We start from the raw sequence: 56,326 nt of genomic DNA, 5'->3' as shown, positions 1-56,326 counted from the left end.
GCACCCTGGACCTGGTGCAGCGCGGTCTCACCGGGCTCGAGGGCCGCACCGACGGGTTGTGGCTGAACCCCGCGCCGCTGCCGGAGATGTCGGAGTTCTCCTTCTCCATCCGCTACCGCGGGCACTGGGGGGTCGGGGTGCGGCTGTGCGGCAACCGGGTGCGGGTCAGCGTGCCGGCGTCCGAACAGCTCCCGATCCGGGTGGTGCTGGACGGCCAAGCCGAAGTGATCGCTCCCGGCGACGCGAAGTGGCTCGAGGTGGTGCGGCAGTGAGCGGAACCGGCCGGCGCGGTGGCCGTCAGCGGTAGCGCCGACCCACCCGGGTGGAGATCCGCGTGGTCAGACCGTGTGGCAGCGCCCGGCCCAGGGCGATGAACGCCTTGTACGGCAGTCCTGGGACGCTCACCGGGACGCCGCGGCGGAAGTCACGCACCGCGGCGTCCACCAGCTCGTCGGCGTCCAACCACAGGAACCCCGGCACACCGGACATGTCCATGCTGGCCCGGTCGTGGAACTCGGTGTGCGTCCAACCCGGGCAGAGCGCCATCACATGGGCCCCGCTGCCCGCGATGTCCCGCAGCACGCTCTCGCTGAAGTTGACCACCCACGCCTTGGAGGCGCTGTAGGTGCCCCGGGTGAAGAACGCGGCAACCGAGGCGACGTTGATCACGCCGCCCCTGCCGCGTTCCATCATGCCGGGCAGCGCCGCGTGGCTGAGCCGCAGCACGGCCTCGCAGTGCACCCTGAGCATGGCCACTTCCTCGCCCACGTCGGTCCTGAGGAAGGTCCCCCGCTGGGCGAAACCGGCGTTGTTGACCAGCAGGTCCACCCCGTGGCGGGCCCGGTCCTCGGCCGCGGCCAGGCCCTCGTCCGTGGCCAGGTCCGCGATCAGGGTCTCCACCCGCACCCGGTGGGTGGTGCGGTACCTCTCGGCGGCCTCCTCCAGGCGGGAGCGGTCACGGGCCAGGAGGACCAGGTCGAAGCCGTCCGCAGCGAGCCGGCGGGTGAACGCCGCCCCGATCCCCGCGGTGGCACCGGTGATGAACGCCGTGGGCATGACCAAAGCCTACTCCTGTCGCGCAAGGCCCTCCCACCACGGCCGTCGCCCCCGCCCCTCCCGCCGCCCGGGCCACAGGTCCGGTAGCCGACCGGCCGTCAACGACACGGCGTGGAGTGGGCCGCGGGGGAGCCCGCGGCCCCGGCGACTACCGGCCGTCCCGGGCGGCACCGGAGCGCGCCCGGGTGTCCGCCTCCCCTCCGGCGCCGACCGGTCCCGTGGGCTGCACCGACTCCAGGACGTCCCGGAACCTGGCGAGCCGGCGCGGAGCCGCCGCCGAGAGCACCGCGGGCACCACGCCCCGCACCGGCTGGAGCAGGCGGAGCCAGCCCTGCCCGTAGACGTGCGCGCTCCGGCGGACCACCCCGTCGGCGATGCGCTCCACGGCGGGGGCAAGGGGATGCACCCGGTTCATCGGGAACGGCAGGGTGCCGCGGAGCCTGGCCATCCCCTCCTGGGCGAACGCCCCCCGAACCATGTCGGTGTCGGTCCAACTCAGGTACGCCACCCCGACGGTGACGCCGCTCAGCGCCAACTCCGCCCGCAGACAGTGGGCGAACGCCTCCACGCCGGACTTGCTGGCACAGTAGGCCGCCATCAGCGGGGCCGGGGTGAGCGCGGCCAACGACGCCACCTGGAGCAGGTGCCCCCGGGAGCGCACCAGGTGCGGGAGGAACGCCCTGGCGGTGGCTATGCTCCCCAGGAGGTTCACCTCGACCACCCGGTCGAAGGAGGTCGCGTCGGCGCGCTCGAACAGACCGCCCACGGCGATGCCGGCGTTGGCCACCACCACGTCCACCCGTCCGAACCGCTCGGCGACCTCGGCGGCCACCCGGGCCAGCGCCGCGTTGTCCGTGACGTCGACCTCCCACCACCCGGCGTCCTCACCGCAGCCCGCGGCGACCTTCGCCAACTCCTCCGGCTCCAGGCCGAGGAGGGCGACGCGCGCTCCCCGGGCGTGCAGGGTCCTGGCGAGTTCCGCGCCGACGCCCCGTGCCGCGCCGGTGACCACGGCCACCCGTCCGGTCAACCGCCGACCCGTGCTCACACCGTCTCCCTTCCTCCGGCGGGGAGCGTGGCTCCCCCCGTGGGGAGGTGGTCGCGCACCAGGCGCCACACCGCCCCGACCACCTCGTCCGTCCGCTCCACCGGGGTCATGTGCCCGGCCCCGGGAAGCTCCACGAACTCCACCAGTTCCGGCAGCCGTTCGACCAGGAGCCGCGAGTGAGCGGGCGGGGTGAGCCGGTCCGAGGTGCCCACCAGCACCGTGGTCGGCACGGAGAGCTCGGGGACATTGGCCCGCAGGTCCAGCCGGCCCAGCACCCGCCCCCAACGGGAACGAGGCAGGCCCCGGCAGGCGTTGACGACGCGACAGCAGAGCTCGACCTGCTCCGGGGTGGCCGCGGACCCCATGGTGGCGTACTTCAGCAGCCGTCGGCTGACCGCGGTGGGCGGGCCGAGCGGCAGCGGGGCGCTCAGGAACACCCGGTGCAGACCGGCCCGCAGCCGCGGACCGCGCACCGGCAGCACCCGCAGGCCGTCGAGGAGGTCGCAGCAGCCGGTGCTGGCCAGCAGCACCGCCGCGGCGCGGTCCCGCACAGCGGGACGGCCGCTGGCGGCCAGGATGCTCATCGCGCCCATGCTGTGCCCGACCAGGACCGCCGAGTCCCCTTCCGCGACGCAGGAGAGGGCCACCGTCTGCAGGTCGTCGGCCAGGGCATTGGTGCTGTACCCGGCGCGCCGCGGCACGTCGCTGCGCCCGTGGCCGCGCTGGTCGTAGGCGACCACCCGCAGTCCGCGGGACAGCAGCCTGCGGGTCACCGGCGCCCAGAACTCGACCGAGCAGGTCCAGCCGTGCGCCAGCAGGACGGTGGGTGCGCGGGGCGGCCCGTACTCCCTGACGTGGAGTCGGGTCCCGTCGGGGGAGGCCACCCACCGCGACGTCCCGGGTACCTCCGGTCCGCCGCGTTCGGTGCCGTGGCCGTGCCGGCGTACGGAACCCCCGTCGTGGGCGCGGCCGTCGCGTGCCGGGTCCTCCCCGACGCGTTCCTCCTGGGTGGTGGGCCCGTTCTGACCTGGCTCGTTCACGCGGTCTCTGCCTCCTGCTCCTACTGGGCGTCGGGTCGTGCCTCCGGCCGGTGTCCGCCCCGGCCCCGGCCGGGCGCCACGGTGATCGTGGTCGCCCGGCCGGGGTGGTTCAGTGCCGGCGCGGGGTCAGGGGCCGACCGTGACGGGCGCGGTCGGATCGCTGACGTTGTTGATCTCATAGGTGGCGGTGAACTGGGCGGCCTTCGAACTGGTCGGGCAACCGAACCCGCCGTCCACCCGCACCGGGACCGCCGCGTCGAACGCGAGGGTGGGCGGGTTGCCACCCGTCCAGGCACCGGTGATCTGGGCCGGTGCGTCCGGGGCGGTGGTCACGGTACACACGGCGATGCCGCTGGTCTTGACCACGACTCCGCCGACGGGAACGGTCAACGTGCCCTTGCTGCCGTCCGGGCTGTACTGCATGTCGATGGACCACGCTCCGCTGGTGGTGACGGTGGCGCTCACCCCGGGTGCGTTGGTGGTGCACGAGGAGTACGTGGGCGCGTTGAGTCCCGAGGTGACCGGACCGTCCGCGTTGTGGTTGGCCGCCGGCACCTGGTTCTTGGTGTCGGTGCCGAGGGGGGAGGTGGGCACGGTCTCGGAGACCGAGCAGGTCACCACGACGCCTCCGGCGCTGAAGGTGGCCTTGGTGCCTGGCACGAGGGAGGCGGAGAAGTACGCCCCGGCCGGGGTGACGGTGGTTGACGGGGCCAGGTCCGGTGCGCCGGCGGCTCCGGCGAGCCCGGTCCCGGCCATGGTCAGCCCCAACGCGGCGGCGACCGCGGTGGTGGCCCTGAGGATGGTGCGTGACCCGCCATCGCTCGACGAGAAGGAATGGCTCATCACCGAGTGCACTCCTTTACTGAGGGTGGGTGGAACGTGCGGGTGGTGCGGACCGGGGGGTGGCGCCGTCCTCGGCCCGTGGTGCACCGCCTTCCCCGGGCGGTTCGCCGGGTGCGGCGGCGTCGTCCTGGCGGTGCGGGTGTGGCTGCCAACCGAATCCCATGCTGCCGCCGATGATGGCCACGACGGTGCCCAGGAAGAAACCACCGAGGTTGGACAGCACCAGGCACGCCGCGGCCAGGATGACGGCGACTATTCCGGCCAGGGACCGGAAGTGGGGCGCGAACCAGAAGGTCAGTCCCATCAGGATCAGAAGCAGTCCCAGGAGGATCGAGTAGAAACCGGCAATTCCCTCGTGCAGCATGACCTCCATGGGGGCGAGCGGAATTGCGCAGATTTCAGCGCCGGCTGCGACCGTGAACACCCCGCCCCAGAACGGCCGGCTCCTGCGCCAACGTCTCCAACGTGCCAGGACCGCCCTCACCGTGACCTCCCCCTGCGTCCGCTCAGAAGCATTCCTTCTTGCCCTTGCTGATCTTCATGTTGAGATCGGTGAGCTTGAACGTTCCGGCGTTGGTGGCCCAGGCGACCTGTTCCAGGTCGGTGATGCTGACCGTGTCCGACTGCTGGGCGAACGCGTCCTGCCAACCCCGTGCCCCCTTGGGGCCCTTGTCCAGGGTGGATGCGTCACGGCCGATCTCGATGTTGGTGAACGAGGCGTTTCCCGACAGTTGGGTGGCGTCCACGAACAGGTCCTTGGCCTCGACGGGGGTGCCCTCCCCGCCCGCGGAGATCTTCAGTGAGATGTCGCCGATGATGGGCAGGGACGTGACCACGGACTGGCACAGGTTGTGGATGTCCGAGTCCTTGATGGCGGTGACCATCACCGGTAACAACTCGTCCCTGGCGTTGGTGTCCACACTCCCGTACTGGGCGAAGCCCGTGCCTTCGAGCTTGTCGGCGGAGACCTTGAACTGCTGGCCGGAAACGGCGAAGGACGCCGCGATGGCGCCGTTGGCCAGGGCGACGGCAAGCGCCGCCGTTGCTGCGAATCCGGGAACGGACAGCGCGGCGAAACGCCGCCAGCGCACCCGTCCCGTGACCTGTCTACCCTCAGAGTCCCTCATGGTTCACGTCCTTTGTGATGAGGAGATCGCGGCAGAAGGCCACGGCACGCGGACCACGCCGCGAAAGAAAGCTACCGACTGGTAGCGATGATGCGGGACACGGCACCGCCCCGGCAAGGGGTGTTGTGATGATTTATTGACCGCGATGTGGTTGCGAATTGCCGGAAATGCAGAAAAGGCAGAGTCGACGCCGCCCACCGCGCTTGTCCGTCGAATGCCGGTGAAGAAGTGAACGGGAAAAGGGTGTGGGTCGTCGCGGCGCGCGCGCCGGTGCGCGGCCGACTCCGGCACGGGGCACCGTAAACCTGCCAGCGGTCACTGACAAGGTTCGCTACCGGACGTCTCGACCGGCGGCCCCGTCGGGTGGCAGGAGTGGGCGTGCGCCGTCTGATGGCTTCTCCTTCGTAGGGCATCTCGAAGAGCGGAGCACCCCGGTCCGGGCGCCGGGGGCCCAGGGAGGGGCGCCGGGTCGCCCTGGCGCGCTGTGTAAGTTAGGCTTGCCTAACTGGCTGTGTTCGGTCGCCTGGCCGAGCCGGGCCCGGCCCCGTCACCGCAGTGGGAGAGTGCTCGTTGTCCGACCGACCGCAACGTCGAAAGCCACGGCTGCGTACCGCGGGGGTGCTGCGCACAGAATGGCTGACCCCCCGCCTGATCAGGGTCGTCCTCGGCGGACCCGAACTGGCGGACCTCGAGGTGGGCGAGTACACCGACCACTACGTGAAGCTGGTGTTCCCCCGGCCGGGAGTGGAGTACCCCCGCCCGCTGGACCTGGAGGCGGTCCGCGCCGAGCTGCCGCCCGACCAGTGGCCGCGGACCCGCGCCTACACCGTGCGGGCCTTCGACCCGGCGGCCCTCGAACTCACCATCGACTTCGTGTACCACGGCGACACCGGCCTTGGCGGGCCCTGGGCAGCCGCGGCGCGGCGCGGGGACGAGATCTCCTTCCTCGGCCCCGGGGGCGCCTACGCCCCTGACCCCGCGGCGGACTGGCACCTGCTGGTCGGCGACACCAGTGCGCTGCCGGCGATCGCCGCGGCGGTCGAGCGGCTGCCCCACGCCGTCCCCGCCCGGGTCCTGGTGGAGGTCGCCGACGCCGAGGAGGAACTGAAGCTCGACGCCTCCGGCGACGTCGAGGTGGTCTGGGTGCACCGGGCCGGCAGGCCGTTCGGCGAGGCCCTGGTGGAAGAGGTGCGGGCCCGGCCCCTGCCCGGGGGACGCGGCCAGGCGTTCGTCCACGGCGAGGCGCACTTCGTGCGGAACCTGCGGCGCTGGCTGCGGGTGGAGAACCAGATGGCGCCCGAACAGCTCTCGATCTCCGGTTACTGGCGCTGCGACGTGGACGACGAGGGCTGGCGGGCGTCCAAGAAGGAGTGGAACGCCCGGATCGACCGCGAGGAGGAGCAGGCGCTGCGGTAGCCCAGGCGCCGGCCCGCGGCGCGGGCCGGGTCAGTGCGGCGGCGTCCCGGCGTCGGTGCCCGGGTCGGTGCGGGGATCGTCGCGGACCGGCTCCGGACGCAGCGGACGGACGGCGGGCCCCTGCAGGACGTGTCCCTCCACGTCGAACCGGGAACCGTGGCACGGGCACTCCCAGGTGCGTTCCGCGTCGTTGAACCGGACCAGGCAGCCCAGGTGGGTGCAGCGCGCCTGCACCGCGTGCAGCCCTCCGAGGTCGTCCCGGTGCACCGCGAGGTGGCGGCCCCCGCACCGGACCACGGCGCCGCCCCCGGGCGCGATCCGGGCCACCGAGTCCGTCGTGGCCCCCGGCAGGCGGTCCCCCACGAAGTGCCGGGCGACCGACGCCTGCAACCCCAGCAGGGCCGGCGCCTCGCGCACCGGGTGCAGCCGCCGGGGGTCGTACAGGGACGCCCACGGTGGCAGCTCCCGCCCGGTGAGGTGGGCGGCGAGCAGCCCGCCGGCCATCACACCGTTGCTCATCCCCCAGCCCCCGAACCCGGTGGCGACGTGGACGTGGCGCGCCCGGGGGTGGAACGGCCCGACGTGGGGCAGGCCGTCGGTGGTGGCGTTGTCCTGGGCCGCCCACTGGTAGGTGGGCACCAGGTCGGGGAAGTGCTCCCGGGCCCAGGCGGTCAGCCGCTCCTGCCTCTCGCGCACCCTGCCGGTGCCCGGCCCGAAGTGCTCACCGGTGACGATCAGCAGGCGCTGCCCCGCGCCGTACGGGGCGGTCCGCACCGAGCGGGTGTTCTGGTCCGGGGTGAGGTACATCCCCGCCGGGGCCCGGTCCGACGGGACCGGGCCGGCGATCACCAGCTCCCGGCGCGGCTCCAGCCGGGCGAAGGACAGCGCGCGGTTGAACACCGGGTAGTGGGTGGCGACCACCACGTCCGCGGCGGTCACCGCGGGGCCGGGCTCGGTGGTCACTCGGCACGGCTCGCCCTCGCGCAGCCCGGTCACCCGGCTTCCCTCGAAGATCCGGCCCCCACGGGCCACCAGGTCGGCGGCGAGCGCGAGCAGGAACCTGCGGGGGTGGAACGTGGCCTGGTCAGCGACCCGCACCGCGCCGGCGACCGGGAAGGGCAGCTCCGTCCTGGTGACGAACGACGCCGGCAGCCCGGCCTGCCGAGCCGCCTCGGCCTCCTCCCGCACCCGGGCCGCGGTGTCGGGGGTGACGGCGTAGGTGTACGAGTCCGCGGTCTCCAGTTCGCAGTCCACCCCGAGGTCCTCCACGAGCCGGAACACGCGGTCGATGGCCTCCCGCTGGGAGGTGGCGTACCAGCGGGCCGCGTCGGCTCCCGACGCGGCCCGCAGCCGCGCGTAGATCAGGGAGTGCAGGCAGGACAGCTTCGCCGTGGTGTGCCCGGTCACCCCGGAGGCGATCCGCCCGGCCTCCAGCAGCACCACGCCCCGACCGGCGCGGACCAGTTCCCAGGCGGTGCAGAGCCCGGCGATGCCACCGCCGACCACGACGACGTCAGCCTCCCGGTCCTCGTCCAGACAGGGGAAGTCGGTGCTCTGGGTGGAGTCCATCCAGTAGGACGCGTGCAGCGGAGGCAGCGGCATGGCGGTCACCTTCCGTTGGGCACGCCACCGACTGCCCAGCAGCGCCGCGGCTAAACGACCTCCCGCCACCCCCGGGGCGCCCGGGGCGCTCAGGTGAAGGCGTTCACGCCCGTCAGCGACCGGCCGATGAGCAGCTTGTGGATCTGGCTGGTGCCCTCGTAGAGCGTGGTCACCCGGGCGTCCCTGAGGAACTTCCCGACCGGGTACTCGTCGATGTACCCGTAGCCGCCGAAGACCTGGAGCGCGTTGTTGGCCGCGCGCACCGCCGCCTCGCTGGCGAACAGTTTGGCCGTGGACGACTCCGTGGCGAACGGCTGGCCGCGGTCGATCAGGTCGGCGACCCGCCACACCAGCAGGCGGGCCGCGTCGGTGTCCACGGCGATGTCGGCCAACAGCTCCTGCACCAACTGGTGCCCGGCTATGGGTCGGCCGAACTGGGTGCGCTCGTTGGCGTACCGCACCGCCGCGTCCAGGCAGCCCTGGGCGATCCCGACACATCCGGCCGCCACCGACATCCGGCCCTTGGCCAGCGCGGACATCGCCACGGTGAAGCCCTGCCCGACGGCTCCGAGCCTCGCCGAGTCCGGGACCCGCACCCCGTCAAGGAACAGCGAGGAGGTGGCCTGTCCGCGCAGCCCCAGCTTGCCGCGCAGGTCGGCCCGGGTGAAGCCGGGGGCGTCCGTCTGCACCAGGAACGCGGTGATGCCCCGGTGCCCCGCCCCGCCGGTGCGGGCGAAGACCAGCGCCACGTCCGCCCAGGTGCCGTTGCTGATGAACGTCTTGGTGCCGTGCAGGAGCCAGTCACCGCCGTCCCGCACCGCACGGGTACTCAGGTTGGCCGCGTCGGACCCCGTGTCGGGCTCGGTGAGCGCGAAGCAGCCGAGCGCTTCCCCGGCGCACAGGGCCGGCAGCCACCGCTGCTGCTGGTCCGGTGTTCCGTAGGTGTGGATCGACTTGGCGACCAGCCCCAGGGAGACGGAGACGATGCCCCGCACGGAGGAGTCGCCCCGGCCCAACTCCTCGAGCACCAGGCAGTAGGAGAGGTGGTCGCCGCCGGAACCGCCGTGCTCCACCGGCACGGTGAGGCCGAGGAAGCCCAGTGCGGCGAGGTGTCCGATGACGGCCCGGTCCACGGACTCGGCGCGGTCCCAGGAGGCGGCGTGCGGGATGATCTCACGGTCGGTGAACCTCGCGGCCAGCATGCGCACGGCCGCTTGTTCGTCGGAGAGCTCCAGATTCATCGCGGGTCCCTCGGTCCTTGTCGCGAAGTGGCCGTCGCTGTCGGCGGCCACGGTGGCGTCTCGCGGTCATCGGCTGACGGAGCGTACGGTGCGGGGGGAGGAAACTACCACTGCTAGTTACTGTGGTCCACCACCCCTCGGAAGATGGAACAATGGGCCTCGCCCCACCTGTGACGACCGTGAAGGACCCCGCAGCCATGGCGAGGCCCCGCCACCCACTGCTGAGCCGGGAACGCATTGTCGAGGCGGCGCTCGCCCTGATGGACAGTGAGGGTCTCCAGGCCCTGTCCACCCGTCGGCTCGCCGCCGAACTGGGAGTGAGCGGACCCTCCCTGTACAACCACTTCGCCACCAAGGAAGAGATCCTGGACGCGGCCGCCGACAGCGTCGTCGCCCAGGTCGACCTGTCGATGTTCGGCTCCTGCGACTGGCGGGTGGCACTGCGCCGTTGGGGCCGCTCCTACCGCGCGGCCCTCGCGGCCCACCCGAACATCGTTCCCTTCCTCGCCCAGGGCCCCGGCCGTCGGCCCGCCTCGCTGCGCCTCGCCAACGCGGTGTTCGGCGGGCTGCGCGACGCGGGGTGGCCGGTGCCGCACGCCACCCGGATCGGTGCCATGATGCGCTACTTCATCGCCGGTTCCGCCCTGGGCTCGTTCGCCCGTGGCTTCGTCGACGACGCCGACCTGTACCGCGAGCGCTACCCGGCGCTCGCCCAGGCGCACCTGCTGCCGCGGTACCAGCAGGAGGTGGACGAGCTGGCCTTCGAGGTGGGCCTCGAGGCCCTGATCAGCGGCCTGTCCCTGCGCTACGAGGCGGTGGTGGGGCCCCTGCCGCCGCTTCCCGACGAGCCCACGGTGCAGATCCCCACCCAGGAGTGCCACCCCGGCTCCGGGTGAGCCGCCCGGGGACGGCGGCGGCACTGGCGGGAGCCTCGGGCCGCCGGACCCTCAGTCGAAGACGACCAGGGTCCGCCCGCCCCTACCGGCGAGCATGCGGTCGAACGCGGCGGGGACGCCGTCCAGCCCGACGCGGTCGGTGACCAGGGCGTCGAGGTCGAGGAGGCCGGTGCGGACCTGCTCGGCGAGGGCCGGGAGGTCCCTGTCCGGTGCGCTGTTGCCGTACATGCTCGCGGTCAGGGTGCGGGCCTGGTGGAACAGCTCGAGGGCGGAGAAGGTCACCTGGTCGTCCCGGCGGCCGATGCCCAGCACGGTCGTGTGGCCGCCGCGACGGGTGGAGGACCACGCGGCGCGGATCGTGGAGGAGCGCCCCACGCACTCGAAGGCGTGGTCGGCGCCGTGGCCGGTGATGGCGTGGATCTCCTTGGGGGTGCCCTCGTCGGCGAGCAGGAAGTGGGTGGCCCCCTGGGCCCGGGCCAACTCCTCCTTCTGCGGTGAGACGTCCACCGCGATGATGGGGTCGGCCCCGGCGATCCTGGCTGCCTGCACCACGGCCAGGCCGACGCCGCCCAGACCGTACACCGCAGCGGACTCGCCACGGCGCAGCCGGGCCGCGTTGTTCACCGCGCCGTTGGCGGTGAGCACCGCGCAGCCCAGCAGGGCGGCCGTGGTCAGCGGCACCCCGGGGGGCAGCGGGAGGACGGCCCGGGCGCCGACCACCGTCTCCTCGGCGAAGGCCGCCGTGCCCAGGCCCGCGTACAGCGGGGTGCCGTCGCGCAGCGTCGCGTACGGGGTGGCGGCACCCTCGCTCGACCGGGCGCACAGGTAGGGCTCGCCGAGCGTGCACGGGTGGCACGCGCCGCAGGACGGGTTCCAGTTGAGCAGCACCTGGTCGCCCGGGTGGACGTGGGTGACGTCGGGACCCACCGCGGTCACCGTGCCGGCCCCCTCGTGGCCCAGGACCGCGGGGACGGGTTGGCGCAGCGTCCCGTTGCCCAGCGAAAGGTCGGAGTGGCAGACGCCGGCGGCGGCCAGGCGCACCCTGACCTGGCCGGGGCCCGGCTCGGGGAGGTCGATCTCGGACAGCTCCAGGGGTGCGCCGACGGCGGTCAGGACGATGGCGTGGACCATGACTCTCCGGTTCTGTGAGGGCGACGGGTGGCGGGGGAGCAGCCCGGTCGGACCCGGGGCGACGGCGGGCTCAGAACTGGAGCGACTTGGTCTGGAGGAACTCCACCAGACCGTGCCGGCCCAGCTCCCGGCCGACGCCGGAGTCCTTGTAACCGCCGAACGGCGCCAGGGGGTTGAACGCGCCGCCGTTGATGTCCACCTGACCGGTCTGCATCCGGCGGGCGAAGGCCACCGCGCGGTCCTCGTCCGCGGACCAGACAGCGCCGGACAGACCGTAGGGGGTGCCGTTGGCAATGGCCAACGCCTCGTCCTCGTCCCGGTACGGGATGACCGAGAGGACCGGGCCGAAGATCTCCTCCTGGGCGATGGGGGAGTCCGGCGGCACGTCCGCGAAGATCGTGGGCCGCACGTAGTAGCCCAGGTCGTGGCCGTCGGGCGGTTCTGCGCCGCCGACGGCCAGGCGGGCGCCGCACCGGGGGCCCTCGGCGAGGTAGCCCCGCACCCGCTCCCTTTGGCGCGCGGAGACCAGCGGGCCGAGTCGGGTTGCCGGGTCGGTGGGGTCGCCGGGCCGGTACCTGGCGGAGGCCAGGACCGCGAGCTCGACGGCCTCGTCGTGGACGTCGGCGGGCACCAGCATCCGGGTGCAGGCGCTGCACGTCTGACCGGCGTTGGCGAACGCGCTGCCCACCCCGGCCCGCACGGCGCGTTCCAGGTCGGCGTCGGACAGGACGACGGTTGCGGACTTGCCGCCCAGCTCCAGGGCGACCCGTTTCAGTCTCTCGCCGGCGACCCGGCCGATGGCCCGACCCACGGCGGTGGAGCCGGTGAACGAGACCAGGTCCACCCCGGGGTGCGCCGCCAGCGCGGCGCCGGCCACCGAGCCGACCCCGGTCACCAGGTTGAACACCCCCGGGGGCAGCCCCGCCTCGTGCACGATCTCGGCGAACAACTGGGCCACCAGCGGGGTGTTCTCCGCGGGCTTGAGCACCACCGGGCACCCGGCGGCGAGGGCGGGCACCACCTTGGCCACGATCTGGTGGAGCGGGTAGTTCCAGGGCGTGATCGCCGCGACCACGCCGGCGGGCTCGTGGAGCACCCGGGAGTTGCCGATCTTCTCCTCGAACTCGAAGCCGGTCAGCAGCTCCACGCAGGACGCCGCCACCGTCACCGGGAGACCGACCTGGACCTTGCGGGAGAACGTGAGGGGGGAGCCCATCTCGGCGACGACGCAGTGGGCCAGGTCCTCCTGTCGGGCCGCCAAACCGTCCCGTATTCGGGCCAGGTGCTCCGCCCGACGGGTGGGCTCGGTGTTGGCCCAGGCGGCGGCCGAGGCCGAGGCGGCCCGCACGGCCCGGTCCACGTCCTGCGCCGACCCGGCCGGGGCGGTACCGACGACCTGCTCGGTTGCCGGGTTCACCACCTCCAGCACGTCACCGCGTGACGGTGGCCGCCAGTCGCCGTCGATGTAGAAACCGTCGTGGGGTGCCACCGCGTGCTCCTTGGTCTCGCTGGCCCATCCATCGGTGGGCGTGCGGTCTCCTGGGCGGGTGCTGCTAGCGCCGGTAGTTTATGCAGGGCCGTTCCCCAGGGAAAGGGATGCCGCTGCCCCGCCGTCGCCGCCGCCGACCGGCCACGTCGGGCGAGTCGAGGCAGGTTCCGCGCAGGCCACCGTCAGGGCCGAGCGGGAGAGGGCGGGGCGTCCACCCGGGCTCCACCGCGCGCCGACCGCCGGGCCACCGCCGGCCCACCAGTGACCCGCCGCGCGTCGACCGGTCGTCGACCGGGCGGACGGGGCGCGACGCGGGGTCAGGGCTTGCGTCCCACTCCCGCCCACATCCAGGTGGTGGTGCCCTCGGTGGACCCCTCCGGCCGCCACAACGGGGGGTGGACGATGCCGGGATCGACCAGGTCGAACCCCTCGAAGAACCGCACCAGCGCGTCCCGTCGCCGCAGGACGATGCCCGTCGTGGTGTTCTTCCAGGTCTTGGCGATCTCGGCGGCCTTCTCCGGGTTGGACTCGTCGGAGCTGAAGGAGATCAGCAGGTAGCTGCCCGGGGCCATCCGCTCGCGGACCGCCGCCACCGCCGCCGCGGCCTGCTCGTCGTCGAGGAAGTGCAGGACGGCCAGCAGCAGCACCGCCACCGGTTGCCGGTAGTCGATGTGCTCGAGCAGCTCGGGGTGGCCGAGCAGCGCCTGGGGTTCGCGCATGTCCGCGGTGATCACCGTGGTGGTGCGGTTGTCCGCGAGCAGGGCCCGGCCGTGGGCCAGCACGATGGGGTCGTTGTCCACGTAGACGACCCGTGTGTCGGGGTCCACCTGCTGGGCGATCTCGTGCACGTTACCCCGGGTGGGGAGTCCCGCGCCGACGTCGACGAACTGGCGGATCCCCGCCTGCGCGCACATGCGGACCGCTCGCCGGAGGAAGTCGCGGTTCTCCCGGGCGGCGATGGGGACGTCGGGTGAGGTCCTGATGGCGTACTCGGCTGCCTCCCGGTCCGGGGCGAAGTTGTCCTTGCCGCCGAGCCAGTAGTCGTAGATCCGGGCCGGGTGCGGCTTGTCGATCTCCAGGTCGATCCCGCGTATGTCGTGGGCCATGGTCAGCGTTGTCGTCCTTCCCCGCAGCCGGCGCCCTGTGCGCGGGCCGTTGTGGCCCCGCAGCATAACGGGATACGTCGCTCGGTACTGATACGACGTCATATCCGTGCTCGAGCGGGAGCCCCCGGTGCGGGTCCGGACCGTCAGCGGCCGGGCAGTCGTTCCTTGACGCCCCGGGCGGTGTTCGCGGCCTGAGCGGAACGGCAGGCCAGTCGGACGTCCCGCCGGGCGTGTGCGGTGGCGGCGCGCGAGCGCCGGGCCAGGCAGGGACGGCCACCGGTGTCGGCGGCGGCGAGGAGCAGACCACCGAGCATGGAGAGGTTCTTCAGGAAGTGGACGAGCTGCTGGTTGCGCTCCTGGGGGTCCTCGATCTTCCAGAAGGCGTGCCCGGCGACCGTGGTCGGCACCAGGGACGCGGCCAGGGCGAGGGCCGCCGCCCGGGGCATCCGCCCCATGGCCAGCATGGCCCCGGCGCCGACCTGCACCGCGCCGTTCAGCCGTACCGCCTGCTCGTGGTCCTTCGGAAAACCGGGCAGGTACTCGGCGAGGGGAGTCACGACCGCTTCGGCCGCCGGGGCGGCGGCGGAGGGGTCACGCAGGTGGTTGAAACCGAACTGGATGAAGATCCAGGCCAGCATGGGACGCGCGACTTGCCGCATAACTGACATGACGCTCCAGTTCCCGACTTCGCCCGGACCATTCCGCACTGCCTCCGCCTGGTGGACCGCCACCCGGCGGACCCTCCGCGCAGGTCCAACCCGGGCTCTTGAGGAGTCGTCCGCCGCCGACCGGAGCGCGCTGGCGGGCGTGGTCCCGCAGGGGTCCCGCGGGAGCCCCGATGGTGGGGATGCGCCCGAGATGTTCCTACGGTGAATCACGTACATGCTCACTGGACCTCTTGTGGCTCACAGATCCGCCTGATTACTTGGTACGTCCGTCGTCCCGCGGGGATCGGCGGAGGAGCTGGTCGCCGCAGTGGAGAGGATCTCCTGCCCATGCCGCCTCGCGGACGTCACCGCCGCCCCCAGCCGCCCAACCGGCTCTCCCAGGTGTCCCTGGCGGTCACCGCGGGCACGGGCATGGCGCTTCCGTTGCTGAGCGCCACCGGTGCCGGTGCCGCGGCGCCCAGCACCTGGGACAAGGTGGCCCAGTGTGAGAGCGGCGGGAACTGGAACACCAACACCGGGAACGGCTTCTACGGGGGCCTGCAGTTCACCCTCTCCACCTGGAAGGCGCACGGTGGCACCAAGTACGCCGTGCGCGCTGACCTGGCCACCAAGGAGCAGCAGATCGCGGTGGCCGAGGCGGTCCTGGACTCGCAGGGCCCGGGGGCCTGGCCCACCTGCGGGCCCAGGGCGGGACTCGGCCGTGACCAGCGGTCCACCACGTGGAAGGCCCCCACCCCCGAGGCGGGTCGGGAGGACACCGGGGAACGTGCGGAACGGCCCACCCGGCGGGCCGGGGTCACGGCGTCGACGACCGGCACCAGGAGCACCCCGGCCCCCGAGGCCACCAGGGCTCCCAAGGCTCCCAAGGCTCCCAAGGCCACCAATCAGGCCAAAGGCGCCAAAGCCAAAGACGCCAAAGCAAGGGACGTCAAGGCCAAGGACACCAGGGACGCCAGGGGCACCAGGTCGGCCCGGGCCACCAAGGACACCAGGGCCGGCGAGGACAGTGCCGCGGCGCGGTCGTACCAGGTCGTCGGTGGGGACACCCTCTCCGGCATCGCCGACGAGCACGACGTCCGGGGCGGTTGGCCCCGGCTGTACTCGGCCAACCGGGAGGTCGTGGGGTCCGACCCGGACCTGATCTTCCCCGGTCAGCGGCTGCGGATGCCCGCGGGCGCGGAGCGCGAGCAGGCGGCGCCCCGTACACCCGCTGCCCGACGGCCGGCGTCAACGAGTGAGGGGCGGCAGCAACCGAAGCGCGAGCCGAGCCCGGAGAGCACCAGGGCCCGCCAGGACACCCCGGCGCCGACCGCCAGGCACAGCACCCCCAAGGCCAGGCCCGCCCCGACGCCGAAGGCCGCCCCGAAGGCGAAGCCGGCCCCCGCGCACCCCAAGACGCACCGGGAGAAGGCGGCGCCCCAGGCGAGGAAGGCGCCGAGGCCGAAGCCGGCACCGGCGGCCCAGAAGCCGGCGAGGTCCCAACGCCGGGCGCCCACCGCCGTCGCCCCGGTCGTCGCCACGGTGGGCACCCCCTACGGGGTGCCCGGTTCGTCGTGGGCGAGTGGCCACCACACCGGAATGGACTTCCCGGTGCCGGTCGGCACCTCGGTGCGGGCGATGTCCCACGGCACCGTGGTCAGCGCCGGCTGGGGCGGCGCCTACGGCTACCAGGTGGTGCTGCGGCACGCTGACGGGATGTACTCCCAGTACGCCCACCTGTCGTCGCTGACGGTCTCGGAGGGCCAGCAGGTCGGGGCCGGCCAGCAGATCGGCCGCTCCGGGACCACCGGGAACTCCACCGGCCCGCACCTGCACTTCGAGGTGCGCACCGGGCCCGGGTACGGCTCCGACGTGGACCCGGTGGCATACCTGCGTCGCCACGGCGTACACCTCTGACCACCCCGGCCGTCCCGGCGGGAGCTGCGCCGACCAGAGCGGCCGGGACCAGGGACGGCCCGGACCAGGGACGGAAGGACCGCCGCACCGGGCAGCGGGACGGGTCCGCGCCGGACGGGCGCCGTTGCCACGGGCCCTGGCCAGCATGGCTCGTCCGGCGGCGACTGCAACGCGGTGACGGCGCGGAGGCGGTGGTCTCCAGGCGCTCCGGGTCAACGGTGATCGACGACGGCCGCCACGGACAGACAGGACAGTGCGCGCATGACCGCAACGGTGAAGGGCCCCGCCAGCTACTTTCCCTCGATCGAGAAGAAGTACGGTCATCCGATCGAGCACTGGAAGGCGCTCATCCGCTCGTCTCCGCTGACCAGGCACATGGAGCTGGTCTCCTGGCTCAAGGCCGAGCACGGACTGGGGCACGGCCACGCCAACGCCCTGGTGGCCCACACCCTGGCCGAGGGCAGCGGCACGTAGGCCCCCAGCCCCCGCCGCCCCGTCCGACCGGCACGACGGCACGGCCGTGGTCCCCCCTGGGACGTCCACGGGGAGACCACGGCCTCGGTACGCCGCCGCCGTGGGGCACAGGTCCGGCACGTGCGGCGGTGCGCTTCTACCGGTGGTAGTAGTGGTGCGCGGTGGTGTGGGCCGTCAACTGGCCGCCGTCCTGGAGGCGGGTGCTTCCCTGGGTGGTGTTGAGCAGGCTGAGGACGTCGTCCGTGAGGTTGCGGCCATCGACGGGGAGGTTGGCCTGCACCGCGTTGCCCGAAAGGAAGCCGGGGCTGTGGCTGACCGTGGCTTCGGAGCCCGAGTCGGCAGCGGCGACACCCGCCGAGCCGCTCAGGGCAAGGCCGGTTGCGGCAGCGAGAACGGCGGCCTTGGCGATACGCGACATGAAGTCGTGTCCTTTCATCGGTTTCCATGCTGACCGCTGGTGAAGCGGCGGTGCCACCAACAACGGCCGACGAGGCGCCACGTCACGGATGCTTAGGCTGAATCAGTGAGAAGCCGGGTATTCCGGTTATCTGGGTTTTGTCCTCCTGGTGGCGTGCCGCCGCGCCGTCGCCCCGGCCCCGCGGACGCACCGGCCCGGTCAGGGGTCACCGAGCACCGACCGGTCCGCTACTGCGCCCGGATGACCGGTGCGGGACACCCGGTGCCGTCCCAGGCGATCCGCGCGGGTGGTGCGTCGGACTCGCATAGGGTCAACCCGACTTACGCGCCCGTGCGCACGTCGGACGAGGAGGCCGGACCGGTGCAAGGTGAGGACCGTCCCACCATCCGGCTGCGCCGGGCGCTGGCGGAGGCGGCGCGCGGGGTCGTCGGTCCGGGCGGGCGGGACGGCCGCGGCCGGATCGTGGTCAGGGCCGACGCCACCCGCCACGTCCTCAGGGACAGCCTGGTCATCGGGGGCAACACCCACCTCGACGCCACTGGGGCGCACTTCGTCGCTGACTTCCCCGTGGTGCCCGCGACCTACGAACGCGACCCCGACCCGACGCACCGGCACAGCCCGGAACCGCCCTATCCGCCGCGCTTCACCGGGGTGCGAACCGCACGCGGTGTCCGCACCGCGAGCATGCTGATCAACGAGGTGGCCCCGGATGCCCGCGGCTACCAGGCGCCGGGCAACATCGTGGTCAGGGGCGGCACCTGGGACCCCACCGAGCACTACCTGCGCGACGAGGCGCCCGGTCCCGACCTGGACCGTGCCACAGGCGCCCCGCCGATGAACGCCCTCACCTTCCAGCACACCCAGGACGTCGTCGTGCAGGACGTCGTCGTCCGCAACGTCAAGTGGTGGCACGCCGTGGAGTTCAACGCGGTGCGGAACGCCACCGTGCGGTGCTGTCTGCTCCAGGGATGGGTGGAGGCGCCGACGGTCGGGCTGTGGCACGGCGAGGCGGTGCAGCTCGACACCGCGACCCGAGCCACCGTCTGGGGTGGAGCGGCGGACCTCACCCCCTGCTCGGAGATCAGGGTGGTGCACAACCGGTGCGGCCCCTCCACCACCAGGCGTTCCTGGGGGACGCTGCTGGGGTCGCACACCTTCGCCGACGGCATCAGGCACCGGTACGTGCGGATCGAGGGGAACACCGTCCGGGAGACGCTGTGGGACGCCATCGGCCCGATCGGTACCGACGGACTGGTCATCTCGGAGAACGACATCCGGGGGTGCTGGGGTGGCATCCACGTCAGGTCGGTCACCCCCAACCCGCTGGACGGGGTCACCGTCACCGGCAACAGCGTGAGTCTTGACCCGAACACGGACCGGCTGGCCATCGGGGTGCGTGCGGTGCCGCGTGCCGGGATCAGCCGGGTCACGGTCCGGGAGAACAGGATCGCCTCCGGGCCGATCTCCTACGTCGGCGACGTCTCCTTCACCGCGCCGCCGCAGCGGACCTGACGGTGACGGGGGTGCCGCGGGGACTCGTCTTTGCAAGGGATGTCATGCCAGTTACTCTTGAGTAGAACCGGTTCGGCAGCGTTCCCCCGTCGTTGCCGGGCCGGTTCTGGTTCCGGCCCGTCCCGGGTTCGGCGCCGTCACTTGCTGCTGGACGCGGTGCTCCGCTTGGCGGTCTTGGTCGTCTTGGTCGCCCTGCCCTTGGGCGCGGTGGACTTGGCCGCACCGGACGACGCGCGCTTGGTCGCCGGCTTGCGCGCGGCGGTCTTGCGGACGGCGGCCTTGCGTGCCTTGGGGGTCCTCGCCGCTGCGGCCTCCTCCCGGGCCCCGGCCCGCCCCTCGACCAGGGCGCCGCTGGCGTTCTCCAGGTGGGCCCGGACGAACCAGTGGTAGAGCTCGAGCTTGCGCAGGTGCTCGATCATCATGTCCTGACTGACCAGGTCCAGTTCGTCGAACTTGACCACGGCCGCCCGGTGGTCGGCGATCACCCCGGAGTAGACCAGGTCCAGGGCGCCGAGGTGTTCGATCGCGTCGGCGCGCCCGATGGTGTAGTCGTCCCAGTTGCGCTCGCGCACCAGCACCCCGGCCGTTCCCCAGGGGGAGGCGCCCAGGGTGGAGATCCGCTCTGCGGTCTGGTCCGCCATGGTGCGGACGGCGTCGACCTGCGGGTCCAGCATGGTGTGCACGGCGATGAAGTGCGGGCCCACCACGTTCCAGTGGATGTGTTTGAGGGTGAGGGCGAGGTCGTTCAACGAGTGCAGTCGCATCCTGAGGGTGTCGATGACCATTCCGGCCTCGGCCGTGGTCATTCCCGGGACGGTGTAGCGGAGGTGCGCCACGGTCTCACTCCTGTCTGTGCTGGGGCGGGCGCAGCCGTCGCGAGGGCCGGTTCGCCACCCTGGGAATCCCAAGAGGTTGAGGAGCACACTCGGGCTCGCATGGGCATGGCCTGGTGAGGGTGCACGTCCATATATCGTACATAGAGGGCATAGCGGGCTGCCTTGCGGCGCGCCGGCGCGTGCCCGGCGGTCGGTCGCCGGGGCCCGGGCTCACCAGGTGACGGGAAGGGCCACCGGCCCCCGGATCAGGGCGCTCGCTCGCCACCGCACCTGCTCCACGGGCACCGCCAGGCGCAGCTCGGGAAAGCGGTCCAGCAGCCCGGCGAGCATCATCTGCGACTCCATCCTCGCCAGTGAGGCGCCGAGGCAGTGGTGCGGACCGTGGCCGAACGCCAGGTGGGGATTGTGCTGCCGGTCGAAGTCCAGGGCGTCCGGGTCCGCGAAGACGGCCGGGTCCCGGTTGGCGGACAGGTAGGACACGTACACCGCGTCCCCCTCGCGGATCAGTACCCCGCCCACCTCGACGTCCGCCACGGCGATGCGGGACAGCCCCACGCCGTTGCGGTGCGGGATGAAGCGCAACAACTCCTCCACGGCCTGCGGGAGCAGTGACCGGTCGGCCCGCAGCCTGTCCAACTGCCGGGGATGGGTGAGCAGCGCGTAGACCATGTTGGCGCTGTTGTTGCGGACGGCGTGGATGCCCGACGAGTGGATGAGGACCGCGGTCGCCGCCATCTCCTCCTCGGTCGCCTGCTCCTCCCGCACGGCTCGGGCCAGCGTGCTGACCAGGTCCTCCCGCGGTTCGGCGAGCCGGTGCCTGAGCAGGTCCGCGTAGTAGGCGCCCATCTCTGCCTTGGCCCGGTCGCTGTCCTGCCGGCCCCGGGCCGCGGACAGCACCCTCTCGGTCCAGTCGTCGATGCGCGGCCAGTCCTCCGGCGGCACGCCCATCAGCGTGCTCAGGGCCGCCAGCGGGAACGGGGCGTGCAGCATGGCGACGAGGTCGGCCGGTGGTCCGTGTCGCTCGACGGCGTCGAGCAGTTCGTCGGCCAACTGCTGGACCCGGGGCTGTAACGCCCTCATCCGTCGCGCGGCGAACGCCTTGGCCACGGTCCTGCGCACCCGGGTGTGCTCCGGCGGGTCGAAGAAGTTGACCGCCTGGTCGAGCGGGATGAAGTGGGGCGCCACCCGGGTCACCGAGCGTCCCCTGACGGCCTTCCTGCTGAACCGCGGGTCGTTGGAGACGAACTGGACGTCCCGGTAGCGGGTCACCAGCCAGGCGTCCCCCTCGCCCTGGGGCAGTCGGATTCGGGTGACCGGGTCGTTCGCCAGCAGTTCGGCCAGCAGCGGGTCGAAGTCGAGCCCGGCGAGGTCACGCATGGGCCAGAAGCGGACCTCCCGTTCGGCTCCTTGGGGGCCGTCCAACGGGGACGTGGTGGCCACGGCGGTCACCTCCCACGGTGAGGCAGCGGGGCGGTACGGCGGCGCGGCCGGTACCGCGACCCTTGTCGGGCTACCTGCCCCGGGTGGTGGGGGTTGATGCCGTTCAGCCCTCGATGCACCCTTTCAGGGGAACGCCGGGGGCGTCACGAGGCGAGCGTCACGGTGCTCTGACCCGTTCCCAGGAGATGGGCGGTGCCCGAGACCGCGAAGAGGCGGCCCGGTTGGGTGCGGACGTGGCGCAGGGTGAAGGAGGCTCCGCTCTCCAGGGCCCGCTCCCTCGCCCACAGCAGCAGGTTGAGTCCCGCACAGTCGCAGAAGCTGAGCCGGCCGAGGTCGAGGACGAGTGCCTCGGGCCGCGAGGACAGGCACAGGCAGACCTGGGAGTGGAACACTGCCACGGCCTCCATGTCCATCTCGCCGTCCAGGGCGAGGTGGGCCGTGTGGTCGTCGTGGGTGGCGCGCACGCCGAACAGTGGGGTGGTGGTCAATGTCTCCTCGCATCCGGTCGGGTTCTCCTGGCCCGGCCGTGGCCGGCTGGGATCGAGCCCGTTCGCGCCAGAACGGCGCGTCCCTCGATCGTGGTCCGTTTCCCGACGGGGAGTCAACACAACACCAGAGATTTAATTCGCCAATGACCATTCGCGAATCGAGGGGGACGTGGAGGGCTGACATCCGACCCCGCGACCGTATGATGGGGACATGGCCGACCTCGAGGGCCGCCGGGCGGCACGTTGGACGTTCCTGACCAGCCATGCCCGTGTCCTGCTTGAGATCGCCCGCAATCCCGACGTGCGGCTGAGGGAGGTCGCCGCAACCGCCGGGATCACCGAGCGGGCGGCGCAGGCGATCGTCGCCGATCTCGAGGCCGCGGGCTGCATCACCCGGACCAGGATCGGCCGGCGGAACCGCTACACCGTCCATGCAGACAGCCGGTTCCGGCACCCGGCGGAGGCCGGGGTGCCCATCAGCGGGCTGCTCTCGCTGTTCCTGGAACGGGACACCCTCGACCGGGAGGTCGAACGGGAGACGCCTGGGGAAGAGCCGCAGGGCTCCGACACCCAAAGTGATCCGACCCCGTCGCAGTCGCTGGCGCCCGTGCTGTCACCGCGGTCGGAACCCGACCTCCGGGCCGTCGGCGACCAGTGCCAGGCCTCCTGAACGCCCGCTTCCCGACGCGGTCCCGCCCCACGGCGCAGCGAGAGGCCCCACCTGACCGGGGATGCCCGTGGTCGAGGGCGACCACGGGTTCTCACCTGGTTGATGGCACGTCACCTGATCCTCACCCGCGTGTCCGAGCTGGCCGCGAGGGCGCGTCACGTGCCGTCACCTGACGTACTCCGTTGGTGGTCACCCCGGCGTTCGGTGAAGGTGCTTCGGGTACGGATCGCTGCGATCCGAGAGCCCGTCAGCGGCTCCGACCCAGGAGGTTCAGATGAGCGCAAGCAGACCCCGCCGGCCGAGAGCCAGACCGCGCGCGCCCTTCGTCGCCCTCGCGGCCGTGGGCCTGATCACGAGTACCACCTCAGGTGTGCACGGCGCCACCGCGGCCCCCGCCGACGAGCTCGAGGTCAGGCGGGTGGCCACCCTCGAGTCGCTGCTCGGGCCCGAGAGCACCGCCGGCTACTACCGTGACTCGGTCGGCCGGATGGTGGTCAACGTCACCAGCAGCACCGCCGCGGAGCAGGTCAGGGCCTCCGGGGCCACACCCCGCGTGGTCAGGCGCAGCGGCGTGGAACTGGCCGCCGCGCTCAGCACGCTGGAGAAGAGCGCCCGCATCCCCGGCACCGCCTGGGCGGCGGACCCCCAGTCCAACCAGGTGGTGGTGCGCGCGGACGAGACGGTGTCCGACACCGAACTCGCCCAGCTCAACGGCGTCATCACCACGCTCGGCGACGCGGCCCGACTGGAGCGCCACCGGGGAAGGTTCAGCCCCTACCTGGCCGGCGGGGAGCCCATCTACGCCGGCAACATCCGGTGCTCCGCCGGTTTCAACGTCCACCGGGGCAACCGCCACTTCACCCTGACCGCCGGGCACTGCACCGCTGGCAGGGGCAAGTGGTTCACCGACCCCCGCGGCCAGGAGGAGTTGGGGGACACCGTCGGCAGCAGTTTCCCGGGGAACGACTACGGCCTGCTCGAACGCACCACCGCCTGGGTCCCGCGTCCCGGTGACGTCAGCCTGCACGACGGGCGGTCCCAGAAGATCGACAAGGTGGGCACGGCGTTCGTCGGCCAGTCGGTGCAGCGCAGCGGCAGCACCACCGGGGTGCGTGGCGGACACGTGATCAGTGTGGGCACCACGGTCAACTACCCCCAGGGGACGGTGACGGGTCTGGTCGGCACCGATGCCTGCGCCGAGCCCGGCGACAGCGGCGGGCCCTTCTTCCACGGCAGTCAGGCCCTGGGGCTGACGTCGGGGGGAAACGGGGACTGCGCCTCGGGCGGAATCACCTACTTCCAGCCCGTGGACGAGGCACTCAACGCGTACGACGTGTCGCTGAACTGACCCCTGGGCCGTGGCCACCGCCAGCGGCGCAGGTCACGCCCCGGCAAGGAGGGCCCCGCCTCGGCGGGGCCCTCCTTGCCGGGGCCTCGGCCCGTGCGTCCACCCGGTGGGTGGGCCCACGGGCCGGGCGTCACCCCACCGCCGTCCGGTGGGCCTCGGCCAGCAGGGACACCGCGCCCACCACGTCACCGGTCAGCAGACGGTGTTCCGCGTCCGCGGTCAGCTTGGCGGTGGCGGACTGGGCGTCATGGGCGACGACCGCCCGCTGGGCCAGGTGGCGTGCGGCACCGACGACCGCGTTCCGCTCGCGCCAGGAGTGCGGGGTGTGCTGGAGGATGGCGGCGGCACGCCACAACGACCGGAACACCTGTCGCGGGTGACGGTCCCAGTCCCGGACGGCCAGCGCCCTGCGGCCCACGCCGGCCTGCGACAGCGCGGCGCGCACCTGGTGCTCGGTGGTCAGCCCCCAGCCGTACGGGAACTCCGGGTCGTACCTCTCGTCGCCGACGTTGATCGGCTGCTGATCGATCGTCCTGGGCCACGACACCGGGTTGCGCCCGGTGAAGGGGCGTCGGCCGAACAGCACGTCGGCGACCCCCGCGCCCTCGGTGCCCGGCAGCCACGAGGCGACCAGGGCGTCGATGGACCGCAACTGGTCGCCGAGGAGCTGTGGGCGGCCGGAGACGACCAGCACCACGCACTTCATCGCGCCGCACACGGTGTCCACGGCCCGCTGGTCGGCCTTGCCCAGCCACATGTCGTGCTCGTTGCCCACGTCCCCGATGCCCTCCGCGTAGGGCGTCTCGCCGACCACCACCACGCCCACGTCATGACCCCTGGTGGGTGCGGAGGCGTCCTTGCTGTAGGTGACCGAGGCGCGCGGGGCGACCTGGTGGATGCCCTCGCGGATGGTGGTTCCCACGGTCGTCCTCCCGGACCCGCCCTGCCAGGTGACGGTCCATCCGCCGGCCTGGTTGCCCAGGTCGTCGGCGTTGCTGCCGGCCAGGTAGACCTTGCTGTCGGCGGGCAGCGGCAGCAGTCCGCCGCGGTTCTTCAGCAACACCTGGGAGCCGGCCACCGCCTGCCGGGCCACCGCGCGGTGCTGGGCGGAGCCGATCGTGTCCGCGTGGGTGGTGTCCGCGTAGGGCTTCTCGAACAGGCCGAGCTGGAACTTGGTCCGCAGGATCCTCGACACGGCGTCGTCGATCCGCGCCTCGTCGACCCGGCCGGCCCTGACCTCGTCCAGCAGGGTGCGGACGAACTCCTGGTAGGCGTCCGGCACCATGATCATGTCGAGGCCGGCGTTGATCGAGGTCCGCACGTCGCTGGGGTAGTCACCGGGCAGTTGGTCGATGCCCTGCCAGTCGCTGACCACCAGGCCGGGGAAGCCCATCCGGCCCTTCAGCTCCCCGTTGATCAACTCGTCGTTGCCGTGCATCTTCACCGGGCCCTTGCCGTCATCGGTCAGGTCCACGCTGGAGAACGACGGCATCACCGTTCCCACGCCGCGCCGCACGGCCTCGGCGTACGGGGCGAGGTGCACCCTCCGCAGGACGTCCCGGGTGACGGTGGTCACCCCCTGGTCGATGGTGTAGCTGCCGGTGGTGGAGGAGCCGTAGACGGTACCCCCGTCGCCGACGTAGTGCTTGGCGGTGGCCAGCACCCGGTCGCCGTCGGCGAGGTCGCGGCCGTCGACCCGGCCCTGGAGACCCTGGATGACCGTCTCCATGGACTCCACCAGTGCCGGGTCCTCACCGAACGACTCGTAGGAACGGCCCCACCGGTCGTCGCGGACCACGCACAGGCAGGGGGCGAAGGTCCAGGCGACCCCCGTGGCCCGGGTCTCCCGGGCGGTGACCTCACCCGTGCGCTGGACCAGGGCCGGGTCACGGGTGGCGCCGAGCCCGATGTTGTGCGGCATGATCGTGGCGCCGTGCAGGTTGTTGTGTCCGTGCACCGCGTCCGCGCCGTACAGCAACGGGACCTGCAGCCGGGTCTGTTGGGCGCGGAGCTGGTACGAGTTGACCATCCGGGCCCAGCCCTGCGGGTTGTTCGGGGTGGGGGCGGAGCCGCCGCCGGAGAGCAGCGACCCCAGCGCGTAGGTGGAGATGTCGTCCTGGGAACGCAGGGCGCTCCGCTCCGCCTGGGTCATCTGCCCGACCTTCTCCTCCAGGGTCATCCTGGAGAGCAGGTCCTTGACCCGCTCCCCCACGGGACGCCCGGGGTCCAGGTAGGGCAGGTCGTGGGCGTTGATCGCGATCTTCGGCTGGTCCGCGGGCGGCCTGGCGCCGTGGACCCGCATCGTGAACGGCACGGTCTCGGCGGTCTCCGCACGCCCGTTGCCCGCCGTGCGCACGGTCACGGTCCTGGACGAGCCGGAGGAGGCACCGACCGGGAAGGTGAAGCTGCCTGAGACGGGCGTGTAGTCGCTGCCGTCCTGGGCGCTTCCCCCACCGGTCTCGTAGCGGACCGTCACCGGCTTGGCCAGCGGCCTGTGGCCCGCGGTGACCAGGGAGATCCGGACCTTGGCCGTGTCGCCCTCGTTCACCGGGTAGACCGCGGCGTCGGTGCGCACACTGGCCCGCAGTTCGGGATCGGGGGTTCCGTAGAGGGCCACCCCGTCCATGGCGAACTGGGCCTTGCCCCCACTGGGCAGGGTGACGGCGTAGCCCCACACGCGGGTGAGGTCGAGGATCTGGTCGATGCCGCCCACGGGTTGGTAGTCGGTGCGGTACCGCAGCGTGGAGAACGGGATCTCCACCAGGTGCCAGCCCTGCCAGTCGTCAGTGAACGACGTGGTCCACAGCTCGGACGCCTCGGCGTCGGCACCACCGTCCTTGATGTCGATCCGGATGCGTTTCCCGGTGCCCGCGGGGAGGGGGACGTCGTTCTGCCCGTACCACCAGAAGCGCAGCCCGCGGTGCGTGCTCCAGTCCTGGGGGGCGTCGTCGTTGCTGACGTTGCGGGTGAAGCCGCCGCGGGTGCTGATCTCGTACCTTCCGTGGAGCACCGCGTGGCCCTCCGGGGCGTCGGCGCGCCTCTGCAGGCTCAGGGTGGGGCGGTCCCGGGTGTGGGCACCCCAGGGGTAGATCCCGGCGGCCGGGGGTGTGGCGAACGGCGTCTCTCCCTCGAAGCCGTCCAGCAGCCGCGGTGGCGCCACACCGGCCGCGGCCGGTTCCTCGACCGCGAGGGGGCCGTCCATGGTGGACGGATCGCCCGCGATGACCGGCCCCGCGGCCACGACCGATCCTCCGGCGGTGGCTGGGGCGCCACCCACTCCCAGCGGGACCAGCCCGGCCACCAGCACCGCCGCGGCGAGCACGGCACCACGGCGGGCCCCCGACTTCGATCGGCGGCCCTCCCGGGGCGTGATCCGCCCGGCCAGGGACCCGCGGTACCGGGCCCTGCCACGTCTCGCTCCGATCCCCGGGGGGCACGTGCCCGGGGATCGGATCGACATCCATCGTCGCACGTTAATGACTCCTTTTGACCGGTTTACGGCCTTTATTCCCGGACACGATGATGCGCTCTCTGATGGGGTAAATCGGGCTTTTGCGGGTTTTACCGCCTGTCGGTCGGATCTGTGTTCGCTGCCGGGGGTAGCCCGCGTCGCCCTGGGTAGCCGGAGAACACACGCACACGGGAGGCGAATGACCGATGGCTGGAGTCGTCCAGGACCGGCCCACCGCGGCGGAAGCGCCGCCGACGGTGCGCGAGCACTCCACGGGTGAGCTGGTCAAGCAGGCGTCGGAACAGATCACCCTCCTGGTCCGCCAGGAGATGCGGTTGGCGCAGGCAGAGATGGCCGCCAAGGGGAAGCGCTTCGGCCTCGGCGGCGGGATGCTCGGCGGCGCCGGCGTGGTGGCTCTCTTCGCCCTGGTGCCCCTGGTGGGCGCGGGGACGGCGGCACTCGCGCTGGTACTGCCGGTGTGGGCCGCCGCCCTCGTCATGTTCGGAGCCCTGATGCTCCTCGCGGCCTGCATGGCGCTGATCGGTGTGGCCCAGGTGAAGCTCGCGACGCCGTCCACACCGCCGGACTTCATCGAGAGCGTCAAGGCAGACATGGAACAGATCAGGGAGAGGGCCCACCGATGAGCACCAAGCCGGAACGAGGCGCGGCCCCGGGCACGAGCCCCGAGGAACTGCGCCAGGAGATCGAGAAGACCCGTGAGAGCCTGGGGCGCACCGTCGAGGAGCTCGCGGCCAAGGCCGACGTCAAGGGTCGCGCCCTGCACCGGGCCGCCGCCCTGCGAACCCGGGCCAGACAGCAGGTCGACAACGCCACGCAGACGGTGCAGGAGCGGGTGCCCCGGCGGGGGGCCGCGGGAGGCGCCGCGGGTACCGGAGTGGAGGGCGGCACGGAGGAACCCGCCCTGGCCGGCGAGACCCTGGCCGGGGTCGCCCAGGCCGCACGGTGCAACGCGACCAGGGTGGCTGCGGGTGCCGGCGGACTGGCCGTCGCCGTCCTGGCGCTCCGGCGCGCCCGCCACCGGCACTGCCACCGGCACCGGTAGGTCGCGCCGCTCGAGGGGCGGCGCTCCCGCGCACGGCGGTGCCGTCAGATCAGCGGAACGCTCCTGGGGCCGCCGTGTCCGTCCGCTTCTCGTGCTCGTCGAACCAGTAGTCGCCGCAGGCGCGATGGCGCCCCCGGCCGGGCTCGGGCGACGGGGCCACGGTGACCGTCCGGGCGTCGTCCGGACGGCGGACGGGAGGCTGTGCCCCCGGCCGCTGTCCTTCCGCTTCGCCCGCGACGCCGACCTGCGTGACGGTGCGGTCGGAAGGGCCCGCGGAGGGGCCCTCGACGTGGCTCTGGGGGCGGGTGCTTTCCAGCATGGCGGGCCTGCTCCTCGCTTCGGGGGTGTCCAGCCGATCGTCACCCGGGTCGCAGGGGTGGGCCTCGCCGGCTTGGGCTGTTCGGGGAGGGGTTCACCCGGTTGACGGGGTGGCTTCGCGGCCCTGCGCCCGGTTGCCCCGCTCGGGCACGGGCGGGACTCCGTCCCCGTCGTCCCGCCGCCGCGACGCCCGCGGTTCCCCGGCCGGCCGCGGTGCCGTCACCGCTTCCTGCCGGTACACCAGCAGGAAGCGCCAGAACAGCAGTCGCCGGACGGTGCACCCGGGGAGCAGGGCGGCGGCCTCGCGGCGGACGACGGCCAGCGGCATGTCAGCCGGCCGCACCGGGGGCCGGAGCGGGACCGGGGTGGCGCAGGCCAGGTCCTTCGCGGCGACGGCGGTCCGAACGACGGCGTTGACCGGGACAGCGGCCAGCGCCCACGCGTAGTCAGCGGCCGTGCGCTCGGCATAGGGCCCGAGAACCGCCAGGACCCCACCGGGGGCGAGCGCGTCGCGCAGTCGTCCCAGGGTGTCGAACGGCATGTGGTGCAGGCTGCTCAGACAACTGATGAAGTCGTAGTGGCCCGCGGGCAGCTCCAGCGTGGTGACGTCGGCCTGCCGGTAGCGGGGCTGGCGCTGCCCTGGGTGAGCCGCGTGGGCCGCGCTGAGCACGTCCGCCGACGCGTCCACCGCGGTCACCTCGATGCCGAGGCCGGCGAGCCGTCGGGCGAACCGACCGGTGCCGCACCCCACGTCCAGCGCCGTGCGGCAGCCGACGGGTATCTGACGCAGCAGGAGGCGGTGGTAGTGGTCGTTGTGGTCGAACGGCATGCCGACAGCCTGCCAGACGCCCACCCGCGCCCGCGACGGGTCGCGGAGGGTGGATCGGGGGCCCCTGGGTCAGCCGCCGGAGGTCGGACCGGGCACGGCGGACGGGGAGAGGTAGGCGCGCACCCCACGGGTGGAGCCCAGGTCGGGCAGTGCCTGGCGGCGCCAGTCGCGGGCGAACGAGGGGGGCGGACGCCGGCCCACCACCACGACGGCGACCGGACGGGACGCGGACAGGCCCACCAGTGCCCGGGGGGTGATGCTGGTGTCGTTGCCCCGGGTCTGGCGCGACGCGCACCCCGCCTGGTAGGCGATCTGGACGGCCTGGTGCCCGGAGACCACGCACGGGGGCCGGACGCCCTGGCGGTGCAGTTCCTCGGCGACCCGTTTGACGTCCCGGCGCGCGGCGTCACTGCGCTGGGTGGTCTTGGCGAGCACGGCGTACTGGACGGCCAGATGCGCGCTCAGGACGGCGGCGAGCGCGGCCAGTACCTGCCTGCGGTGCCGTGCGGACGCCGTCAGACGCAGCAGGCACTCGGCCGTGGGCACGGCCAGCAGCGCGTAGGTGGGCAGCAGGAAGCGTGGTGCGGCGTACCCGATGAGGAACAGGTAGGGCACCGCGAGGGCCCCTCCGGTCAGGGTCGCCGTGCCCACGAGCCGGCCCCGCCCGGCACGCCGGGCGACCCACAGTCCGGCCAGGACCAGCAGGGGCAGCAGGAACCACCAGGCGGTCACCGAGGGGTGGGGCCAGGGCACGTCGCAGGGGCGGCACAGGCCCCGGCCGTCCAGGGAGCGCGCCTGGTCGTCGACGGCCCAGTTCCAGCCCATGCCGCCCTGGACCTCACTGGCGCGGTGCAGCCTGCTCCTCGGCCCGCCGTAACGCGCCCACGCCTCGATGAGCCACTCCGCCCAACCGAGGGCCAGCCCGCAGGCCAACACGGCGAGGACCGCCGGTCGGACCCTGCCCACCAGGGCGACCAGGCCCAGGGGCAGGACCAGCCAGGCCGCGTCGGTGGGGCGCATCAGCCCGACGGCGGTCACCGACGCGCCGAGGCCGAGCAGGGCGTGCCGGTCCGGATCGACCCGGCGCAGCGGCAGGGCCTCGAGCCGGACGGTGCCGACGCGGCTCGTGCCGGTGCGCACGGCCCCGGACCTGAGGAAGTAGCCCACCGCGGCCAGGCACCCCAGGGCGACCCACAGGTTGGGCATGGCCTGCGGCCCGTAGAAGACGGTGATCCAGAGGCTGGCGAACAGGGCCCCCGCCACGGTGAGCACCGGGGCGGGCAGCAGCCGCCGCCAGACCCGCAGGGCCAGCAGCAGCCCGATGCCGGACAGGAGCGCCAACCAGATCCGCAGCGCGAGGAGCGACGGGGTCAGCACGGTCACCGGCGCGATGAGGTAGGTGATGCCGCGGGCGCGGGGCGCGCTGAAGAACGCCGTGGGGGAGCGGGGATCGACCTGACTGGCGTAGACGGTCTCGTCCCAACCCATCCCCAGCCCTGGTATGACCAGGATGACCTGGGCTATGACGAACCCGGCCGCGACCGCCGCCGGTCCCAGCCAGAAGCGGGACGGGCGGCGGTCGACGGAGTGCGGCACCGGCTCACGCCGAGAGGCGGTCTGAAGTATGGACACGCTCCCACGCTGGGGCCGTGCCGTGCTCGCTGGCAACTCGAACCGGGCAGTCGGACCAAGCCGGCCGGGGGCCGGTCCGATCAGATGCCGCAGGAGGACGCGGACCAGTACCTGCTGGACCGGTGGTCCACATGGGTGTGGTCGCTGTGGCCCGGGTACCCGGGGCCGAGGATGCCGTTGAAGCCGTGGTAGCGCGCCTGCTTGGCGAGCGTGCACAGGGAGTGCGGGCCGGAGCCCAGGTCCGCCGCGTCACCGTACAGGTGGCGGCTGTTGCTGGCACCGCCCACCGCGGAGTTGCAGGCGTAGGACCTGAAGCCACTGGTGACCGTGATGGGCTGGTCGCCGAGCGCGTGCCGCATCGCCTCGAGCTTCCACATGCTGCGCAGGGCGTTCGCCTTGGCCGTGCTGGCCGAGACGGCGCCGCCGGACCAGTCGCTGTTGCAGTCGTTCAGCTCGGCGTAGCTGAAGTGTGCCGGGGTGCAGTCGCCGTCCTGCAGATCGTAGATCTTGCTGAAGGTCTGTGAGCCGGCGACGCCGTCGGCGGACAGCCCGTAGGCCTGCTGGAAACGGGTGACCGCGGCCTTGGTGGCGGGGCCGAACTGGCCGTCGATGGCCAGGACGCCTCCGTAGCCGGGGTAGCCGGCGACCCGGATCTGCAACTGGGTGACGTCCGATCCGGACATGCCCTCGGAGAGGGTGCGGCTCCACGTGTAACACGTGTCCGCGTGCGCGGAGGACGCGGTGGCGACGGTGCCGACGAGCGAACCTGCAATGATCATGACAATCGAAAGCACGAATCTGGTGAGGCGGCCGGTCATTGAACCTCCATGCCGAAGGGGTGTGACACCAGAGGGTGGAGGGGATGTGCTACGCGCGTCAACCCATGTTCCCGCCGGAAAGGAAATTCACCGGTGCAGACCTCTGGCGGCGGACGGAGGCCGGTCGAGGCCGCCCTCACCGTCGCCGCACGCCGGCTGGGCGTCCGGCTTGACCCGGGCCGGACGCGGCACCGGTGTCGGCTCGACCCCGAGTGGAAGGTGGGCCCGCACCCCGGCGGGCCCACCGCCGCGGGGGGCGGGGGGTGACGCGGTGGGGCGGGCCGCGACACGCCCGCCCAGCGGTCTGTCGATACCTCCACGATCCGGTAGATGTTGGTCACTGTTGACCACGGAAAGCATGCGGATGACCTCTCCGTGTGATCGTGTCGAGTCAAGGAGCCCGCATGGCCACGTCGGCCGAGACCTCGTCAGCCCCGCCACCCGTCCGCAAACGCCGGCGCGGGGCGGTGGTGGTGGCCTGGATGACGACCACGGACCACAAGAGGATCGGTCACCTCTACATGATCACGGCTTTTGTGTTCTTCCTGGTCGGTGGGGTGCTCGCCCTGCTCCTCCGGGCCGAGCTGGCGCGACCGGGCACCCAGATCTTCTCGAACGAGCAGTACAACCAGATGTTCACCATGCACGGCGCGGTGATGCTGCTGCTCTTCGCCACCCCGATGTTCGCCGGGTTCGCCAACGCCATCATGCCCCTGCAGATCGGCGCCCCCGATGTGGCCTTCCCCCGGCTGAACATGTACGGCTACTGGGCCTTCCTCTTCGGCGGCCTGATCGTCTTGGGGAGCATGCTGATCCCCAACGGGACCGCGGACTTCGGCTGGACGGCCTACACCCCGCTCAGCGGCAAGATCCACAGCCCGACCATCGGCGCCGACCTGTGGATCATGGGCCTGGTCTTCGCCGGGTTCGGCACGATCCTGGGGGCCGTCAACTTCGTCGCCACCATCATCTGCATGCGCGCGCCCGGACTCACCATGTTCCGGATGCCGATCTTCACCTGGAACACCCTGTTCACCTCGGTACTGGTGCTGATGGTCTTCCCGGTGCTGGCCGCCGCGCTGCTGGTGCTGGAGATCGACCGCAAGTTCCACTCCGAGGTGTTCGCCCCCGTCAACGGAGGGGCGCTGCTCTGGCAACACCTGTTCTGGTTCTTCGGCCACCCGGAGGTGTACATCGTCGCCCTGCCCTTCTTCGGCATCGTCACCGAGGTCTTCCCGGTGTTCTCCCGCAAACCGATCTTCGGCTACATCGGCCTGGTGGCCGCGACCCTGGCGATCACGGGCCTCTCGGCCATCGTGTGGGCGCACCACATGTTCACCACCGGCGGGGTGCTGCTGCCGTTCTTCTCGGTGATGTCGTTCCTCATCGCCGTCCCCACGGGCATCAAGTTCTTCAACTGGATCGGCACCATGTGGCAGGGCTCGCTCTCGTTCGAAACGCCCATGCTGTGGGCGGTGGGCTTCCTGGTCACCTTCCTGTTCGGCGGACTCACCGGGGTCATCCTGGCCTCCCCACCGCTGGACTTCCACGTCCACGACAGCTACTTCGTGGTGGCGCACTTCCACTACGTGCTCTTCGGCACCGTGGTCTTCGCGATGTTCGCCGGCTTCTACTTCTGGTGGCCCAAGTTCACCGGAACCATGCTCGACGAGCGCCTAGGGAAGATCCACTTCTGGACGTTGTTCGTCGGCTTCCACACCACGTTCCTGGTCCAACACTGGCTGGGCGTGATCGGCATGCCGCGTCGCTACGCCGACTACCTCGCCGCCGACGGCTTCACCGTCTACAACACCGTCTCCTCGATCGGCGCGTTCCTGCTCGGACTGTCCACCCTGCCGTTCCTGTACAACGTCTGGCTGACCGCCCACCGCGGGCACCGGGTCGAGGTGGACGACCCGTGGGGGTTCGGGCGATCACTGGAATGGGCCACCTCGTGCCCGCCGCCCCGGCACAACTTCAACACCCTGCCCAGGATCCGCTCCGAGTCACCGGCGTTCGACCTGCACCACCCCGACGTCGCCACCCTGGAGGCGCCCTACCACGAGGAGGTCAGGCCGGTCGGCGCCGCCGGTCGCACGAAGGCCGGGCACCGGGGGATCGAGCGGGGGGAGGCGGGGAAGCAGACGCCGGGCGAGGGTGACACCGGCCGGGACGGCTGAGACCGCTGGGCCCGGCGGCGTCAGCCGCCGACCGTGCGGGGAGGTCCCGACGCCCGGGCGACGACCCGCGCCCGCACCTCATCCGCCCCTGGCGATCCACAGGAGCAGCCCCACCGCCCCGAACACCACCGCGAGGGCGAGCACCGCCACCGACTGCGGCCCCACACCCAGCACGGCGATGCACGGCCCCGCCGCCGTCAGGGCGCACAGCACCGCGAGGGTGGCGACCACCCTGCGCCGGGAAAGCGGCGGGTGGAACCCGCGCAACGACCGCCGCAGCCGACGGTCCGCGCCGAGGTCGGCCGCGATGCCGTCCAGCGCCCGCCGCTCACGAGGTGTCAGCTCCATGGGTCCAATATGCCCGCGCCACCACCCCCGGCACCCCCGGCACGCCGCAGCCCACCACCCACCTGGCCGACGGCGACCCCCGCAGCCCGGCGCCCGTGACCTGCGCGGACGCCGGGCCCGGACCACCGGCCCCCGTGGCCGACGACACCGGGGCCCACCCGCACGCACCGCCCGGTACCATCCCCGGGAATGAGCGAGGCGTCGACCGCAACACCGCCAACGAGCCTGACCGGCCCGGACCACCCGCGGCTCCTACCGTCCACCCTCATCGAGGAGCACACCGCGGACCCCGGCTCCCCCCGCCGGGTCCGGCGCACCGTGCGGGACTGGCTCGTGGACCTCGGCCTGTTCCTCCTAGCCGGCGTGATCGCCCTGGTCGTGGCCACCGATCCCAGCCCCGCCCCCTCGCCCTGGGTGGTGCGCGCCGACCTGCTCGCCGGGGTCCTCGGCTGCGCAGCGCTGTGGCTGCGGCGCCGCTGGCCCGTGGGGGTCGCACTGGCCCTCACCCCGCTCGCCGTCTTCTCCGACCTGGTGGGCGGAGCCGTGCTGATCACGCAGTTCACCGTCGTGGTGCACCGCCCGTTCCGGGTCGCCGCTCCGGTGTGCGGGCTCGGCCTGGCGACCGTGCCGCTGTACGGCCTGGTGCGGGCGGACCCGGACCTCCCGTTCCCCCTCCTGGCGCTGCTCGGCGTCGTGCTGACCGTCACCGTGCTGGGCTGGGGGATGTTCGTGCGGGCCCGGCGGCAGTTGGTGCTCTCGCTGCGGGAACGGGCCCGGCGGGCGGAGTCCGAGGCCAGGCTCCGGGCGGAGCAGGCCCAACGGCGGGCCCGTGAGCAGATCGCCCGGGAGATGCATGACGTGCTCGCCCACCGGTTGTCCCTGCTGAGCGTGCACGCCGGTGCGCTGGAGTACCACCCCGACGCCTCACCGGAGGACGTCAGCCGTGCCGCCGGGGTGATCCGGCACAGCGCACACCAGGCCCTGCAGGACCTGCGGGACGTGATCGGCGTGCTGCGGGCCCCCGTCGGGGAGGACGCGGACCCCGGCGGGCAGCCCGCGGGGCCAGACGGAGAACGCCCCCAACCCGCACTGTCCCACCTGGCCGACCTCGTCGCCGAGTCCAGGCGGGCAGGCACCGCCGTCACCCTGGACGACCGGCTCGAGGACCCGGAGGCGGTCCCCGCCACGGTGGGCCGCACCGCGTACCGGATCGTTCAGGAGGGGCTCACCAACGTCCGCAAGCACGCCCCCGGGGGCGAGGTGACGGTCACCGTCGAGGGCGACCCTGGACGCGGCCTGACCGTCGAGGTCCGCAACCCGCTGCCCGCCGCGGGCTGCGCTCCTTCCGACATCCCCGGCGCCGGACAGGGGCTGCTCGGCCTGACCGAACGGGCCACCCTGGTCGGCGGGCGGCTGGAGCACGGCCGCACGTCCCGCGGCGACTTCCGGTTGCACGCCTGGCTACCCTGGCCCGCATGACCCCCGCCCAGGAGCCCCACCGCTCGCCCCCCGGGCAGCCGAGCCCGACCGTCCGGGTGCTGCTCGTCGATGACGACCCGCTGGTCCGGATGGGGCTGTCCATGATGCTCGGCGGCGCCCCGGACATCGAGGTGGTGGGCGAGGCGGCGGACGGCTCCCAGGTGCTGCCCCTGGTGGACCGGCTCGCCCCGGACGTGGTGCTGATGGACATTCGGATGCCCACGGTGGACGGGCTGACCGCGACCGAGTTGCTGCGCCGCCGGTCGAGTGCGCCCGACGTGCTGGTGCTGACCACCTTCGACGCCGACGAACACGTGCTGCGGGCACTGCGCGCCGGGGCGGCCGGCTTCGTGCTCAAGGACACCCCGCCCGGGGAGATCGTGGCGGCGGTGCGACGGGTGGCCGCGGGCGAGCCGGTGTTGTCCTCCTCGGTGACCAGACGACTGATCAGCCGGGTGGTCGGTGGGGTTCCTGACGACCGGAAGGCCAGGGCGCAGGCGTCGCTCGACCGGTTGAACGAACGCGAACGCGAGGTCGCCGCGGCGGTGGCGCGGGGCCGGTCCAACGCGGAGGTCGCGGCGGCGCTGTACATGAGCGTCGCCACGGTCAAGACCCATGTGTCGCGGATACTGGCGAAGCTGGACCTGAACAACCGGGTGCAGATCGCCTTGCTGGTCCATGACGCGGGCCTGCTCGACGACGATCGGTGACCGTCCGGCCACTCCCCGGACCCGTGCCCGCCCCCGGTGGGCCGAGGGGCCGCCCGCGGCTGTCCGGGAGGATTGGCCCGCTTCCGGCGTGGAACCCCTTCCGGTGCGCAGCACCACCGAGGAGAGGATCGTCGCGATGGTGGGCAAGAAGATGGAGGGCAACGAGGAACAGCGGCGCGCCGCGGGCCGCAGGGCCCGCCGGGCGGGCGACCAGCCCAGCGCCGACCAGGCCACCAAGGGAGCCTCCAAACAGCGTTCCCACCAGCGGCACGGCGGGTCCGCCTCGCACGAGGACCGGCTCGCCGCCGTGCACCGGGGCAAGCAGCAGTGGCCCGACGAGACCGCCGAGCAGGAGGTGCACGACCCCGGTGCCAAGGAGCCCGTCCCGCTGTTCGCCGGGCGGGGGCACCCGGAGTACTCCGAACGTCACGAGCAGGTCTTCGCCGCGCTGGCCCGGGCGGTGAACGAGCACCGGGGCCAGGCGGTGCACCTCGAGGACGTGGCCAGGGCCGCGGGGCTGCCCAGGGACGCGACCCGGCCGCTCCTGCACGACCTGGTGGTCACCCACCGGGTGGCCCGGGAGCTGTCCGAGGTGGACGACCCCGACCAGGGCCCCCGCTACGAGGTCAGGAACCGCGGGTGACGGCTGGGGGACCCGGCTCGGGTCACCGTGGCACCGCGGGCAGGGACAGGTGGACCCTCGAACCGCCGGGCCGCCGGTGCTGGTGGCGGTAGTCCTGCGGGCTGACCCCGTAGGCGGCGCGGAACAGCCGGCTGAAGTGCGCGGGGTCGGTGAGGCCCCAGCGCGCGGCGATGGCGTGGATGGGCCGGTGGCTCAGCGACGGGTCGGCGAGGTCGCGCCGGCAGCGCTCCAGCCGCCGGGCACGGACCCACTCCGCGACGGTGCTGCCCTGGGGTTGGAACAACCGGTGCAGTGAGCGCGCCGAGATGTTGTGCGCGGAGGCGATCAGGCTGGGAGACAGCTCGGGGTCCCCCAGGTTCTGGTGGATGAACGCCTGAACACTGAGCAACAGGGTGCGCTGGCGGGTGTCCGCGGGCAGTGCGCAGTCCCCGTCGAGTTCCTGGGCGAGCAGCGCCGCGAGCAGGTCCACCAGGACGGTGCCCAGCCGGATGGCGTCGTCGGTCTGGTACTGCTCGGGGTCGTGGAGCAGCCGGGCGACGAACTCGGAGAGCAGGGTGCCCACTCCCTCCCGGGCGGAGAGCCGGGTCGCGGTGAAGCGGTTCACCTGAGCGGGTGTGAGGGGCAGCAGCGTACGGGGGAACATGATCCCCGCGCCCTGCACCACGGAGTTCGGTGCGGTCGGCCTGGCCGCGATGCGGAACGGGCGCGAGGTGTCGTACAGGACCATCTCGTTCGAGGCCACGGGGGTCTGGCTCCGGTCCTGGTCCAGCACGTTGCCGCCGCTCCAGATCAGGTTGAGCTGGAACAACCCCGGGTCGGACCGGCGGATCAGGCGGGAGGGCCGGTGGACCGTGCACGGCGCGGTGAGCACCGAGGTGACCTGCACCGGGCCGAGCTCCACCATGCCCAGTTCGGCGTGGTACCACTCGCAGTCCGAGGTGACCTCCACGGGCACCGCGAGCCCGGTGACCTCCTCGCGCCAGTGGGGAGGCCGTTCGTCCGTGGGCGACCCCTGGATCTCGCGCACCGTCCTCACGTGCCCCTCCCGGTGGTGACGATCACGGCAGCATAGTTGCGGTGTGTCCTCGGTGCGTCACCATGCTCTCCCGGCCAGCCGAAATCGGCCAGACCATCAGTGGATCGTTCAAACCCCCAGGGTGGACGTGCCCAGCCGAGATCCCTCGGGGACCGCCGGGCAGCCGGGCGGCGCGGGGTCGGCGCCGCCCGCGGGGGTCACAGGATGTGCACGCGCTGGAGGTGGCGGGAGGCGCCACGCCGGTAGGGTTCCCGCCGGTGCAGCAGGGTGTGGTTGTCCGCGAGCACGTAGTCCCCGGTCTGCCAGCGGTGGCTGTACCGCGCTCCGCCGCGGTACAACCGTTCCCTCAGGTCGCCGAGGAGGTCCTCGCGGGCAGCCGCCGGGATGCCGGAGATCCCGAGGGTCATGGGATTCTCGAACTCTTCTGCGGGCAACGGCTCCGCGTAGCGGAGCGTGGGGTGGCCGGTGAGCGGGTGCGGCACCACCAGCGGACTGGAGGTGGTACCGCCGAAGTGGCCGGTCCTGCCGATGCGGTAGGTGATCCGTACCCGTTCCCAGAGCCGCTGCCGTTCCGGGGGTGCCTGCCGCAGCACCCGGGTGGTGTCGCAGAAGGACGTCTCACCGCCGGTGCCGGGCTGGGTGGCGAGGGCGCACCGGAACAGGAGGTAACTGGGAGCACGGCCCGCGAAGGCGCCGTCCCAGTGGAACGGCACCGGGCCCGAGCCCATCAGGTAGTTCCCCGACCCCTCCTTGTTGACCAGCTCGAGGACCTCACCGAAGTCCCAGGTGAGCAGGGCGCCCCAGGACCTGGCGTAGTCGGCCAGGCCGCTCGCCGGCAGTTCGTCGAACCCGCGCAGCACCACCACCCGGAACTCGCCGACCCAACGGGCCAGCAGGGCCGGCGGCAGCGCGGTGAGCTCGGTGACCCCCTTCGGCTGGACCAGCAGGCCGAACGGGTCGAGTGCGGTGCGACGCAGACCGTCGGCGACCCATGGCACGAGCGGGACGGACGCCGTCATATGAGAACCTCCCGGAAGGACACGTGCGGCGCGACGAAGTGGCTGGGGCGGTTGTCCCTCCATACGAGGGAGGCGTGCAGGCGTTCCGCGTGACCGCGCTTGGTCAGCCAGGTGCCGTCGCCCGTCTCGAGGACGACGCCGTGCCAGGGCGTGATCCAGCGGTCCTTGGCGGGCAGGAGTTGAAAGCCGATCTTCTCGGAGTGGGGCGGCTGGGGGTGGATCGAGAGCCGCAGGGCATCGGGGAACGATTCCGCCACCCGCCGGCTCCAGGCGTTGCTGCGCTGGATGACGTTCCAGGCGAGGGCCTTGCACTCCTGGCGGACCCGGTTGCGGCTGACCCCGGGGTTGAGTGGGACGCGGTCCTCGAAGACGAACCGGTGGATGCCGTTGAATGTCTGCCGCAGGTCGCCGTCCTCGCGGGCCCGCTCGCGCAGCTCCGGCACCGGCTCCGCGTAGCCGGCGAGCAGGGCCAGCCGGGCGTCGGTGTGACCCGAGCCGCCGAAGGCGTCGCTCAGTGAGAAGAAGTCCACGCAGTGGGTGCCCAGCTCGCCCGCCATGCCCTGTAGTTCGCGGCGGTAGTGGGTGACGGCGGCGTCGGAGACGCCGACCACGTCGGCGAACACGTGCCCGTCCGAGCAGATGGTGACCCGCGCGCCCGGCGGGTGTAGCCGGCCCAGGGCCTCGCAGAACGACTGGAGGAACCGGAGCGCCAGCCGTTCCCCCTGGTCCGGCAGGGTTCCCAGGACCTTGTGCGGATTGGGGGATTTGGCTGGGAAGGCCGGCAGGACGAAGTGCAGTGGCGCCCCGGCGGCCACCTGCCGCTCCACCCTGGCCAGGTGCGGGGCGTGGCAGTCGGCGCACGGCCGGGCCGCGCAGCCGCGGTCGTGACCCGCGGCCAGCCGGCGAAAGCGGAAGACGAAGTCCAGGATCTCGCTGCTGGTCGTCTGCCTGCTGCTCCGGGTCACCACACATCCCCTGGCTCGCGGGGGGCGCCTGGCCGCCGGGAACGGCGTAGGGCGCCCGGCACCTCGCTCGGCCGCTCCACCGGCGCCCGGCGGGTGGACCCGCCGCGGCACCCGGTGGACCGCTGCCCGGGCCGTGGGCCGGGCAGCCGTTCCGCGCCCGTCGGGTCCCACCGGACCCGTGGCCGTGCGTGGCGACCTCATGGTCGGCGCGGCGACCACCGGCCCCCGTTACGGGCCGGCGCCGCGGGCTCGACCGGGTCGCCCGCGACGCCGACGACTACTCTCCTCGCCATGGGCAGCCCCCCTGTCTCCCGGCGAAGGTCCGCTGGAGGCGGGCACCGTGCGAGGTGCCGTGGTCGTGCCCGGCCAGCGGAATCGATCTCGAGGACCTGTGGATGAGTGTGGGCAGTGTCGCATGCCTTTTCGTTATCGCACGGTGCCATGTGATTGACGATGCGTGCCAGCTCTGATCGTCACGGAGGAGGAGCCGGTGCCGCGGTCGCCCGGCCGCGCCGTGCGCGCCCCCCGGGGTGGCGCTCCCGCCACACGAGGAAGACAGCGGTGGCGAGCGCTGCCCAGGTGCCCAGCACCCACAGGGGAGCGGCCTGTTGGTGGTGGGGGAAGTAGACGGCGTTGTGTACGGCGTTCACGCATGCTCCGGGCGGCAGCCAGCGACCGACGGTGCCGAACGGCTCGGGCAGCAGGGCCCAGGAGACCGCCCCGCCCGACGAGGGGCTGCCGATCAGCACCATCAGTCCCCAGGTGGGCAGGATCGCCCAGCGACCCACGAGGGTCTGGAACATGGTGAAGACCATGCCCGAGGCGAACATGGTGAGCGTGAGGATCCCCCAGGTCTCGGTGAGGGGCAGGTCGAGCACCCCCAGCAGTGGGTCCACCACCAGGCAGATGGACAGACCGCCGAGCCCCGCGTAGGTGGCGGTGACGGCCACCCGCTCCACCGGGTGCAACGCCTTGGCGTGCACGCTGAGCTGGGCGGCGCCGACGAATCCGACGAGCACCGCGGCGAGGGAGACGTAGAACAGCGCCAGGCCCTGTGGGTCCGTGGACTGCAGGGGGCGGACGTCCCGCACCGTGACGGGGACGCCGACCTGCCTGCCCACCGGGGGCCCGGCCTGGCGCAGCACCCTGGCGACCGAGGCTCCGGAGGCGCTCGCCACCTGGAGTTCGGCGTGCCCCGGGAGCAGGCGGAGCACAGCGAAGATCTCCTGGCGGTCCACCGCGGCCAGGGCGGCCGGGTCGTCGGGGAACCGCCGTGGTGGCAGGGAACTGCCCAGTGCGCGTTCGAGTCCGGTGACCAGTCGGCCGCCGTGTTCCGAGGAGCCGGTCACCCCGATGGGGATTCGGTGCGGGGTGGGGTTGGCCAGGGCGAAGCAGTAGGAGCCGGCGAAGAGCCCGGCCGCCGCGGAGAGGATCAGGACGATCACGATGGCCGCGGGGAACGGCGAGTTGACGAAGCGGGTGCGGACCGGGTGACGCCCCGCGGCCGGGGGTGGTGGACCTGCGGGGGGCGGGGGTGGTCCGGCGGGGCCGCTCATGTCGCCGGGTCAGCCGGGCGTCGCTGGGCCGTGCGAGCGGGCGGTGCGACGGACCGCACGCGGGGGGCCGGCCGGCGTCCGGGTGACGTCGCCCCGGGCGACGGGTGCGGCGCCGCTAGACGGCGCGGTGGGCGGCGCCTTCGCCGTCCAGCGGTTTCCGGCCACCTTGGGTGAGCACGGGCAGCCCTGGGTGGGAGCGGAGTGCCGGATCGGCCGCGCGCCGGAGGGACGGCATGGAACTGGGGTGGCGACCGGGGTCCGGTTGGTCATGACTCCATGGTCGCAAATGCGGAGGAACATGCCACTCGTCACCGTGACCGGAATCGCTGATTCCATCGCCATTGGTATGGACATTGGTATGGACATGCTAAATGGACGAGGGCTACGCTCCTCTTGGTCTAGACCAAGCTGCGCGCAGCTCGCCAGCTCACCGAACACCCCACGTTCACCTGGAGCTCAAGCATGCGGAAGAAACTAGGCGCCACCCTGGTCGGCCTGAGCCTCATCGGGCTGCCCGTCCTGGCCACCAGCAGCGCACAGGGCCACGGCTACACCGACTCGCCGATCAGCCGGCAGAAGGTGTGCGCCAACGGCGGGATGACGAACTGCGGTGAGATCATCTGGGAGCCGCAGAGCGTCGAGGGCCCCAAGGGCTTCCCCAGCGGCGGACCCGCGGACGGCAGGATCTGCGCCGGCGGCAACAGCAGGTTCGCGCAGCTCGACGACCCGCGCGGGGGAACCTGGCCGGCCACGAGGGTCAGCGGTGGCCAGAGCTACACCTTCAACTGGCGGCTGACGGCGGCACACGCCACCACGGACTTCAAGTACTACATCACCAAGGACGGCTACGACCCGACCCAGCCGCTGACCCGTTCGGCGCTGGAGACCACGCCGTTCCTGACCGTGCCGTTCAACGGCAAGATCCCGCCCTACACCGTGACCCACTCCGGCACCATCCCCTCGGGCAAGCACGGCAAGCACCTGATCCTCGGCGTGTGGACCATCGCGGACACGGGCAACGCCTTCTACGCCTGCTCCGACGTGCAGTTCTGACCGCCACGAGAAGGGCGGGGTGTGCCGTGGGACCCAGGTGTGCGGGCCTGACCCGCACGCCGGGGAGCGCGGGGACCGGTGCCGCGGGGACCGGATGGGCGGGATCTGGGACCACGGCCCGGGAGAGGGCCGCCACGGGACGACCTCCGGACCGGAGCGCCCCGGCCGCGCGGACCGGCGGCACACCCGGGCCCCTCCAGCGCTCGGTGCCGGAGGGGCCACAGGGGCGTCCACGGCCCCCGGCGTGACGCGGCGGACCCGGCCCCGACTACAGCGGGGTCTGGGTGCGCAGCCGCACCTGCTCGGCGAGCCGGGCCAGGCTGCGCTCGAGGGCGGCCTCCACCTGGGGGCGGGGTGGTTCCGCGTCCGGATCGAAGAACGACAGGTGCACGGTCACCTCGCTCGCCCCCGAGCCGATCCCGGCCACCTGCAACCACCCCGCGTAGCGGTCCTCGTCCCGGGTCCCCCATTCGAGACGCAACTGGCCCTTCCTGGCCTCGGCCAACGCCCGTTCCCTGACCTCCTCGCCGTCGTGCCGCACGGTCACGTTCGCGGCGGGTGGCTCCTGGGGTTCCACCCGTACCTCGCTCGGTAGCCACCGGTGCATCGTCCGCAGGTCACTGGCTTCGTTGAACACCAGCTCGGGTAGGGCTTCGAGCCGCCGCGTCGCCTCGTACTCACTCACCGTTCACCGGGCTTCCTCTGTGGAAACCCCCACCGTTGGGCAGGGGGAATCGGGCTCCTGCGATCTGGGTAGGGAGGGCCGAGCCGCTGACAGGCGCCTCGTCGCCTACCATCTATAGCCTGGTATCTGTCGCTATGCCGGAATTGGCGCCTGTATGGCGTAGTGAAGGTGGGTCAAGGGCACCGGTACCACTGCCGTGCCGTGGTTCGGGCAGGCGGCGGGCCGTCCGGAGCGTGTTGGCGCGGTGCTACGGAAGGTCACCGAGGCGGCCACCGGCGGGCGATGGGCCGGCGCCTTCGGGCACCGTGAACACCAGCCCGTTGGGGACCGGCCGCTCCCTGCCGCCCGAGGGGGAGTTCTCCAGCCGCAGGGAGTCACCGTCCGGGGCGCGGGCCAGCAGGGTGGACGAGCCGCCCCCGTCCAGGTTGAGCGCGTTGTGGGCACCGACGTGCTTCATCAGCAGTCCCAGCTCGGTGAGGGTCACCCCGTCACTGTCGCGCTGCCGACCGTCCACGGTGAGCACCAGCATGGTGTGACCGTCGCGGGTGAAACCGACGGCGGTGCGCGGGGCGGCCTTGTTGTTGCCCTCGCCCTCGTGGTCGATCGCCCCGCCGTTCACCACCAGGAGTTCGCGGCCACCGACGGCGGTCCTGGGCACCTGTCCGCTGCTCGGCCGTGGCCGGTACCACCATGACACCGGGTCACCGGCCCGGAGGGCGGCCAGCACGTCGGCGCCCGCGTCCCTGCCGACGAGCACGGTGGTGCCCGGTGGGACCGGCCCGCTTCCCGGCGCGCCCGCGGTCCTCGCCACCCGGCCGTCCACCACGGTGACCTCGGTGGTGTGCCGTGACTCGTTGACGGTCAACGCCCGGTGGGCGGCACCCCAGCCGCTGGTGTAGGCGCCGATGCCGTCCTCCGGGACGTTGGCGGCGTTCAACGAGGCGAGGGGCCGGGTGCCGGTCGGCAGGGAGAGGGTCCCCTGGAAGTCCAGCTCCAGGACGCGGCCGCTGTCACCGGGGCCGATGCCCACGGCCCGGTTGGCCCCGGCCACCGGGGAGCTGACCACCTCTCCTCCCTTGATGGAGAACCCCTGGGGGGCGCCGGTCTCGTTGATGTCGAAGAAGTCCGCGTTGACCGCGGCCACCGTGCGGCGACCCGGGCCGGGATCGTGTTCCGCCGCCATCCGCGACAGCGCTCGGCGGCTGGCGACGGCGCCGGGGGAGAGGTAGTCCGCTTCGGCACCCGACGTCAGGTCGATGGAGAGCGCGTCGGCGCGCAGTGAGTCGTCGGGCCCCAGTCGGTCGTAGGAGGTCAGCCGGACCCCCGGGGCCACCAGGCGCTCGGTGTGGGTGGGGGCCGAGCTGGCACCCTCCTCGAACGGCCAGGTGGCGTCGGCGTCGTCCGGGAACGGAGGCACCACCGGCTCCGGCGTGCCGGCCGGGGCCCGGTGCGGGGGTACCGGCGCGGGCCCGGCGGTGGCCGGAGCCACGGCGCCGGAGGTGAGTGCGACGACCGCGGCGAGGACGGCCGCTGGTCCACGGAAGGCGCGGAGGGACAAGGAAGCTCCCGGATGTCTCGGTGGGGTGCGGGCACCCGGTGCCGCCGGGAACGTACCGGGACCACACTCCGCAAATCATGTCAGCACGCACGGTGAGTCGGTGCGGGCGCGCCGGTGCGGCGCCGTGTCGGACACGGGCGTCGCGTGCCACCGCGCGCCGTGGGGCCGCACCTTTGCCCCCGTTCCGCGCCCGGGCGGACCGCTGTGCCGCGGGCTGGCCGGTGAGCGCACTCGAAAAGCGTCGAATTGGCTTTCGGAAAATTAGGGCCCGTCTCTCGAAAACAATCTGTGAATTCCGTTCAACCGCGGGCCGTGGGCTGTCTGTCCAGGTATTTCGCGAGGTGGGGGGCGGCCTGGCCCGCCTTGTCCCGGTGAATGCCGTGCCGGGATGTTGACAATGGGGACTATTCCCTCGCAGGGTTGAAGCATGAGCGAACTGAGTGCGGCTCAGTACGAGCGCGCCTACCAGGGGAAGCTACCGATTGGAAAGCGTCCGCCATGGAATATCGGCGGGCCCCAGCAAGCATTCGTCGAGTTGGTTGACTCGGGGGCTGTCGGCGGGGAGGTGCTCGACGTCGGGTGTGGTTCCGGAGCCCTGTCCGTCTACCTCGCGTCGCAGGGGTTCTCCGTCACCGGCATCGATCTGGCACCAACGGCCATCGCGCAGGCCCGGCAGGCGGCCGAGGAACGCGGCGTGACAGCCACGTTCCTCGTCGGCGACGTCATCGAGCTCGCGGGCTTCGAAAGCCGGTTCCAGACCGTCGTGGACTGCGGCATGTTCCCCTCGCTGCCGAGTCAGAGCCGGGAGAAGTACGCTGCCGCTCTGCGGCGGGTGTGCACCCACGACGCAAGGGTTCACCTGCTGACCATGAGTGTCGACTCACGGAACGAAGTGAAAGGGGTTTTCGGCCGACTCGGGATGCAGCGGCGTATCCTCGAGCGGCTCGACCCGCCGGACAAGGACCAGATCCGTGCGGCTTTCGCGGAGCACTGGAACCTCGTGTCCATGGCTGACAGCGTGTTCCGGGTGCGTTTGCCGATCGACAGGAAACCCAGGGAGCTGCCGGCCTGGTTGATTTCCTTCGAACCGGCGTAGGACTGGGGTGGCGCCGTGGTCACGGCGCCACCCTCACACCCGGCCCGCACCGTCGTCCGGTGGAAGTCAGAAGATCTTGTCCCCACGGAGCCGGTGCTTGATGGCCTCACGGGCATTGGGGATCGTCAGCCGGCGCATGTCGGGATCGCCGTGGCGCAGGATCCACCGCCCCGTGTGCAGCAGCGTCTTGCGTGACGGGTGCATGAAGTGGACGTTGCGGAACTGGAATCCCAGCGTGGCGGCCATGAAGTTGGTGTTCTCCATGAGGTCCCACATGACGTCCCCCGCCTCCTTGCGGGTGGTCTTACCGGCGTTCACCGCGTCCACCTGTTCCGTCATGACGCCCAGCATGTGCTGGTAGCCCTCGTGGTCCGGCCAGTCGGACCCCAGGTACCGGGCCTCTTCCAGGTCGCGGAAGAGATAGTCGTCACCCGTCTTCTTGTAGGCCGTGAGCGCCGTCTGCATCCGCAGCGATCCGGCGTTGTTGCCCCACACCCAGACACGGAAGACGGTCTTCCAGAACTCGAAGTCGTCGAATGCGGTGAAACCCGCGTTGACGATTTCGTCGTTGTAGTGGAACCGTGCCTGCTGCCAACGGTCGATGAACTCGAACCGTTCAGCCGAGAAATCATCGTCCTGACAGGCCCGGATGAGCCTCCAGGCGAGGTAGTTCACCGCGTCACCGGTGTTGGCGAGGCCGAACGAGTACAGCGGGTCGATGAATGCGGCGGCGTGCGAGAGCAGGCACCAGCGGTCACCCACGGTCTGCTTCGACGAGTACTGCAACCTGTCCGTGGAGACCCATTCGCGTACGGGTTTGACCCCGGCGTACTGCCGTTCCACGTCCGGGAAGCGCGAGGCATAGGCCATGAACTCCTCGTGCGGCGTCAACGAGGTGTCCTTCGGGTAGATCCGGGGGTCGAGGGTCAGCCCCACGGAGCACAACGGGTTACGGGACAACGGCGTGTTGTCGAACCCGATCACCCAGAACCAGCCCCGGTCGAACAGGTGGTGCACGGTGCCCTCGTACCAGGGGACAGGCGGCACGTACTCCGGCCGGCGGTCCGGCCACAGGTCGTCGGTGTGCGTGATGCCGAGGACATGGGTGAACATCGACCGCGAGTGGTGCTTGTACGCGCACACCTCATCGCGCAGGTTGAACTTCTTGGCCAGCGGCGAGCGGTAGCCGCTGGCGTCCACCACGTAGCGGGCCCGGTAGGACTCGCCCTCGCCGCCGTGGATGGTCACTCCCGAGCCGTCGAACTCCACGTCGTGCACCGGGAAGTCCTGGAGCGGGGTGCAGCCGGCCTTGACCGCGACGTGGAACACGTAGGCGTCCACGTCCTGTCGGTACAGGTGGTGGGCCTCGTGCAGGATCTCCGGGGTGTGGAACTGGTTGGTCTCCCGGGGGTTCTGCGGGCGCCCCGGCTCGTGCCGCAGGAACCCGAAGTGGGTCTTGGTCCCGAACTTCGGGCCGATGGCTCGGGTGATGTCCTGCAGGGATGTCAGGTTGACCAGCTCGGGCACGTTGTAGCGGGCGGCGATGACCCGCTGGGTGACGCTGGTGTAGGGGGTCGTGGCCTCGCCGACTGCGAACCGCGGGTGGACGCCGCTGTCGATCAGCAGGACCTTGACCCTGTTCCGGGCGAGTGCGGCACCGAGCATGCCGCCCCCGATGCCGGAACCGAGGATCGCGACGTCGAACTGCTGTCGGCGTGACGCTGGGATGAGGTTCATGACGGGTCCTTCGGTGGGAGAGCGCGCTCGTTTCCGGCGCGTCGTGGTACGCCACGATTCGGTCGTGACTCCGCTGCCCACGGCGCGGCTCCCGGGCTGTGCCGGTGCGGAGACGACCTTGATCCAGCGTGCGGAACGCGCGGGGCGAAGTCGTTGACTGTCCGCGCACAGTCCTTGCCTGAGGCTGCAATCAGCCCTGTGACCAGCACGTTCTCTTCAGGGGCGCGAAGCGGTACGCGCGTTGTGCCCCTGACCGTCGAGCGCGGGGACGGGCGCGGTCTGCGCCCGGGCACGGAGGGAGCACGAGACCTGGGTGACGCGCCCGGCAGGCCGCCCGCTCCGCACTCCGCGCGCCGCCTTCCTCGGGGACGGGGGAGCCGTGGTCAGAAGGTCGTGGAGGCCCCGTGCAGGTGGATTGCCTCGGCGTGCAGACTGCGGTGTCGCAGTGCCAGGTTCCGGTAGTCACTGGGTGACAGGTCGTAGGCAGCCCGGAACGCGCGGCTGAAGTGCGCGGCATTGGGAAAGCCCCAGTGGGTGGCGATGGCGTGGACGGGACGCTCGAGCAGCGCGGGGTCGCCGAGGTCGCGACGGCAGCGCTCGAGTCGGCGCTGCCGGATCCAGTCGGCGACCTTGAGCTCCTCGTCCTGGAAGAGCTTGTGCAGGTAGCGGACGGAGATGTGGTGGGCCGCGGCGATGTTGGCCGGGTCGAGCCGCGGGTCGCTCAGGTGGCGCAGGATGAACCCGCGGACCTGGAGCCGCAGGGCGCGCTGTCTGGCCTCGGGCAGCAACGCGGCCTCGGTGTCCAGGCGGTCGGACAGCAGCGCGGCCAGCAGGTCGATCACGGCGCTGCCCAGGTGGTCGGCGTTGCAGGTCTCGTAGTGCCGACGGTTCGCCATCAGCCCCTGAAGGTAGCCTGAGAGCAGCGCGCCGGGCCCGTCGTGGAGCGGCAGCGGCGTGGCCAGGGACTGTTCCACCTGGTGGTCGCCGAGCGGCAGCAGGCGGCGTGGGAAGGTGACCACCACCCCGCGCACGGCGTCGCCCGTGGCCGTGGAGGAGATGCGGTACGGCCGGGACGCGTCGTACAGGACCAGACCGTACGAGGACAGGCTGACGTCGGCGCGGTTCTGCCGCAGGACCGTGTCGCCCTCGAGCAACAGGTCGAGTTGGAGCATGTCGGGGGAGGACCTGCGGATCAGGTGCGGCGTCCGACGCACCTCGCTGGAGGAGACGGCCATCGCCAGCGCCTGGACGGGACCGAGATCAGCCCGGGCCATCTCCACCCGGAACCCGTGGGACAGGTCCGGATCGACGTGGACAGGCACGGGTAACCGCAGGCAGTAGTCGCGCCAGCGCTCGACCCGTTCGGAGACGGTGAGGTCGGAATCCTGAGGGTGACTGATGAGTGCGTCCATGGTGGACCCCCCGGTGGTCCTCGAACTGCGTGAACACCTGTGGAACAGAACGTTCCGTTCCCCCGTGTGCTGGCCCTACCCCGCCCCCGGGGCGCGTAGAGCCGACGGGGGTGGCGCACGGAAGGATTCGAGGCTTGCTCGAGTTGGCCGGTGATTGCCCTGTTCTGCCCCAGCGGGAGCCGGGTTGACCAGGGTGTGTGCGTCCGGGGGGATGCGGGGGTGTGCCGACGGAATTCCGCGCTCGTAGAAATAGGGAAAGCTGGTACACCTCCGGTTGACCGGCGGGTGGGGGGTTGACTCCAAGCCAGAAGTGCCTAATCTTGAGGCGAGCAGTAATTCACCGCTTAGTGAATCAAGGCTCAGCTTCCGACTGGTCCTGCCCTGGCCTGTCGGACCGCCGCGGCGACGGGGTTCGTCCCCCGTCGGATCCCGCCGCCGCGGCGTGGATCGCACGCCGGGCGGGTCCAGGTGCGTGACGTCCGCACCGCGACCCGCGCCGGTGTGCGCGTCGTTCAGGGGGTTCGTCGTCGCAACGTCGCCGCACCCAGGACGAGGGAGACGAACAGCGACCCGACGATCACCGCAAGGGACACCCACAGGCTCTGGGTGAACTCCGACGAGCGGGTCACCTTGTTCATCGCGTCCACGGCGTAGGACAGCGGCATGGCGTCCGAGAACCAGGTGAGCACCTGGTTCATGTCCTCGCGTGGGGTGAACAGTCCGCACACCAGGGCCTGCGGCAGCACCACCACCGGCATGAACTGCATGGCCTGGAACTCGGTGCGGGCGAACGCGCTGACGAACAGGCCCAGGGCGGTGCCGAGCACCGCGTCCAGCGCGGCCACCACGAAGACCATCACGGTGGAGCCGGTGATCTCCAGCCCCAGCCAGGTGAGGGAGACACCGACGGCCAGGGCGACCTGGGCGACCGCCAGCAGGCTGAAGGCGATGGCGTAACCCGACAGCAGGTCGAAGCGCCCGGCCGGGGTGGTCATCAGCCGCTCCAGGGTGCCCCCGGTGCGTTCGCGCAGCGTGGCCACCGAGGTCACCATGAACATCACCAGGAAGGCCAGGATCCCCAGTAGGGCGGGGGCGATCCTCTCGAACTGCCGTTGGGAGTCGAAGACGTAGCGGAGCAGGACCATCAGCACTGCCGGCATGATCAGGACCATGGCGGCGGTGCGGCGGTCGTGGCGCAACTGCCCGAGGACGCGGCGTGCGGTGGACAGGGTGACGGAGGCGTTCACGACTGCACCAACCCCTGCTGGGACGGGCCCTGCCGCTGGGAGGGCCGGTTGTGGTGTGCCTGGCGTTCCTGGATGAGGGAGAGGAACGCCTGCTCGAGGTCCTCCGCCCCGGTCCGTTGGCGCAACCCCTCGGGGGTGTCGTCGGCCAGGATGTTGCCGTCGCGCAGCAGCAGCAGCCGTTGGCAGCGGTTGGCCTCGTCCATGACGTGACTCGAGACCACCAACGTGGTGCCGGACTCGGCGAGCTGGTGGAAGATGCCCCACAGGTCGTGGCGGAGCACCGGGTCGAGGCCCACGGTCGGCTCGTCCAGGACCAGCAGCTCGGGGTCGCCGAGGAAGGCGATGGCCAGGCTGGCCCGGGAGCGTTGGCCACCGGAGAGCGACGCGGCAACCTGGTGCCGGCAGTCCTCGAGGGACAGCTCCCGGATCGCCCGGTCAATCGCGCTGCGCGGGGCCTGCAGGACGGAGGCGAAGTAGCGCAGGTTCTCGGTGACGGTCAGGTCCCCGTACAGGGCGGGACTCTGGGGTGCGTATCCGATCCGGTGTCGCAACTCGGGATGGCCCGCGGGCCGACCGAGGACGGTGACCTCACCTGACTTCACGATCTGCACGCCCATGATGGAGCGCATCAGGGTGGACTTGCCCTGCCCGCTGGGGCCGATCAGTCCGGTGATGGTGCCTTCCGGCAGCGAGCAGTCGATGCCGTGCAGGACTTCTCTCCCGCCGCGCACCACGCGCAGTTGGGAGACTTTCACGGCGACCATAAGTGATCACTCCTTGGGTCAGGGGCCTGGTTCCGCGGTGGCCCCGCGTCGGTGCCCTGGTCTTCGCGCCGCATCAGGGGCAACAGCACCTGGTCGACGATTCCTCTAACGACCGCATCAGGAATTGGTGATCCAAAAGTGAGGAAGTAGTGCCTTAGCATGATCGGTCCCGTACTGGCCACCCAGGGGTTCACCGCCTCGGGTCGCAGGTCACCGCGGTCCGCGGCCCTGCGGAGGAAGCCCAGCATCTCCTGGAGGGTGGGGTGGGTGATCACGTTGCGCGCCATCTCCCCTGCGGCCGGGTCGAGCAGCGTCTCCGCGGTCACCCCGCGGACCACCTCGCCGAGGGGGCCGTCCAGGCGGTCGGCGATCCCCCGGTGCAGGGCGAACAGGTCGGCCCGCAGGTCGCCGGTGTCCGGCAGGCGTCCGTTGTCGGGCAGGGCCCAGGCGACCACCTCGAGGCCCAGTGCGACGCGGCTGGGCCAGCGGCGGTACAGGGACGCCTTGCTGGTCCGGGCGCGCTCGGCGACCCGGTCCATGCTCAGCCCGGCATAACCGGACGTGCGCAACTCGTCCAGGGCGGCCTGGAGGATGGCCTTGCGCAACACGTCGCCCCGCCTGCGCGGTCTGCTGCGGTGGTCCTGGCCCCGTTCCTGGTGCTGTTCCTGCTTTTGGTCCTGATCCTGATCCGGGTCCTGATCCGGGACCTGATCCGGGCGGGGGTGGGAGGGGGAGGGGTCCGATATCGCTGCCACATCCTTTAGAGTACGCGTTGTTCTCTATTTTGTGAAGTGGATCACGTTCACGGAGTTCTGTGCCGGTTGCGCCGGGTGGCCGGAATCCAGGGCCGCGGTCCGGCCCGGCGTGCGACTCCGGGCCACCGCTCGCTGTCGGACCGTCACCGCGCGGGGCCCTCGGTGGGCTTCCGCGCAGGTTCGGCCCGAGCCCGCCGTTCGTGCCGGTCAAAAGCCGTACGCCGCCCGTCCTGCTCTGCAAGAGTGGCCGCACATGACCGTTGCACTGTTGTCCCGCGGTGGCGCAGCGCCGTGGGTCACCGCGCCAAGAACATCAGGAGGCTGCCCGTGCGCGCCGTGTGGATCACCCGGGTCGGAGGGCCCGAGACACTTCAGGTCCGCCAGACCCCCGACCCGGAACCGGGCCCCGGTGAGGTCCGGATTCGAGTGCGGGCCGCCGGGCTTGGATTCTCCGACCTGATGGCGAGGATGGGCCTGTACCGGGAGGCGCCCAAGCCCCCGTGCATCGTGGGGTACGAGGCCGCGGGCGTGGTGGACGCGGTCGGCGACGGCGTGGAGGAGTCGGCCATCGGCTCCCGGGTGCTGGCCGCCTGCAACTTCGGGGCCCACGCCGAGGCGGTGTGCGTCCCCGCGGACCGCACCGCGCCGATGCCGGACGAGATGACCTTCGAGGAGGGTGCCGCGCTCCCGGTCAACTACCTGACCGCCCATCACCTGCTCTTCCGCGTGGGTGGCATCCAGCCCGGCGACCGGGTGTTGGTCCACCAGGCGGCTGGAGGCGTCGGCACCGCCCTGTTGCAGCTCTGCCGGACGGTGGAGGGAGTCACCACCTTCGGCACCGCCTCCGCGGGCAAGCACGAGGCGCTGCGCGAGGAGGGCTGCACCCACCCGATCGACTACCGCACCCTGGACTACGCCCGCGAGGTGCGCAGGCTCACCGACGGCAAGGGCGTGGACCTGGTGCTCGACGCCCTGGGCGGACGGGACTGGCGTGCCGGTTACCGGCTGCTGCGCCCGGCCGGCCGGCTGGTGATGTACGGCTTCAGCAACATGGCAGGCGGTGGGCGACGCAGTATCCCCCGGATGGTCAAGCAGCTCGCCGGGGTGCCACTGTTCTCCCCGTTCTCACTGACCGACAACAACCGTACGGTCGCCGGCGTGCACCTGGGGCACCTGTGGGACCAGCGGGAGCTGTTGTTGCCGCAGATGGAACGGGTGCTCGAGCTCTACGCGAAGGGGCAGATCAGGCCACGGATCGACGAGGTGATGCCGTTCACCGAGGCCGCCGCGGCGCACCGCAGGCTTCAGGAACGCCGCAACGTCGGCAAGGTCATCCTGGTGCCGTGACCCGCGGGGAGCCGGCGCCCGCCGAGGAGGGCGGCGCCGGCTCCCGGTACGCCTGCCCTACGCCGCGACCCGGGCGGGGAGCCGGTCCGGGCGCATCACGGTGAAGCCGATCGGCTTGCCGTACGACGCCCGCGGGAAGCGGAACTCCACCCGGCGAAGCACCCGGGCGAGGATGACCTTCATCTCCACGGTGGCGAAGGTGGCCCCGATGCAGCGGTGCAGCCCGCCCCCGTAGGGGAGGAACTCGTGCGGCCCCGGCTTGCGGTAGCCGGGCAGCTCCGGGTCCCACCGGTCGGGGTCGAAGCGCAGCGGGTCGGAATAGACCTCCGGCAGCCGATGGGTGACGTAGGGGCTGAGCACCAGCAGGCTGCCCTGCGGAATCCGGTGCCCCTGGAAGGTGAACGGGACGGCGGCCTTGCGGGCGTTGAACGGCGCCGCCGGGTACAGCCGCATGGTCTCGTTCACCACCCGGTCCAGGTACTCCAGGCGGGGGACGTCGGCGGCGGTCAGCGGGCGGTCGTCGGGCACCACCCGCTCGACCTCCTCCTTGGCCCGCTGCCAGATCTTCGGGGACTGGGCCATGGCGTGCACCGCCCAGGAGACGGCGGCGCTGGTGGAGTCGTACCCCGCGGCGATCAGACTGATCACCTGGTCCAGGATCTCCACCTCGCTGAGCGCCCCACCGTCCTCGTCCCGGGTTTCCACCAGCAGGCTGAAGACGTCGCGGATGTCCGTACCGGGGTTGCGGCGGCGGTGGTCGATCTCGACGAGCACCCGGCGGGCCACCTCCTGGCGGGCCCGGATGGCCCGGCGGTAGGACGGTAGGCCGAGCCGCTGCACCCGTTGGACGATCGGGGACTCGTTGATCAGGTCCAGCACCCGCTGGAGCAGACGGCCCAGTTCGTCCTCGTCGGCCGCGAGCCTGCTGCCGAACAGCACCTGGATGGTGATCCGTCGAACCACCGTGCGGAGCTCCTGGTAGAGGTCCAGGGTGCGACCCGGCAGCCAGGTGTCGATCGCCGCGTCGGTGCGGTCCCGCATGACGTCCACGTAGCCGTCGATGGCCTGGCGGTGGAACGCGGGGGCGACCAGCCGGCGCCTGCGGCGGTGGTCCTCCCCGTCGCTGACGATGAGGGCGGTCTCCCCGTCCACGGGGATCAGTTGCTCGAACGCCTCGCGCCAACGGAACAGATGGGAGTTGGCGAAGACGAAACGGTTGGCCTCCGGGCCGAGCAGGTACACCCAGGAGTGGCGTCCGGTGCCGAGCTGCCACACGGGACCGTAGGTGCGGTAGAGGTTCTCCGCCCCGGTGTAGGGGTGTTGCGCGAGGTCAGCGATGCTGCGCAGGTACTGCGACGAGCGACGGAGCGGCCCGGAGATCGGGGTGGGGCGGGGGACGACCAAGACTTGCCTCCAACAACGGCACCGAACAGCGGATCGGCTTCGGGACCGCCGTCGACGCAGCCGCCCGGCCGACGCCAGCTTTGCGGACAGACCCTAGTCGGACGGGACTTGACCGGGGCTGGAGGCCGCCTGGTCGGTGGCCCCCCGGGGCCGGCCGTGCTCACCGGTGAGGTACGTCTCCAGTCCGTCCAGGAGCCGGGCGAGCCCGAACTCGAAGTAGCCCCTGCTCCGCCAGGCCTCCTCGCTGATCCGGCTGAGGGTGGGGTAGTCCTCGCTGGTGAGCACCTGCTCGAGCACCGGGACCTGGGCGGCCCAGAAGTCCTCGTTGCTGACACCGGTACGCTGCTCGGCCGTGGTGGCGTTGACGGACGTCCTGGCCACGCCGCTGACGAAGCCGTCCAGGGTGACCAGCACGGCCACCATCTCCGGCTGGGTGAGGCCGATCCCCTCGATGCCGGCGAGGACGGCCTCCACCCCCCGCGTCGCGTTGGGGCCGAGCAGCGGGCGGGCCTGGTCCACCTGGAGCAGCCACGGATGGCGGTGGTACAGCTCCCACATGCCGAGCGCGGTGCGCTCGAGCACCGTGCGCCAGTCGGTGTCCGCGGGGAACAGGCGTTCCGGCCGTGGTGGGTGGCCCTCGCCGTTGACGTGGTCGAGCATCAGGTCGAGCAGCTCCGCCTTGCCGGGCACGTAGCGGTAGAGCGACATGGTGCCGACGCCGAGCTCGCTGGCGACCCGACGCATGGAGAGCGCCGCCAGGCCCTCGGCGTCGGCGACGGACACCGCGGCGGTGACGATCCGCTCCAGGGTCAGGCCGGGTTTGGGGCCGCGGGTGGGCCGTTCGCCCAGCCCCCACAGCAGCTCCATGCTGCGTGAGATGTCCCCGCCCCCGCTGTGTGCGGTCGTCATCGTTCGGCCCTCCTGATCGACTCCAGCCTATGGCGTGGCGTCACCAGGGCTTCTGTGACCCCGACTGATCCAGCGTCGTGTCCCCGCGTCCCCCGCGGCCGTGGGGAAGAGAAACTGCGTATGGTGTACTCTCCTAACTGCATACGATGTACCCAGTTGAGAGGTGTCCTCGTGAAACCCTCCCCGTACGCCATCCGCGCCCAGGGCCTGCGCAAGCGCTTCGGGCGCGCCGAAGCCCTGGCCGGCTTCGACCTGGAGGTCCGAGCGGGCACCGTGCACGGTCTCCTCGGGCCCAACGGCGCGGGCAAGACCACCGTCGTGCGCATCCTGACCACCCTGCTCCGGCCCGACGAGGGCCACGCCGAGGTGGCCGGCTTCGACATCGTGCGCCAGGCCCGCCAGGTCCGTGCGCAGATCGGACTGACCGGGCAGTACGCCGCCGTGGACGAGGTCCTCACGGGCCGTCAGAACCTCACCATGTTCGGCCGTCTGCTCCACCTCGGGGCCCAGGGCGCCGCCCGCCGCGCCGACGAGCTGCTGGAGCGGTTCTCGCTGACCGACGCCGCC

General features: G+C 71.9%; 53 protein-coding genes (2 of these 53 cut by a window edge). 18 read left to right on the top strand and 35 right to left on the bottom strand.

The annotated features are described in order from the left end of the window. Positions 1-272, top strand: partial view of a glycoside hydrolase family 65 protein gene (locus A3IG_RS0100675; RefSeq protein WP_018381608.1) — the 3' portion only. It extends 2,161 nt beyond the left edge of the window; 272 of the gene's 2,433 nt are visible here — the last part of the coding sequence; the start codon falls outside the window, past its left edge; the stop codon is at positions 270-272. A 25-nt stretch (positions 273-297) separates the two neighbouring features. Here A3IG_RS0100675 and A3IG_RS0100670 read toward each other — a convergent pair whose 3' ends face one another. The 6 genes from A3IG_RS0100670 to A3IG_RS0100645 all read right to left on the bottom strand — a co-directional run bounded on the left by A3IG_RS0100670 (position 298) and on the right by A3IG_RS0100645 (position 5,114). Then, positions 298-1,056, bottom strand: a complete 759-nt coding sequence (locus tag A3IG_RS0100670) for an SDR family NAD(P)-dependent oxidoreductase (protein WP_018381607.1) — start codon at positions 1,054-1,056, stop codon at positions 298-300. A gap of 148 nt (positions 1,057-1,204) precedes the next feature. Next, positions 1,205-2,104, bottom strand: a complete 900-nt coding sequence (locus tag A3IG_RS0100665) for an SDR family oxidoreductase (protein WP_018381606.1) — start codon at positions 2,102-2,104, stop codon at positions 1,205-1,207. Then, entirely contained in the window at positions 2,101-3,144 is a 1,044-nt protein-coding gene (locus A3IG_RS0100660; RefSeq protein WP_018381605.1) for an alpha/beta fold hydrolase, read from the bottom strand. The genes A3IG_RS0100665 and A3IG_RS0100660 overlap by 4 nt, the downstream gene beginning before the upstream one ends. A 126-nt stretch (positions 3,145-3,270) precedes the next feature. Continuing rightward, positions 3,271-3,987: a hypothetical protein gene (locus tag A3IG_RS0100655; RefSeq protein ID WP_018381604.1), complete on the bottom strand. Its 717-nt coding sequence runs from the start codon at positions 3,985-3,987 to the stop codon at positions 3,271-3,273. Positions 3,988-4,003: 16 nt separating this feature from the next. After that, positions 4,004-4,411, bottom strand: a complete 408-nt coding sequence (locus tag A3IG_RS34715; protein WP_236719088.1) for a DUF6114 domain-containing protein — start codon at positions 4,409-4,411, stop codon at positions 4,004-4,006. 82 nt (positions 4,412-4,493) lie between these two features. Further along, entirely contained in the window at positions 4,494-5,114 is a 621-nt protein-coding gene (locus tag A3IG_RS0100645; RefSeq protein WP_026219753.1) for a DUF6230 family protein, read from the bottom strand. A 570-nt stretch (positions 5,115-5,684) separates the two neighbouring features. Between A3IG_RS0100645 and A3IG_RS0100640 the strand changes: the two genes are divergently transcribed. Beyond that, positions 5,685-6,530, top strand: coding sequence for a siderophore-interacting protein (locus A3IG_RS0100640; RefSeq protein ID WP_026219752.1), 846 nt, complete (start codon positions 5,685-5,687; stop codon positions 6,528-6,530). Between the two features lie 30 nt (positions 6,531-6,560). Here the strand turns inward: A3IG_RS0100640 and A3IG_RS0100635 are convergent, their stop codons facing one another. Both A3IG_RS0100635 and A3IG_RS0100630 read right to left on the bottom strand, forming a co-directional pair. Beyond that, on the bottom strand, positions 6,561-8,132 hold the full coding sequence (locus tag A3IG_RS0100635) for an FAD-dependent oxidoreductase (protein ID WP_018381600.1): 1,572 nt from the start codon (positions 8,130-8,132) through the stop codon (positions 6,561-6,563). 89 nt (positions 8,133-8,221) lie between these two features. Next, positions 8,222-9,373, bottom strand: coding sequence for an acyl-CoA dehydrogenase family protein (locus A3IG_RS0100630; RefSeq protein ID WP_018381599.1), 1,152 nt, complete (start codon positions 9,371-9,373; stop codon positions 8,222-8,224). Between the two features lie 197 nt (positions 9,374-9,570). On the opposite strand from A3IG_RS0100630, the gene A3IG_RS0100625 reads away from it, so the two are divergent. After that, a complete protein-coding gene (locus A3IG_RS0100625) occupies positions 9,571-10,269 on the top strand; it encodes a TetR/AcrR family transcriptional regulator (protein WP_018381598.1) in 699 nt (232 codons plus the stop codon). Between the two features lie 51 nt (positions 10,270-10,320). Here A3IG_RS0100625 and A3IG_RS0100620 read toward each other — a convergent pair whose 3' ends face one another. The 4 genes from A3IG_RS0100620 to A3IG_RS0100605 form a co-directional block, all read right to left on the bottom strand. Continuing rightward, a complete protein-coding gene (locus tag A3IG_RS0100620; protein WP_018381597.1) occupies positions 10,321-11,400 on the bottom strand; it encodes a Zn-dependent alcohol dehydrogenase in 1,080 nt (359 codons plus the stop codon). A 70-nt stretch (positions 11,401-11,470) separates the two neighbouring features. Beyond that, on the bottom strand, positions 11,471-12,889 hold the full coding sequence (locus A3IG_RS0100615) for an aldehyde dehydrogenase family protein (RefSeq protein ID WP_018381596.1): 1,419 nt from the start codon (positions 12,887-12,889) through the stop codon (positions 11,471-11,473). Between the two features lie 317 nt (positions 12,890-13,206). Then, positions 13,207-13,995 carry an SAM-dependent methyltransferase gene (locus A3IG_RS0100610; protein WP_018381595.1) on the bottom strand — a complete coding sequence of 263 codons (789 nt, stop codon included), beginning with the start codon at positions 13,993-13,995 and terminating at the stop codon, positions 13,207-13,209. A gap of 143 nt (positions 13,996-14,138) precedes the next feature. Beyond that, complete coding sequence (locus A3IG_RS0100605) at positions 14,139-14,663, bottom strand: DoxX family protein (protein WP_026219751.1); 525 nt, start codon at positions 14,661-14,663, stop codon at positions 14,139-14,141. A 327-nt stretch (positions 14,664-14,990) separates the two neighbouring features. On the opposite strand from A3IG_RS0100605, the gene A3IG_RS0100600 reads away from it, so the two are divergent. Then, positions 14,991-16,559 carry a transglycosylase family protein gene (locus A3IG_RS0100600; RefSeq protein ID WP_018381593.1) on the top strand — a complete coding sequence of 523 codons (1,569 nt, stop codon included), beginning with the start codon at positions 14,991-14,993 and terminating at the stop codon, positions 16,557-16,559. Between the two features lie 261 nt (positions 16,560-16,820). Beyond that, complete coding sequence (locus A3IG_RS0100595) at positions 16,821-17,033, top strand: DUF4287 domain-containing protein (RefSeq protein WP_018381592.1); 213 nt, start codon at positions 16,821-16,823, stop codon at positions 17,031-17,033. Positions 17,034-17,169: 136 nt separating this feature from the next. Here A3IG_RS0100595 and A3IG_RS28045 read toward each other — a convergent pair whose 3' ends face one another. Next, complete coding sequence (locus A3IG_RS28045; RefSeq protein ID WP_051087336.1) at positions 17,170-17,451, bottom strand: chaplin; 282 nt, start codon at positions 17,449-17,451, stop codon at positions 17,170-17,172. Positions 17,452-17,811: 360 nt separating this feature from the next. On the opposite strand from A3IG_RS28045, the gene A3IG_RS0100585 reads away from it, so the two are divergent. Next, the gene (locus tag A3IG_RS0100585; RefSeq protein WP_157862248.1) at positions 17,812-18,963 is read left to right on the top strand and encodes a right-handed parallel beta-helix repeat-containing protein; all 1,152 of its coding nucleotides are present in this window, start codon (positions 17,812-17,814) and stop codon (positions 18,961-18,963) included. Between the two features lie 137 nt (positions 18,964-19,100). On the opposite strand, the gene A3IG_RS0100580 is transcribed toward A3IG_RS0100585, so the two are convergent. The 3 genes from A3IG_RS0100580 to A3IG_RS28040 all read right to left on the bottom strand — a co-directional run bounded on the left by A3IG_RS0100580 (position 19,101) and on the right by A3IG_RS28040 (position 21,727). After that, entirely contained in the window at positions 19,101-19,799 is a 699-nt protein-coding gene (locus A3IG_RS0100580; RefSeq protein ID WP_018381589.1) for a Dps family protein, read from the bottom strand. Positions 19,800-20,009: 210 nt separating this feature from the next. Further along, the gene (locus A3IG_RS0100575; protein WP_018381588.1) at positions 20,010-21,239 is read right to left on the bottom strand and encodes a cytochrome P450; all 1,230 of its coding nucleotides are present in this window, start codon (positions 21,237-21,239) and stop codon (positions 20,010-20,012) included. 143 nt (positions 21,240-21,382) lie between these two features. Continuing rightward, on the bottom strand, positions 21,383-21,727 hold the full coding sequence (locus tag A3IG_RS28040; RefSeq protein WP_018381587.1) for an STAS domain-containing protein: 345 nt from the start codon (positions 21,725-21,727) through the stop codon (positions 21,383-21,385). A gap of 211 nt (positions 21,728-21,938) precedes the next feature. Between A3IG_RS28040 and A3IG_RS0100565 the strand changes: the two genes are divergently transcribed. Together A3IG_RS0100565 and A3IG_RS0100560 are read left to right on the top strand one after the other, a co-directional pair. Next, complete coding sequence (locus A3IG_RS0100565) at positions 21,939-22,397, top strand: MarR family transcriptional regulator (protein WP_018381586.1); 459 nt, start codon at positions 21,939-21,941, stop codon at positions 22,395-22,397. Between the two features lie 274 nt (positions 22,398-22,671). Further along, on the top strand, positions 22,672-23,745 hold the full coding sequence (locus tag A3IG_RS0100560) for a S1 family peptidase (protein ID WP_040910606.1): 1,074 nt from the start codon (positions 22,672-22,674) through the stop codon (positions 23,743-23,745). A gap of 130 nt (positions 23,746-23,875) precedes the next feature. Here A3IG_RS0100560 and A3IG_RS0100555 read toward each other — a convergent pair whose 3' ends face one another. Then, complete coding sequence (locus A3IG_RS0100555; RefSeq protein WP_026219749.1) at positions 23,876-27,118, bottom strand: glycoside hydrolase family 3 N-terminal domain-containing protein; 3,243 nt, start codon at positions 27,116-27,118, stop codon at positions 23,876-23,878. 284 nt (positions 27,119-27,402) lie between these two features. Between A3IG_RS0100555 and A3IG_RS0100550 the strand changes: the two genes are divergently transcribed. After that, positions 27,403-27,840 (top strand): phage holin family protein, encoded by a 438-nt coding sequence (locus A3IG_RS0100550; RefSeq protein ID WP_018381583.1) that lies wholly within the window; start codon positions 27,403-27,405, stop codon positions 27,838-27,840. After that, entirely contained in the window at positions 27,837-28,259 is a 423-nt protein-coding gene (locus A3IG_RS0100545; RefSeq protein WP_018381582.1) for a DUF3618 domain-containing protein, read from the top strand. Before A3IG_RS0100550 ends, A3IG_RS0100545 begins: the two co-directional genes overlap by 4 nt. A 49-nt stretch (positions 28,260-28,308) precedes the next feature. Here A3IG_RS0100545 and A3IG_RS0100540 read toward each other — a convergent pair whose 3' ends face one another. From A3IG_RS0100540 to A3IG_RS0100525, 4 genes are all read right to left on the bottom strand, one after another. Beyond that, positions 28,309-28,578 carry a hypothetical protein gene (locus A3IG_RS0100540; RefSeq protein WP_018381581.1) on the bottom strand — a complete coding sequence of 90 codons (270 nt, stop codon included), beginning with the start codon at positions 28,576-28,578 and terminating at the stop codon, positions 28,309-28,311. A 93-nt stretch (positions 28,579-28,671) separates the two neighbouring features. Next, positions 28,672-29,406 (bottom strand): class I SAM-dependent methyltransferase, encoded by a 735-nt coding sequence (locus tag A3IG_RS0100535; protein ID WP_018381580.1) that lies wholly within the window; start codon positions 29,404-29,406, stop codon positions 28,672-28,674. Positions 29,407-29,475: 69 nt separating this feature from the next. After that, entirely contained in the window at positions 29,476-31,002 is a 1,527-nt protein-coding gene (locus A3IG_RS0100530) for a hypothetical protein (RefSeq protein ID WP_018381579.1), read from the bottom strand. A gap of 116 nt (positions 31,003-31,118) precedes the next feature. After that, positions 31,119-31,856 carry a D-Ala-D-Ala carboxypeptidase family metallohydrolase gene (locus tag A3IG_RS0100525; RefSeq protein WP_040910605.1) on the bottom strand — a complete coding sequence of 246 codons (738 nt, stop codon included), beginning with the start codon at positions 31,854-31,856 and terminating at the stop codon, positions 31,119-31,121. Between the two features lie 404 nt (positions 31,857-32,260). Here A3IG_RS0100525 and ctaD point away from each other — a divergent pair, with 404 nt between their 5' ends. Continuing rightward, on the top strand, positions 32,261-34,036 hold the full coding sequence (gene ctaD / locus A3IG_RS0100515; RefSeq protein WP_018381576.1) for an aa3-type cytochrome oxidase subunit I: 1,776 nt from the start codon (positions 32,261-32,263) through the stop codon (positions 34,034-34,036). Positions 34,037-34,114: 78 nt separating this feature from the next. Here ctaD and A3IG_RS0100510 read toward each other — a convergent pair whose 3' ends face one another. Next, a complete protein-coding gene (locus tag A3IG_RS0100510; RefSeq protein ID WP_018381575.1) occupies positions 34,115-34,384 on the bottom strand; it encodes a DUF3040 domain-containing protein in 270 nt (89 codons plus the stop codon). Between the two features lie 189 nt (positions 34,385-34,573). Between A3IG_RS0100510 and A3IG_RS0100505 the strand changes: the two genes are divergently transcribed. The 3 genes from A3IG_RS0100505 to A3IG_RS0100495 all read left to right on the top strand — a co-directional run bounded on the left by A3IG_RS0100505 (position 34,574) and on the right by A3IG_RS0100495 (position 37,216). Next, a complete protein-coding gene (locus tag A3IG_RS0100505) occupies positions 34,574-35,863 on the top strand; it encodes a sensor histidine kinase (protein WP_018381574.1) in 1,290 nt (429 codons plus the stop codon). Further along, positions 35,860-36,573 (top strand): response regulator transcription factor, encoded by a 714-nt coding sequence (locus tag A3IG_RS0100500; RefSeq protein ID WP_018381573.1) that lies wholly within the window; start codon positions 35,860-35,862, stop codon positions 36,571-36,573. The genes A3IG_RS0100505 and A3IG_RS0100500 overlap by 4 nt, the downstream gene beginning before the upstream one ends. 88 nt (positions 36,574-36,661) lie before the next feature. Then, positions 36,662-37,216 carry a hypothetical protein gene (locus A3IG_RS0100495; RefSeq protein WP_018381572.1) on the top strand — a complete coding sequence of 185 codons (555 nt, stop codon included), beginning with the start codon at positions 36,662-36,664 and terminating at the stop codon, positions 37,214-37,216. A gap of 22 nt (positions 37,217-37,238) precedes the next feature. Here A3IG_RS0100495 and A3IG_RS28035 read toward each other — a convergent pair whose 3' ends face one another. From A3IG_RS28035 to A3IG_RS0100475, 4 genes are all read right to left on the bottom strand, one after another. After that, entirely contained in the window at positions 37,239-38,252 is a 1,014-nt protein-coding gene (locus tag A3IG_RS28035; RefSeq protein WP_018381571.1) for a helix-turn-helix domain-containing protein, read from the bottom strand. Positions 38,253-38,449: 197 nt separating this feature from the next. After that, positions 38,450-39,271, bottom strand: a complete 822-nt coding sequence (locus tag A3IG_RS0100485) for a TauD/TfdA dioxygenase family protein (RefSeq protein WP_018381570.1) — start codon at positions 39,269-39,271, stop codon at positions 38,450-38,452. Further along, positions 39,268-40,236, bottom strand: coding sequence for an L-tyrosine/L-tryptophan isonitrile synthase family protein (locus A3IG_RS0100480; protein WP_018381569.1), 969 nt, complete (start codon positions 40,234-40,236; stop codon positions 39,268-39,270). The genes A3IG_RS0100485 and A3IG_RS0100480 overlap by 4 nt, the downstream gene beginning before the upstream one ends. 473 nt (positions 40,237-40,709) lie before the next feature. Continuing rightward, positions 40,710-41,792, bottom strand: a complete 1,083-nt coding sequence (locus tag A3IG_RS0100475; protein ID WP_018381568.1) for a hypothetical protein — start codon at positions 41,790-41,792, stop codon at positions 40,710-40,712. Between the two features lie 462 nt (positions 41,793-42,254). On the opposite strand from A3IG_RS0100475, the gene A3IG_RS0100470 reads away from it, so the two are divergent. Further along, on the top strand, positions 42,255-42,845 hold the full coding sequence (locus A3IG_RS0100470) for a lytic polysaccharide monooxygenase auxiliary activity family 9 protein (protein WP_018381567.1): 591 nt from the start codon (positions 42,255-42,257) through the stop codon (positions 42,843-42,845). Positions 42,846-43,113: 268 nt separating this feature from the next. On the opposite strand, the gene A3IG_RS0100465 is transcribed toward A3IG_RS0100470, so the two are convergent. Together A3IG_RS0100465 and A3IG_RS0100460 are read right to left on the bottom strand one after the other, a co-directional pair. Then, entirely contained in the window at positions 43,114-43,530 is a 417-nt protein-coding gene (locus A3IG_RS0100465; RefSeq protein WP_018381566.1) for an SRPBCC family protein, read from the bottom strand. 247 nt (positions 43,531-43,777) lie between these two features. Then, complete coding sequence (locus tag A3IG_RS0100460; protein ID WP_018381565.1) at positions 43,778-45,088, bottom strand: phosphodiester glycosidase family protein; 1,311 nt, start codon at positions 45,086-45,088, stop codon at positions 43,778-43,780. A 427-nt stretch (positions 45,089-45,515) separates the two neighbouring features. Here A3IG_RS0100460 and A3IG_RS28030 point away from each other — a divergent pair, with 427 nt between their 5' ends. Continuing rightward, positions 45,516-46,184: a class I SAM-dependent methyltransferase gene (locus A3IG_RS28030; protein WP_018381564.1), complete on the top strand. Its 669-nt coding sequence runs from the start codon at positions 45,516-45,518 to the stop codon at positions 46,182-46,184. A gap of 66 nt (positions 46,185-46,250) precedes the next feature. Here A3IG_RS28030 and A3IG_RS0100450 read toward each other — a convergent pair whose 3' ends face one another. From A3IG_RS0100450 to A3IG_RS28020, 5 genes are all read right to left on the bottom strand, one after another. Then, positions 46,251-47,921 carry an NAD(P)/FAD-dependent oxidoreductase gene (locus A3IG_RS0100450; protein ID WP_018381563.1) on the bottom strand — a complete coding sequence of 557 codons (1,671 nt, stop codon included), beginning with the start codon at positions 47,919-47,921 and terminating at the stop codon, positions 46,251-46,253. A 383-nt stretch (positions 47,922-48,304) separates the two neighbouring features. After that, entirely contained in the window at positions 48,305-49,333 is a 1,029-nt protein-coding gene (locus A3IG_RS28025; RefSeq protein ID WP_018381562.1) for an AraC-like ligand-binding domain-containing protein, read from the bottom strand. Positions 49,334-49,845: 512 nt separating this feature from the next. After that, positions 49,846-50,580, bottom strand: coding sequence for an ABC transporter permease (locus tag A3IG_RS0100440; protein WP_018381561.1), 735 nt, complete (start codon positions 50,578-50,580; stop codon positions 49,846-49,848). Continuing rightward, positions 50,577-51,344 (bottom strand): ABC transporter ATP-binding protein, encoded by a 768-nt coding sequence (locus A3IG_RS0100435; RefSeq protein WP_018381560.1) that lies wholly within the window; start codon positions 51,342-51,344, stop codon positions 50,577-50,579. Before A3IG_RS0100435 ends, A3IG_RS0100440 begins: the two co-directional genes overlap by 4 nt. Beyond that, positions 51,332-52,099, bottom strand: coding sequence for a TetR/AcrR family transcriptional regulator (locus tag A3IG_RS28020; RefSeq protein WP_201787465.1), 768 nt, complete (start codon positions 52,097-52,099; stop codon positions 51,332-51,334). The genes A3IG_RS0100435 and A3IG_RS28020 overlap by 13 nt, the downstream gene beginning before the upstream one ends. 327 nt (positions 52,100-52,426) lie before the next feature. Between A3IG_RS28020 and A3IG_RS0100425 the strand changes: the two genes are divergently transcribed. Next, positions 52,427-53,446: a synaptic vesicle VAT-1 family membrane protein gene (locus A3IG_RS0100425; RefSeq protein ID WP_018381557.1), complete on the top strand. Its 1,020-nt coding sequence runs from the start codon at positions 52,427-52,429 to the stop codon at positions 53,444-53,446. A gap of 57 nt (positions 53,447-53,503) precedes the next feature. On the opposite strand, the gene A3IG_RS28015 is transcribed toward A3IG_RS0100425, so the two are convergent. Together A3IG_RS28015 and A3IG_RS0100415 are read right to left on the bottom strand one after the other, a co-directional pair. Next, positions 53,504-54,850, bottom strand: a complete 1,347-nt coding sequence (locus A3IG_RS28015; RefSeq protein ID WP_018381556.1) for a cytochrome P450 — start codon at positions 54,848-54,850, stop codon at positions 53,504-53,506. A gap of 93 nt (positions 54,851-54,943) precedes the next feature. Beyond that, on the bottom strand, positions 54,944-55,759 hold the full coding sequence (locus tag A3IG_RS0100415; RefSeq protein WP_018381555.1) for a TetR/AcrR family transcriptional regulator: 816 nt from the start codon (positions 55,757-55,759) through the stop codon (positions 54,944-54,946). A gap of 171 nt (positions 55,760-55,930) precedes the next feature. Between A3IG_RS0100415 and A3IG_RS0100410 the strand changes: the two genes are divergently transcribed. Beyond that, positions 55,931-56,326 carry the start of a daunorubicin resistance protein DrrA family ABC transporter ATP-binding protein gene (locus A3IG_RS0100410; RefSeq protein WP_018381554.1) on the top strand. Its footprint extends 639 nt past the window's final position, so 396 of the gene's 1,035 nt are visible here — the first part of the coding sequence; its start codon is at positions 55,931-55,933; the stop codon falls past the right edge of the window.

This window comes from Wenjunlia vitaminophila DSM 41686 (assembly GCF_000380165.1).
GTDB lineage: Bacteria > Actinomycetota > Actinomycetes > Streptomycetales > Streptomycetaceae > Wenjunlia > Wenjunlia vitaminophila.
This window is presented reverse-complemented; position numbering and strand designations above follow the sequence as displayed.

Excerpts from the sequence above, each read along its gene's own strand:
- A3IG_RS0100670 (WP_018381607.1), bottom strand. The coding sequence starts at position 1,056 with ATGCCCACGGCGTTCATCACCGGTGCCACCGCGGGGATCGGGGCGGCG.
- A3IG_RS0100655 (WP_018381604.1), bottom strand. The coding sequence starts at position 3,987 with ATGAGCCATTCCTTCTCGTCGAGCGATGGCGGGTCACGCACCATCCTC.
- A3IG_RS0100645 (WP_026219753.1), bottom strand. The coding sequence starts at position 5,114 with ATGAGGGACTCTGAGGGTAGACAGGTCACGGGACGGGTGCGCTGGCGG.
- A3IG_RS0100635 (WP_018381600.1), bottom strand. The coding sequence starts at position 8,132 with ATGCCGCTGCCTCCGCTGCACGCGTCCTACTGGATGGACTCCACCCAG.
- A3IG_RS0100630 (WP_018381599.1), bottom strand. The coding sequence starts at position 9,373 with ATGAATCTGGAGCTCTCCGACGAACAAGCGGCCGTGCGCATGCTGGCC.
- A3IG_RS0100625 (WP_018381598.1), top strand. The coding sequence starts at position 9,571 with ATGGCGAGGCCCCGCCACCCACTGCTGAGCCGGGAACGCATTGTCGAG.
- A3IG_RS0100620 (WP_018381597.1), bottom strand. The coding sequence starts at position 11,400 with ATGGTCCACGCCATCGTCCTGACCGCCGTCGGCGCACCCCTGGAGCTG.
- A3IG_RS0100610 (WP_018381595.1), bottom strand. The coding sequence starts at position 13,995 with ATGGCCCACGACATACGCGGGATCGACCTGGAGATCGACAAGCCGCAC.
- A3IG_RS0100605 (WP_026219751.1), bottom strand. The coding sequence starts at position 14,663 with ATGTCAGTTATGCGGCAAGTCGCGCGTCCCATGCTGGCCTGGATCTTC.
- A3IG_RS0100600 (WP_018381593.1), top strand. The coding sequence starts at position 14,991 with ATGCCGCCTCGCGGACGTCACCGCCGCCCCCAGCCGCCCAACCGGCTC.
- A3IG_RS0100595 (WP_018381592.1), top strand. The coding sequence starts at position 16,821 with ATGACCGCAACGGTGAAGGGCCCCGCCAGCTACTTTCCCTCGATCGAG.
- A3IG_RS28045 (WP_051087336.1), bottom strand. The coding sequence starts at position 17,451 with ATGTCGCGTATCGCCAAGGCCGCCGTTCTCGCTGCCGCAACCGGCCTT.
- A3IG_RS0100565 (WP_018381586.1), top strand. The coding sequence starts at position 21,939 with ATGGCCGACCTCGAGGGCCGCCGGGCGGCACGTTGGACGTTCCTGACC.
- A3IG_RS0100560 (WP_040910606.1), top strand. The coding sequence starts at position 22,672 with ATGAGCGCAAGCAGACCCCGCCGGCCGAGAGCCAGACCGCGCGCGCCC.
- A3IG_RS0100550 (WP_018381583.1), top strand. The coding sequence starts at position 27,403 with ATGGCTGGAGTCGTCCAGGACCGGCCCACCGCGGCGGAAGCGCCGCCG.
- A3IG_RS0100545 (WP_018381582.1), top strand. The coding sequence starts at position 27,837 with ATGAGCACCAAGCCGGAACGAGGCGCGGCCCCGGGCACGAGCCCCGAG.
- A3IG_RS0100540 (WP_018381581.1), bottom strand. The coding sequence starts at position 28,578 with ATGCTGGAAAGCACCCGCCCCCAGAGCCACGTCGAGGGCCCCTCCGCG.
- A3IG_RS0100535 (WP_018381580.1), bottom strand. The coding sequence starts at position 29,406 with ATGCCGTTCGACCACAACGACCACTACCACCGCCTCCTGCTGCGTCAG.
- A3IG_RS0100525 (WP_040910605.1), bottom strand. The coding sequence starts at position 31,856 with ATGACCGGCCGCCTCACCAGATTCGTGCTTTCGATTGTCATGATCATT.
- ctaD (WP_018381576.1), top strand. The coding sequence starts at position 32,261 with ATGGCCACGTCGGCCGAGACCTCGTCAGCCCCGCCACCCGTCCGCAAA.
- A3IG_RS0100510 (WP_018381575.1), bottom strand. The coding sequence starts at position 34,384 with ATGGAGCTGACACCTCGTGAGCGGCGGGCGCTGGACGGCATCGCGGCC.
- A3IG_RS0100505 (WP_018381574.1), top strand. The coding sequence starts at position 34,574 with ATGAGCGAGGCGTCGACCGCAACACCGCCAACGAGCCTGACCGGCCCG.
- A3IG_RS0100500 (WP_018381573.1), top strand. The coding sequence starts at position 35,860 with ATGACCCCCGCCCAGGAGCCCCACCGCTCGCCCCCCGGGCAGCCGAGC.
- A3IG_RS0100485 (WP_018381570.1), bottom strand. The coding sequence starts at position 39,271 with ATGACGGCGTCCGTCCCGCTCGTGCCATGGGTCGCCGACGGTCTGCGT.
- A3IG_RS0100475 (WP_018381568.1), bottom strand. The coding sequence starts at position 41,792 with ATGAGCGGCCCCGCCGGACCACCCCCGCCCCCCGCAGGTCCACCACCC.
- A3IG_RS0100470 (WP_018381567.1), top strand. The coding sequence starts at position 42,255 with ATGCGGAAGAAACTAGGCGCCACCCTGGTCGGCCTGAGCCTCATCGGG.
- A3IG_RS28030 (WP_018381564.1), top strand. The coding sequence starts at position 45,516 with ATGAGCGAACTGAGTGCGGCTCAGTACGAGCGCGCCTACCAGGGGAAG.
- A3IG_RS0100450 (WP_018381563.1), bottom strand. The coding sequence starts at position 47,921 with ATGAACCTCATCCCAGCGTCACGCCGACAGCAGTTCGACGTCGCGATC.
- A3IG_RS28025 (WP_018381562.1), bottom strand. The coding sequence starts at position 49,333 with ATGGACGCACTCATCAGTCACCCTCAGGATTCCGACCTCACCGTCTCC.
- A3IG_RS0100435 (WP_018381560.1), bottom strand. The coding sequence starts at position 51,344 with ATGGTCGCCGTGAAAGTCTCCCAACTGCGCGTGGTGCGCGGCGGGAGA.
- A3IG_RS0100415 (WP_018381555.1), bottom strand. The coding sequence starts at position 55,759 with ATGACGACCGCACACAGCGGGGGCGGGGACATCTCACGCAGCATGGAG.